The sequence below is a fragment of the Pseudomonas sp. S2_F03 genome (genome assembly GCF_054668335.1).
This window is the reverse complement of record NZ_CP162759.1, coordinates 286,145-343,815: the sequence shown is the minus strand read 5'-3', so window position 1 is coordinate 343,815 and position 57,671 is coordinate 286,145. Positions and strand designations below refer to the sequence as shown.

Below are 57,671 nucleotides of genomic sequence, written 5' to 3'. Positions count from 1 at the left end.
CCTTCGAGGTCTTTGTCGATGTCGTCGAAACTCGAGGCGCTGCCCAAACCGAGGACAAACGAAATCACCTGGATGTAAAACAGCACACCGAACAAGGTGAAGCCGTCACGCAGGGTGGAATAGCGGATCTCCAGTCGGTTCATGGCGAGGGACTCCCGAGCAGGGCGCTGAGGTAGGTTTTTACCGCGCTGGCATTCATGAAACGGGCGGCCGCGTCGAGGCGCGCCTGACGGTGTTCTTCTCGTGGGGTGGAGAGTTGCAGGGCAATCGCCTGCGCCAGGGCCATCGGGTCATCGACGGCCACGAGGGGGGCGACGACACCATTGATCAGGATGTCTTGCGGGCCATGCGGGCAACGGGTCGAAACCACCCGAGTCCCCGTGGACAACGCTTCGACCAGCGCATTGGGGCTGCCTTCGAAGCGCGACGACAACACGAAGCAATCGGCCGCCGCCACCTCTGCCATGGGCTCATGGGTGTAGCCCGGCAGGTCAAGCCGATGCCCCACGCCAAGCTTGCGAGCCTGTTCCAGCAATTGATCGCGCAAGACGCCTTCACCAAAAATGATCAGGCGCGCGTCGCGATTCGGCAGCGCGGCGAACGCGGTAATCAACGTATCGAAGCCTTTTTGCGGGGCTAGGCGACCTACGGCGACAATCACCGGGTTGGACGCTTCCAGCAGCCAGGGATGGCTGGGCGGTTGATGCGGTTTTTCCCGAAAGTCGTTGTCGAGCACCGGATTGTCGGCAATGGTCACGTCCTGGCGACGGGCAATGGTGGTGTCGATCAGGTCTTGGGCGACGCCGCGCGAGACGCAAATCACCGGGTTGGGAATCAGCCGATACAGCAGCGGCGCCACCGTGTAGGCGACGCGCACCATGAAGTCGGGGTTGACGTGTTTGTCGTGGGAGAACGCGTTGCGTTCGCTGACATGCAGCCGCGACAGCGTCCCCGACAACGCGGCGGCGACAATGGCGATCACGTTGACGTGAGTGAGCGCCGCCAGTTGCGCGTCGAAGCGGTTTTGTCGAAGAAAACGCACCAGTGCCGGTACGGCCCTTGAACTGCGCGGGCTGCGCAATTCGACCTTTTTACCCGTGGGTCGAGGTACGCCGCGTTGACGCCACCGCCGGTGAGCATCAGCAGGGTCACGTCATTGCCCGCGTCCACCAGCGCCCCGGCCAGGCGCGTCATCATTTTTTCCGCCCCGCCTGCGCTGAGGTCGTGCAGGATAATCAGCAACTTTTTCATTGATTCCACACCTGGTAGTACGCTTGCGCGGCGTCCTGGCTGGTGTACTGACGGATCGCGTCAGAAATCATGCCTTCATTGACGGCGACCCGACCCTGCAAAAACAGGCTTTGCAGCATGCCTTCGGCCAGTGCCGGCGCATCGTTGACGTTGACCAGTTGGCCGAGGCGGCCGTTGTCCAGCAATTCTCTGGGCCCTGTTTCGCAGTCGCTGGCCAGCACCGGCGTACCCAGCGCCAAGGCCTCGATCAGCACCGTCGGCATGCCTTCATGCACCGAGCTGAGAATGAACAAACGTGCGTTCTTGAGCAGCGGATAGGGGTTGCTCAAGAACCCGGTGAAATGCACCCGGTGCGCGATACCCAGGCGATTGGCCTGTACCGTCAGCTCACCTCGCAAGGGACCGTCGCCGGCAATCACCAGATCCGGTACCGCCTCGCTGTGCAGGGCCATGGCATAGGCATCGAGCAGCAAGTCAAAACCTTTTGGCGCCACCAGACGGCCCAGGCCCAGCCAATAATTGCGCGGAATTTCAGTGGGCAACGGCGCCTTGGCGGCGTGCAGCAGTTGATCGTTGATGACGGCGTTCGGGCAATAGCGGATGCGCTGACTTCCCCACGGCATCATTTCAGCCAGGGATTGACGCAACACCGTAGACACCGTCACCACCTTGCCGCTGCCACACAGGTACAACGCGTAGAGCAGGCGCAGGCCGGTGGGGCTGGTTTTCTGCTCCGTGCAATCGAGTGTGGCGTGGCGGCTATAGATGACCTTGCAAGGGCTGCCGAGGGTGGCGAACCATGTGCAAAGGTTCGCCTGCTCCTTGGCGGAAATGAGGTGGGTGATGCCTTCACGCTGAATCAACCGGCGCAACAGAATGATCGATTTGAGCCATCCGAGCAGACCGCGCCCGCCGCCGTCATTGAGGCTTTGAGCCCCTTGCGTGTCCGGCGTGTCGCCGTTGATGACGAAGAAACTCACGCGCTGGCCATCCTTGAGAAACTGCTCGGACAAGCGCTGCTGGACGCGCTCGACACCGCCACCCGACTTGAAATCCTTGAGGATGAACAGAATGTGCATGGTCATTCCCCGACACGGATGGTGACTTTGTGCCGAACGAGCATTGCCAGTAGTTGCAGGAAATTGCCGGGGTAGTCGACGAGGTAGCGTTTGATGGTGTGCGGCTCGCGGTACATCCGGTAGAACGCGCGCAAATGCAGGCGATTGATCACCTCGGGGTAGTACTGACACGTGGCCATGGCCTCCTGGCGAATGAACCCGCCACAGGTAAATGCCACACCGTGAAAGCCTGCGCGCTGCGCATCTTGTACGAACTGCTCTTGCAATCCGGCACCGAGGCCGACGATCAGGACATTCGCGTCGCTCTGGCAGATGTCGCGCCGGATGCCCTTGGCTTGCGCCACATTGAAGTAGCCATTGTGATAGCCGGCGATGATCAACTGCGGGTAGCGGGCCTTGATCTTGCTGATGAACAGCTCCAGCTCGGCCTGGTGGGCGCCGACGAAATACACCCGTTTACCCGATTGCTCGGCGCTGCCCAGCACCGGGTCGGCGATGGATGTGAAGTCGAAGCTGACCCGGCCGATGCTGCGCCCGGTCACCTGCGACATGAACGCCGACATCAGCATGCCGTCGCAAAAGTAGGCGACGGTGCCCGGAGTGTCTTTGAAAAAACTGCCGATGGACGCGAAGTTGATGAAGGAATACGCCTGATTGGCGTCGAGCAATTTCGGTGAGTAATGCCTGACAATTTTCAGCTTGATCATGGCCTGACTCCTTTCAGATGACAGTGCGGGTCTGTCGGCCGACGGACACGTAGGTAAAGCCGCGTTGGCTCAAGCGCTGCGGATCGAACAGGTTGCGCCCGTCAAAAATCAGCGGTTGTTTGAGCTGTTGGTTGATCAGGTCGAAGTCCGGCGCACGGAACGATTGCCACTCCGTGACGATGATCAGGGCGTCGGCATTTTTCAGCGCCGCTTCTTTGGTGCCCGCCAAAGTCAGGTCATCGCGTGATCCATAGATACGCTGGGTTTCTTCCATGGCTTTGGGGTCGAATGCCTGGACGTTGGCGCCGGCGCGCCACAGCGCTTCCATCAACACCCGGCTTGGGGCTTCGCGCATGTCGTCGGTGTTGGGTTTGAAACTCAAGCCCCACACGGCAAAAGTCTTGCCCCGAAGATCGCCGTTGAAGTAATCGAAAACCTTGGTGTACAGGCTGGCTTTCTGTTCGTTGTTGCGTGACTCGACAGCCTTGAGTACTCGTGCATCGATATCGATGCTGGTGGCCGTGTGAATCAGCGCTTGCACGTCCTTGGGGAAACACGAACCGCCGTAGCCCAGGCCCGGGTAGATAAACTGATAACCAATGCGCGGATCGGAGCCGATGCCGTGGCGGACCATTTCGATGTCGGCACCGAGTTTTTCCGCGATGTTGGCTATCTCGTTCATGAAACTGATCTTGGTCGCCAGCATGCAGTTGGCGGCGTACTTGGTCAGCTCGGCGCTGCGGATGTCCATGACGATGATCTTTTCGCGGTTGCGATTGAACGGTTCGTACAGCTCGCGCATGACCGCTTCGGCGTGCGGGCTATCGGTGCCGATGACGATCCGGTCCGGGCGCATGCAGTCTTCTACCGCACAGCCTTCCTTGAGAAATTCCGGATTGGAGACCACATCGAACGTCAGGTCGCTGCGCCCCTTGTCGGCCAGCACCTGTTCGATGTGCGCACGCACCTGGTCGCCGGTGCCCACCGGGACCGTGGACTTGTCGACGATGATCCGGTGGCCGTCCATGTTCAGGGCGATGGTTTGCGCCACGCTCAGCACATATTGGAGGTCTGCCGAGCCGTCTTCGTCAGGCGGCGTGCCCACGGCGATCAGCAGCACCTCACCATGGCGTACGGCGCTGGCCAGGTCGGTGCTGAATTGCAGGCGGCCGCTGTGGTAATTGTCGAGCACCAGGCTCTTCAGGCCGGGTTCGTAGATCGGCAAGGTGCCGTCCTTCAAGGCCTCGACCTTGGCGGCGTCGACATCCACGCACATCACCGTGTGGCCGACTTCCGCCAGCGCAGCGCCCTGGACAAGGCCCACATAACCAATACCGAATACGCTCACATTCATGGTCAAACCTCAGAGAGTCGAAGCAGGGCGTCAGTAGATGTTTTTCGAAAACAGCGTGAAGGGCGTCTTGATCAGAATCTTGATGTCCAGCCACAGCGACCATTGGTTGATGTAGTTGAGGTCTTGGGCGACGCGCAGCTGCATCTTTTCCACGGTCTCGGTTTCGCCACGATGCCCGGTGACCTGGGCCAGCCCGGTAATGCCCGGTTTCAGACGATGGCGCGCCATGTAGGCCTGCACTTTGCCGGTGTAGTAAATGTTGTGGGTGACGGCATGCGGGCGCGGTCCGACCAGGGCCATTTGCCCGAGCAACACGTTGAACAGTTGTGGCAGCTCATCGATGGAACTGCGGCGCAGGAAGCGTCCAACCGGGGTGACGCGGTCATCGTCACGAGTGGCCTGGCGTACCTCCTGATCGTCGTGGACGCGCATCGAACGAAACTTCCAGACCTTGATCACTTCACCGTTGCAACCGTGGCGGTTTTGCTTGAACAGCACTGGGCCAGGGGAGGTCAGCTTGATGGCGGCAGCGACCATCACCAGCAGCGGGCTGAGCAAAATGACGGCCGTCGCCGCCAGGCTGCGTTCAAACAGGTCCTTGCAAAACAGGCTGGCCGGGTGCGAGCTGATCAGGCTTTCGTTGAGGTAAATCGCCGGCATTCTCTCGATCTCGGAGATCGAGTGATTGAGCAGCACCATGCTGCCGAAATCCGGGATCCACACCACGTCGACATTCATGTCCAGCAGGTCGATGTACAACGCCTCGATAGTGGCGGCATGGGCCATGGTCAGGACGATGTAGACGCGCCGCACATGCAGGCGGGTGATGATTTCGCGAATCTCTTCGACGCGGCCCAGCAGCGGCAGGATGCTCGGCGCCGGGCCGATGTCGTCGGCGGTGGCGATAAACCCCAAGGCCAGTGCGCGGTTTGGCTGTGACAGTTTTTTCGCCAGTTCATGGGCGGTCGGGCAGGTGCCGATGATCACCGAACGGCGCTCCTTGCAGACCATGCGCGCGTGCAACCGTGCAAAGTAGTGCAGGGGCAGAAAGCTCAACGCCTGGACCAGAAAACCCAGGACCGCCCAGACCATGATGACCTGGCGCGAGTACTTCGCACTGGTCTGAGTGATGAAGGCAATGGCCCCCAGAACGGCCAGCAAGATCAGCCAGCCCGCGAGCAATCGACCGAGCCCGACCAACAGGCCGTGACGCTTGTGGTAGACCTGCATCAGGCTGTAAATCGGCACCGAACCGAGCACGGTCAGGATGATCAGAATGCGGTAATCGCTGGTCAGGCTGCCGACGCGCATCAACACGAGCAGCATCAGCAGCGAGGTGGTCAGCGTCATGGCGCACACCCACTGGGCCCAGAACGTCAGGCCGCGGCGGTGCGTCAGATGAGCGGTATAGAGCGGAGTCATGGGCTTGACCTCAAGGCAGCAGTAGTGCGCAAACGCTGGACGGGCAGACACGGCGTGGCTCCCGCAGGCTTTTCCGTAGCTCGGCAGAGGTGAAGCAGCTTTTTTGTTGTGTTTGAGGTGATGCAGCTTTTTGTTATGGCGGGGCGTTGTGGTGAGGGGGGAAAGCCCCCCTATCACTCATTACCGGGACGCGAAGTCGTAGTTGTAAAAGGTTCGGGAGTGGTTGTAGCCGTACTTGCGCGCCTTGCGCAGGTCGACCTGGTTGAGCACGGTGCCAAACACCGGTACGTGGCTTTGTTGCAACATGGCAATGCCCCTTTGCACCTGGCCGATTGACGTGCTGTCGGCCTTGACCACATAAATCACCGCGTCTGAATGCTGGGCCAGCAGCAGCGCATCACTGATCATCTCGGCGGGAGGGGAGTCGATGATGATGTGGCGGTAACGCAACTTGAGCGCTTCGAGCATGCGGGCCATGCGCGGCGAACTGAGCAAGTCCTGCGGTGGAGGCTGGCGCGCCGGATTGAGCGCATCGGCGGGAGACGGCAGGCGCGGCGCGGTGAACACATCCACCGAGGACGGCCCCATCTTTCCGGCCGGCAGCAAGTCCAGATTGCCGACCGACAAGATGCAGTCCTCGAGCCGGGCGGTGCCGGCAATCACGTTGGCCAGTCCAGGGCTGTCCGGCGGGAAATCAAAGTTCAGCGCCAGGGTGGGTTGGCGCATGTCGGCATCGATCAGCAGCACACGTTCAAGGGCGGTGAGCGAGCTGGCGAGGTTGTTGGCAATGGTGCTTTTGCCCTCGCCGGCGACGGTCGAGGTGACCAGCACGATCTGCGACGGCATGTCGCTGCTTTGCAGCATCAGCCAGGTGCGCAGGTTGCGAATGGTTTCGGAAAAACGCGGGTGGTCATTGTCCTCAAACAACCGAGCCAGTTGCCGGCGGCTTTTCTTCACGACCAACGGCACGACACTGAGCAATGGAATGTGGAGCATGCTCTCGATGGTTTCATCGGTCTTGAAGGTGTTGCTCAGGCTGTCGAAGAGCAGGGCCAGGGCCACGCCGATCACAGCCGCCAGCAACCCGACGATCCCCACAATCAAGGTTTTGCGCGGTTTGCTGGCTTCCACCGGGACAATCGCCGGGTCGACGATGCGCACCTTGGTCGAGTCCATGTCGGCGGTGGCGGCGGTTTCCTTCAAGCGGGTGACGAAGGTTTCATACAGCGCACGGGTGCTATCGACCTCACGCTGGAACTCGCGCAGCTGAAACTCCTTGCGGGCGATGTCCTGGATCTGCGCCTTGTTGCTGTTGAACGATTGGCGCAGCGAGGCTTCGCTGGCCGAGGCGAGCTGGTATTGCCGCTCGATCCCGGCAACCACCTGCTGCACTTGCAATTGCAGGCTGGTGGTGGCGGCGCGCAATTCAGATTGCGCGGAAATCAGGCTCGGGTGTTTGGGACCATAGCGCCCCGACAGTTCATCGACTTTCGCCTGGGCCTTGGCCCGGTCCGCCTGGAACTGCTGGACCAGTGGGTTGCTCAACACCGCGGGCACACTGGAGAGCCGGCTCAAGTCACCATTGCTCAAGGCTTTGGCCTGACGGTATTCGCTCTCGGCTTCGGCGCGGGTACGGCGGGCATCGACCATTCGGCTGCCAGTCATTTCCAGTTCGTTGGCGCTGATGGTGGCGACGCCGCCGACATCGACCAGGCCTTGTTCTTCGCGATAGCCCTGGAGTTTTTTCTCGGCCACGCGCAAGTTGTTGCGCAACTCGACCAGCCGCGTGTTCATCCAGGCCGTGGTGGACTGCGAAGACTTCTCGCTGGTGTCGATCTGGCTGTCAGTAAAGCCTTGGGCCAATGCATTGGCCGCTGCGGCGGCAAGATCCGGGTCGGGCAGTTCAACCTGGATTTCGAGCAGTTGGCTCTTGCCGACGAACTTGACCGTGGTGTGCAGCATCAGGTTTTGCGTGACCTGGTTGAAGACGTCTTCCTCGGTCGGGGTGTCCTTGACGGGCATCAAAATGGCCAGACCGGGGATCCATTGGTCGAGCTCCAGGGCCGCCAGCCACTTGCGCGGCGTGAACCAGGGCGCCGGTTGCTGGCGCGGGTCGGTGATCGGGTTGGTGGTGAGATTGAGTTTTCGCACCGCGCGTTCGGCCAGGTCCCGGGATTCGAGAAGGGCCTGCTGGGTCTGCAAGTAGTCAGTGGCGTTGGTGCTTGAGTCCTTGACTTGCTGGAAGGACATCAGCGGTGGTGTTTTTCGTTGAACAGCAACGTGGTGCTGCCGATGTATTGCGGGGTAATGAGCGAAACCGCCACCGCCGCCAGGGCACAGCTAAACAGGATCAGCCAGCCGATTGTCCATTTTGCGCGCCAGATCACCCTCCACAGTTTGAGTAGGTCAATGGTGTCTCTGTCTTCGCTGTGCTGCTGATGCACGTGCGTTTGCAGAGGACGTTCGACGTAGGTGCTAGGGCTGTTGTCCATGATTAGAAAAAGCCTTGTGCAATGGAAATGGTGTCGCCGGGAGCAATCGTGGTGTTGCGGGTGACTTCATCGGTGAGCGTCGCACCGCCATCGCCGCGCACGATGGTCACGCGTTTGATCGAAGCGCGTTCCGTCAGGCCACCGCCCAATGCGATGGCTTTCTCCAGGGTCAGGCCGGGTATGAACGGATAGCTGCCGGGTTTTTGCACTTCGCCATTGATGTAGAACGAGCGGTACTCAATCTGGCTCAGGCTGACCTTCGGGTCGGTCAGGTAGCCCTGTTTAAGCCCGTCGACGATGATTTTTTCGACCTGGTTCGGTGTGAGCCCCTTGGCGGAAATCTCACCCAGGAACGGATAGGAAAACGTGCCGGCGTCACTGAGACGGATACGTTTGAGGCTCAATTCCGGTTCGCCAAATACCGTGATGCGCAAGACATCCCCGGCCGCCAGTTTGTACTGAGTACCGGAATCCGCTGCATGGGTCGTGGGGACAACCAGCAAAGTGAACAACAAGCCAAGAGTCTGTGAGTTCATGTCGAAACCCTCCTAAAGGCTTACGTTGAAGCTGATCGAAACAATGTTGCGGGTGAAACTTTCATTGTCGGCATCGGAATCGTTATCGCGGTAGCGATAGCCCAGTTCGATGTCCAGCCAACGGCGCATGGCGTAAATCAAACCCAGGTTGTAATCCTGAAGATTATCTGTACGGCTTTGGCCTTCGTAGACATACCGACCGTACCCGGCCTGGGCCACGGAGGTGATCCGTTCGGTCCAGCCATGACGCCAGCCGACCTGGGTGAAGGTCGACTTCACGGCATCGGCGCCATCGTCACCTTCGGCCAGGGCCTGGCGAGCGAGGAAGGTAAATGTCGAATAGGTTCGGGGTTTCCATTGCATGTCCACTTGCCAGGTGGGGTTGTCGAGGTCTTTGGATTGGCTGCTGTCGAAGTTCTTTTTCTCATACCCGATACGGACTTTGCCTGTCGTGCGTGCGGTGACGTCCCACGTTGCACCGGCGAGTAGGGCATCGGATTTACTGCTGCGCGGACTGTTGGCCAGCAGGTAATCAAAATCGGTGTGATCGTATTCCAGCAAACCGCGGGTATTACTGCCGATGCGGTGATACCAGGTGGTGGTCACACCGGTGGTATTACGTTCTTTGTCGTCGTTGACGCCGTCGGCATTGTCGTAACGAAGTTCTGCATAACTGGCACCGAAATCGATCTGGTTATCTGCACTTTTGGCGCCGTAGGTATATAAACCGCCGACCCGTTTGTTATTGAGCTTGTCATTGACGCCTTCGACAGCCGTCGATTCCGTGCGCTCCCATTTACGGTATTCAGCTTCAAGTTTCAGGCGGTGCCGATCGGTGAATTCCATGATGCTGTCCGCCCGCACGCGATGGGCCGTGTATGAGGCGTCCGACTCGTCGTGATAGATGTAGCGGGCGGGTTGCCAGATCAGGCGAGTGGCGCTGTTGCGGTCTTCGGCCTTGAGCTCGAAGGAGGGCGCCAAACGGGTGATCATGGAAGACTGCACATTGCTTTCTAACTCACGAAAGTTGTCATCGTAACTTTCAGAGACTAAAAAAGTCGGTGTGAAGTTGAAGCCGTAAACGTTTATGTATTGTGGGCGAATACTCCATGCCATCCCTGAATAAAGAGAGGCCGTGATCAGTGCAATAAGGCAGCGTGACTTCAAGGCCATGTTATAGCTCCTGAAAAAAAGCATATAAGGCAAGCGATTAGTTATTTATTTGTAATGGCGTGCTATGACGTTCGAGATCACTTCGCGGGACGCAAATAGTTTGTTCCCGATTAAGAAACTGCAACAGGATCATGACGCGCTCGGCGCCGAGCGAGGAAATGAACACGCCTTCAAGTGGCGACAGCGGCCCTCGAATGATCTGCAAGTGTTCGCCGGGTTTCAGGTCGTGGTTGGTGTGCGGTTGCGCTGATTCAATACAGCGCGCACGCAGATGCTCGATGACGTGCTCGGCCACCGTCGCAGGACCATGATTGAATTCGACAATACGACTGACGCCGCGGGTAGAACGGATGGGCGCCCAATTGTCGCTACGGCTGAGATGGATAAACAAATACCCAGGGAAGAGCGATTCCAGCACCCGATGGCGTTTCCCGCGGATCACGCGTTCACTCACCAACTGAGGGTGGAAGATCACATAGTTTTGTTGAAGCAGGTTGAGATGGGCACGTTCGTCCTGACGTGGTTTGCATTGCAGGAGGTACCAATTAGACCGTTCGGAGCTATGTGCTGGCATGCTGGTAAACTCTGTGATTAGCGAAGTTTAGGCAGGCAGTGGCTCTAGTGAGGCCTATGAAGTGAAGTTGGACGCAGATATGTTTTTTTTATGTATGTATGTGCAGTAGTGTTTCAATACTGAAGCACATAGTGCTTCACGAAAGTGCAACGAATAACGTAATGCTCTAACGTGTAGCGCTTTGGGCATAAGACCGTGGCTCAACTTTGAAACAGACAAAGCTACCGCACGGTCTGCACATGGGACCCACAAAAAAATTGTTCTGAAGAGGTGGGTCTAAGGAACAACCGCCAATGCAGGCAATCTGCACTCACGCTCTGTTCAAATAGACCGGTGTAGTTATCGACCACTCTAAGCGGTCTGTCAAACGTTCCTTGTCAAAATACATGCCTTTTATCCATTGGCGATTTTGACAGTACGCAAGCAATTGTTTTTGTGGTTGATTTCCGTTTCGTCGGGTTTATTAAACTTTTGACGCTATTAATAGTCATCCCGACCGAGTGCAGTCCCCGATGTTGGGGATAGTAAGTAGTGAGCTCCCAATCTGGACCCAATGCAATAGCAACGCTATAACTAACAACTCTTGTCTGAACAACGGAGCAAGGCACTATGACCGTTCTTGTGACTGGCGCCGCAGGGTTCATTGGGTATCACACGGTCAAACGGTTGTGCCTCCAAGGTCTGGAAGTGATAGGCCTCGACAACCTCAACGACTATTACAGCGTGGCGCTCAAGCGCGCTCGGCTCGAACAATTGAGCGCGTTGCAGGGCTTCCATTTTCAGAAGATGGACATCGTCGACAAACCCGCCTTGATGGGGTTGTTCAACGAGTATCGCTTCACCGAAGTGGTGCACCTGGCGGCGCAAGCGGGCGTTCGTTACTCGCAACACAATCCGGATGCCTATGCTCAATCCAACCTGGTGGGCTTCTTGAATGTGCTGGAAGCCTGCCGGCACCATCCGCCCGCGCACTTGATCTACGCGTCAAGCAGCTCAGTGTACGGTGCCAACAGCAAACTGCCGTTCAGCGTCGATGACCGGGTCGATCATCCGGTTTCGCTGTACGCGGCGAGCAAGCGCGCCAATGAATTGCTCGCCGACAGCTACTGTCATCTCTACGGTCTGAAGGCCAGCGGCCTGCGCTTTTTTACCGTCTACGGGCCGTGGGGGCGTCCCGACATGGCGTTGTTCAAGTTCACCGAAGCGATCCTCAAGGGCCAGCCCATCGATGTGTTCAACCATGGCCAGATGGCGCGCGACTTCACCTACATCGACGACATCGTCGAAGGCATCGTCCGGCTGCGTCTCAAGCCGCCACTGCCGAACCAGGCAGATGAGGGCGTCAACCGGATTTTCAACATCGGCCGTGGCATGCCGATTGCGCTGCTGGATTTTATCGAATGCCTGGAGTCGGCATTAGGGATCAAGGCGCAGCGCAATTACCTGCCGATGCAACCAGGGGATGTCATCAAGACCTGGGCCGATGTGTCGGCGCTGGCAGACTGGGTCGACTTCAGCCCGCAAGTGGCGGTTGAAGCCGGCGTGGCGCAGTTTGTGGAGTGGTATCGGCACTTTTATCAGGTGTGACGTCAGCTCAACACAAAGTCCACCGGCGCTAGCACCGGAGGCAGCTGTGTTTGTCCCATGGCGGTGAGAATTTCGCGCTCGATGGTGCGCACGATCGCGTCGAGGGGCAGATCGTTTTCGTCGCGACCAAACGGGTCCTCCAGTTCATCACCAATCGCGTCCAGACCGAAAAAGGTGTAGCTGACAATCGCCGTGAAAATCGGGGTCATCCAGCCCAGCGGCTCGGCCATCGCGAAGGGCAGCAGGAAGCAGAAGAGGTAGCTGGTTCGGTGCAGCAACAAGGTGTAGGCAAACGGCAGCGGCGTGTGTTTGATCCGCTCGCAGGCGGCTTGCGCCTGGGTCAGGTGCGCCAGGTGGCTGGCCATGATCGTGTAGCGCCATTCGTTGATCACCTCTGACTCGCTGAGTGCCGAACACTGCTGCGCGACGTTCAGCAAAATGCTCCCGCTGAAGTCGGGCAAGTGGTCATTGGGGATCGGCTCGAGCCAGCGGGCACTCGCCTCCTGTTCGTTTTCCTGGCGAAGTTTTGCGTTGAGCGCGTGGGCGAACCCGCACAGCTGACTCAACAGGGCGTTGCGCGTATTGGCGTCCTTGATGATCGTGGTTTCACGAATCATCGAACGAATCGCGACCATCACATCGCCCCAGGCTTTGCGGCCTTCATACCAGCGGTCATAACAGGCGTTGTTGCGAAAACTCATGAAGATCGACAGCGACAGGCCCAGCAGGGTGAACGGCGTTGCGCTGACTTTGGAAAAGTAGCTGGGGTGCCACGTCTCGACGAGCACGATGACTGACGCCAGCAGCATCACCATCAGGCTGCGCAAGGCAATCCGTTTGGCGATGGAGCCCTTGGTGGCGCTCAGGATATTGATGAAGTTCGGTTTGGGTCTGACGATCATCGTGTTCTGCCTTCAGGTGTATCGCGTCGCGCGCAGGCTAAGAGCTTGAGGGCGGCGAGTCCAATCACTCTCTGTGACCGGCTGATCGATGCTGTCTATGAGCGCGCTATTTTTCATAATCCAGCGCCCATGAGCTTCAGGTAGTCGGGGCTGTCGGAGATGGAGTTATGACCGACGCCCGGGATCACTTTCAGCGTGGCCACGCCGGGCGCGAAATGGCGGTAGAGCCGCTCGGTACTTGTGCGAGGAATAACCTCGTCGTGCTCGGCCTCGATCATCAGCGTCGGCACCGTGATGTGGGCCGCGTATCGCCATGATTCAAATCGATCCTTGAGCAGCCACCGCACCGGAAACCAGCGAAACCGTTGTGCCGCCAGGCCTTCGAGGCTGTTGTAAGGCGTAATCAAAATCAGCCGCGAGGCCGGGCGCTGGCTGGCCAGGCGCACGGCAACGCCTGAGCCGAGGCTGCGCCCTACAATTGCGATCTGTGGATGGCTGTCGTAGACCCTGTCAAACAACGTCAGGGCATCGCGCGCGAGGGCTTCTTCGGACGGCGACCCCGTGCTGCCGCCAAACCCTCGATAGTGCATCAGGTACAGCGCGTGCTCGGGGAACGCCTGAGAAAACGCCGGCAAATTGCGTGATACATCCTCGGCATTGCCGCCGAAATAAATCAGTGCCTTCGGGCCGGAGTGGGGGCGAACAGACACCTGAATGAGCGCGTCGTCGACGGTTAGCGTCAGTAACGAGGCGGGTGTTTCGAGGGCGGCCGGTTGCGGGAAGTAGATCAAGGCGCGCTGAAATACGAACAACGCCGCACACAGCGCCAGGTACAACGCGGCAATGATGACGATGAGAAGCGCCAGGGTTCGAAACATTCGACTAACTTTAGTGGACGGCATGGACGGCTCTGGGGCAGAAAACCGCGGACAGGTGATCGGTGTCAGAGTCTAGTCCACTGGCAGCAGGGCGCGCCGGCCTCGCCACGCCCCGGGCGACCATGGCAAACGGGATGGCGCCGGACGGACAAAACGATGAGCGGCACTGATGGATACACGCGTCGACAATTACTCACGCTGGCTGCCGGCGCTTCGGCGGTGCTCACCTTCGATCGGGCCTTGGCCGCATCTGCACCGTCGACGGACACAGGAGGCAAGACCATGCTGACCCGCGCCATCCCCTCCAGCGCCGAGCTATTGCCCATTGTCGGGCTAGGTACCTATCGCGGTTTCGATGTCGAGCCGGCCAGCCCCGCCTATAAACAACTGCCAGACGTGCTCGGTGCGTTGTTCAAAAAAGGCGGGACGGTCATCGACAGTTCGCCCATGTATGGCCGCGCCGAACAGACCACCGGTGAGTTGCTGTCTATTCACGAACCTCGCTCGCCGGCCTTTCTGGCCACCAAGGTGTGGACTCAGGGACGCGAAGAAGGCATCGCGCAAATGGAGCGCTCGTTCAAACTGCTGCAAACCGACCGCATCGACCTGATGCAGATCCACAACCTGCTGGACTGGCAAACCCATTTGCCGACTTTGCGTCAATGGAAGGAACAAGGGCGCATTCGCTACATCGGCATCACCCATTACACGGCGTCGGCCTATGAAGAAGTAGAAGCGCTGCTCAAGGCCGAGCCGCTGGATTTTTTGCAGATTAATTACGCACTGGATGATCGCACTGTCGAAAAACGCATCCTGCCGCTGTGCCGCGAACGAGGCGTGGCGGTGATCTGCAACCGGCCCTTCGGGGGCGGCGGTTTACTCGAGCGATTGAAGGGCAAGCCGTTACCCGGGTGGGCCGCACAAGTGGGGGTGACCAGTTGGGCGCAACTGGCATTGAAGTTCCTGTTGTCACATTCGGCGGTGACCTGTGTGATCCCCGGCACCGGTAATCCGCGTTACATGGCGGACAACGCCGGTGCCGGTTTCGGGCCGATGCTCACCGGCGCACAGCGCGAGCAATTGATCGATATCGTGGGTTAGGTGCGCTGGCGAAACCGCTGCGGGATGTCCTGCGCAAACGGAAAGAGTGAAAAGTACGGCCGCGCTTCGTCGATCACCCGTTGCACGGACGGTCTGTTCATCAGCCGATCAAAATAAGCGTTCAGGTGAGTGTGATCATCAGGGAACGGCTCAAGTGTACTGGCATAAAAAAGCGCCGGGGCCGCCGCGCAATCGGCCAGGCTGAACTCCGGGCTGGCCAGCCAGGTGCGATTCTCCAGTTGCCGGTCGAGCATGCCGTACACGGTCTGAAGTGTGGAGCGTTGTCGGGTCAGGTCACCCTCAGTTCCGAGAATGCGATCGAGAACAATCTGTTGCAGCGGTGTCTGCAGGTAGTTATCGCAGACACGGTCCCACTGGCGAACCTCCAACGCAGTGTCCCAGTCGGCGGGAATCAGCAGGTGGTGCCCAGCAAAATACCGATCCAGGTACTCGATGATAATCGTGGACTCAGCCACGTTACGCTGGCCTGCGTGGTCGCAGATGACCGGGAATTTGCCCAGTGGCCAGAGCGCCAGCAACTGTGCTTTCTCGCCGGCGTTGCCCAGATCAATGAGCCGTCCCTCGAAATCGATAGCGTGTTCATAGAGCGCGATTAGCACCTTATGGCAGTACGACGACAGCGGATGGTAATAAAGCGTCAGCATATTCGGGCTCCTGCGGGGGAGTGATCTTTACCAGCATAGTCGTCGTGCGCGGCGGTTCGAAATGCGGTGCTAGACTTTTCAGGTTGGATCGATCAATTCCACCGGCAACGCGAGGACGAGAAGGCTGGAGGTATGACATGACTGCTCAATCGCTGGATAGAGAACACATCAGCGTTGTGGTTCGCAATTATGTAGATGGCATGGTTTTCGCCGACGAAGTACTGCTGCGGCACGCGTTTTATCCCGATTGTCGCATCATCGGTCACTACAAAGGAAAGCTGGAGTGGTTATCGCTGAATGACTTTATCGGCGCAATCAAGGATGTGGGGCCAGCGGCCAAAGAGGTCAAACCGTTTTGGGAAACACTCAGCGTCGATATCACGGGGGATGCCGCCGTCGTCAAAGTAATTGATGACTACGCCGGCATGCGCTTCACGGATTATCTGTCGTTACTGAAAATCAATGAGCGCTGGATGATTGTTAACAAGCTCTATTATTTCAACGAATAAAAAAGCAGTGCCTGGGAAACCGGGCACTGCGTGCACTCAGCGGCGATCCAGCCACACCGTCTGCGCATTGCAGAACTCGCGTACGCCGAAATGCGAGAGCTCGCGGCCAAACCCGCTTTTCTTCACGCCACCGAAGGTCACGCGCGGGTCGGAAGCGCTGTAGCCATTGATGAACACACCACCGGTTTCCAGTTCGCCGGCCATCTGTTGGGCGAGTTCGACGTTGCCCGTGAAAATGGTTGCCGCCAGGCCGAACTCGCTGTCATTGGCCAGTTCCAGTGCGTGTGCTGCATCGCGCGCAGTGATGATCGACGCCACTGGGCCAAACAACTCCTGTTTGAACGACGTCATCTGATCGGTGACATTGGCGAACACCGTCGGCTCGTAGAAGTTACCCGGGCCTTCGGCCTTCTTGCCGCCCAGCAGCAATGTCGCGCCTTCCTTCAGGGTGGCGCGCACTTGATGATCAGTTCATCACGCAGATCAAAACGGGCCATCGGGCCGATGTAAGTGCTGGTGAGCAATGGATCGCCAACCACCAGCTTGCGCGTGGCTTCGACGAACTTGCTGGTGAACGCCTCGACAACGCCTTGCTCGACGATCAAGCGCTTGGCCGCCGCGCAGACTTGCCCGGTGTTCTGGTAGCGACCGATCACGGCGGCTTTGACCGCTTCATCGAGGTCGGCATCGTCGAGCACGATGAAGGGGTCGGAACCGCCCAGTTCCAGCACGCATTTCTTCAATGCTGCGCCTGCCTGAGCGCCGATGGCCATGCCGGCGCGCACGCTGCCGGTGAGGGTCACGGCAGCGATGCGAGATCGGCAATCGCCGTGGAAACGCCTTCCGGCGTGACGTTCAGCACTTCGAAAACACCTTCCGGGAAACCGGCAGTCTTGAAGGCTTCCAGCAGCAAGTAAGCGCTGCCCATCACGTTGGGCGCATGCTTGAGCACGTAGGTGTTGCCGGCGATCAGGGTTGGAACGGCGCCACGCAGCACCTGCCAGATCGGGAAGTTCCACGGCATCACGGCCAGGATCGGCCCGAGCGGACGGTATTCGATGCGTGCTTTGCCGCCTTCAACCAGCGTCGTTTCGGCGTTGAGCATGGCCGGGCCGTGTTCGGCGTACCACTCGCACAGTTGTGCGCACTTTTCGATTTCACCGCGCGCCTGGGTGATTGGCTTGCCCATTTCCAGGGTAATCATGCTGGCCGTTTCGTCAGCGTTGTCGCGCAGGGCCTTGGCCAGGGCGATCAACAACTGCGAGCGTTGCTCAACAGCCGTTTTGCGCCAGACGCGGAACCCGCCAGCCGCCCGGGCCAGAGCCGCTTGCAGTGCCGAGTCGGATTCAAAAGGGTAGTGGCCGATCTGTTCGCCGTTGAGCGGGTTGATCGAAATGGCGTGGGTAAGGCTGGAAACTTGCGTCATGGCACCGTCCTGCTAGGTGGGAATGTGCGCAGGTTACGGTGGTGTTAAATTTCTGGAAACTGAATAATACTGAGCATAACGTTCACGTTTGGAGAATGACTTGGATCTGGTTCAGCTGGAAATTTTCAAGGCCGTTGCCGAGCACGGCAGCATCAGCGTCGCCGCGCAGCACATCCACCGAGTGCCCTCCAACCTGACGACGCGGATCAAGCAGTTGGAGCAGGACCTGGGCGTGGACCTGTTTATCCGCGAGAAAAGCCGCTTGCGTTTGTCGCCGGCCGGCTGGAGTTTTCTCGACTATGCCCGGCGCATCCTCGACCTGGTCCAGGAAGCCCGCGCCACCGTGGCAGGCGAAGAACCACAAGGTTCATTCCCCTTGGGTTCACTGGAAAGTACGGCGGCGGTGCGCATTCCCGAGCTGCTGGCGGCCTATAACCAGAAACACGCCAAGGTTGAACTGGACCTGTCCACCGGCCCCTCGGGGACCATGATCGATGGGGTGCTGTCGGGCCGGCTGGCCGCCGCGTTTGTCGATGGGCCGGTGTTGCACCCGGCACTGGAAGGCGTGCCGGCGTTTGAAGAAGAGATGGTGCTGATCGCGCCGCTCCACCATTCACCGATTTATCGCGCGCAGGATGTGAACGGCGAAAACATCTACGCCTTCCGCTCCAATTGCTCGTACCGGCACCACTTCGAAAGCTGGTTCACCAAGGACGCGGCGGTGCCGGGCAAGATCTTCGAAATGGAGTCCTATCACGGCATGCTCGCGTGCGTCAGCGCCGGTGCGGGCCTGGCGCTGATGCCGCGCAGCATGCTCGAAAGCATGCCGGGTTGCACCACGGTGAGTATCTGGCCGCTGTCGGAGTCTTTCCGCTATTTGCGCACCTGGCTGGTATGGCGCCGAGGCACGGTGTCGCAGAGCCTGACCATGTTTGTGCGTTTGCTGGAAGAACGTGGGGTGGTGCAGCAACAAACTTGAAACCACCCCATAACCCTGTGGGAGCGAGCTTGCTCGCGATAGCGGTGGGCCAGCCGAAATCAATGTTGAATGTAAGTCTGCTATCGCGAGCAAGCTCGCTCCCACAGGGATTTGTGTGGGTCAGAAGGGCTTGTTGGCACTCACCAGCCCCTCGGCCTGCCCGGCAAACCACTGCATGATCAGCGCGCACGCCGGATGGGACGCGGCCGAGGGTTGCAGGCACAACGAATACAGCCCTCGGGTCTTCAACGGGGCGCCGAAGAGGACGACGAGCACACCACGCTCGATCGATTCCTGGGCCAGGGTCATGTCGGTCATCGCCACCCCCAGACCCCGTGCCGCAGCATCCAGCGCCAACTCGTCGAGGTTGAAGGGAATGTGCCGGTAGTCCTCCAGCGACTTGCCGCCATTGGCCGCCAGCCAATCGATCCACGCTTGTTTGTCGGCCGAACGATGCAGCAGGGCAAACCCGCTCAGGTCGTCCATCGACGCCAGCGGCCGGGTAGCGCTGGCAAGGCCGGGGGCGCACACCGGAATCAGCGCTTCTTCGAACAGGGTCAGGCACGCAGGATCGCTGGACGGCTCGGGCAGGTAGAGGATGTAGGCATCGCTGTCGCTGGCCGGCTCGACAATTTCGGTCGCCACGGTCTCGATCGACAGGGAAACATCCGGGTGATTTCGATAGAAGTCGCTCAGTTTCGGCAACAACCAGCGTACCGCCAGTGACACATGCATGCGGATACGGAACGGGCGTTTTTGCGGGGAGAGGCGGTCTTCGAGGGTTTTCAGTTGCTCAAGGATACTGCGCGCACTGGTCAGCACCAGTTCGCCCTCCGGCGTCAGTCGAAGGCTGCGGCTGCTGCGCACAAACAGCGGCACCCCGAAGTGACTCTCCAGTTGCTGGATTTGTCGGCTGACGGCGCTTTGGGTCAGGCAGAGCGTGTTCGCGGCTTGCGTGAAGCTACCGGCATCAGCGACTTCCACCAGCGCCTGCAAGGCCTGCAGGTTGGGCACGTGGCGAATTTTATCCATGCGTTTTCAGAATGGCTCAATGATTTTATAACGTTGGTTGTATCACCGAAGACCTAATAGATTCTAGCCCTGACGGCTGCCATCACTTATCGCCTATGCGATTCACGCATGAGCAGGCCGGGAATAAGAGTCTAGGCAGGTGACGCATGAAAAATGAATGTGGCTGGATCGCGCAAGCTCAAAGCGCTCCAGTACGTGATCGTCTGAAAGGGCCCCAAACAGTCGATTGGCTGGTGATCGGCGGCGGCATTACCGGCTTGAGCGCCGCCCACGCCCTCGCGCAATTGCACCCTCAGGCGCGCATCGTTGTGGTCGACCGCCAGCGCGCTGCGCAAGGTGCTTCGGCGCGCAATTCCGGTTTTGTGGTGGCCCATGAACACCCGGGCACCGATGAATTGATCGACAACCCCGGGTTCGCCGGGTTTGAGGTGGACACCACCATTTCACGTGCGGCCAATGCCGAGGTGCACGCGATGATTCTGCGTCACGGCATCCAGTGTGAGTTTCGGGATTCGGGCTACTACTTTGCCGTCAGCGATGCCCGCAAATTGACCGACGTCGAGGCCAAGTTGCAAACGCTGCGGGCACTCGGGGCAACTGCGCAGTATCTGGAAGGTGAACAACTGGCGCAGAAACTCGGCACCGGGCATTACCGCGCCGCGATCTGGTGCGGCAAGGGCAATGCGCTGCTGCAACCGGCCAAATACGTGCAAGGCTTGCTCGATGCGCTGCCGGAACGTGTGACCGTCTACGAAAACACCGACATCACCGGTCTTGAACGCCTGGCAAAAGGGCGTCTGCGGGCCAACGGCATCGAGGGCAGCATCGAGGCTAAGCAAGTGCTGGTGTGCCTCAACGCCTTCGTGCCTCGCGCTGGTATTCAGGGCAGCGGAACCTTTGCCATGGAACTCAGCGCCAGTCTCACACGACCATTAAGCGACGAAGAGTTTCGCAACATGGGCAGCGTGGAACCGTGGGGCGTTTTGTCGACCCGGCCGCTCGGCGCCACGGTACGGCTGACCCCTGATCGTCGGGTCATGATCCGCAACACCGCGGAATACCGTTCCCGGGATTTGTCCGCCAGCGAACTGTCGATCCGTCGCCAGCACCATGTGCTCGGCTTGCAACGGCGTTTCCCTTGGCTGGGCGAGCAAGACATCCAATACACCTGGACCGGACACCTGAGCGCCTCGCGCTCCGGGCAGCCGTATTTTCGCAGGTGCAAGAGGGCGTGTACGCCGTGGCCGGCTGCAACGGTTCCGGCGTGGCGCGCGGCACGTTGTGGGGGCGGTTGCTCGCGGAACTGGCCTCAGGCATTGACTCGCCAATGCTCGATTCGGTGATGCAGCGCGCACAGCCGGGCTGGCTGCCGCCGCGACCGTTGCTCGACATCGGTGCCATGCTTCGGATGCGCGTAGAGACCATTCGGGCAAAGACAGAATTCTAGAAACCCGGTTATCACAAAAGAACAAAAAGGTGATTGAACATGCGCGTTAACACGATTTCCCTGATGGTCTTGCTCTCGACGGTGTCGGCAGTCAGCTATGCCGAAGAACAGGTCAACATTTCCAACTGGAATGGCTACATTGCCGATGACACCCTGGTCAACTTCACCAAGGAAACCGGGATCAAGGCCACTTACGATATTCACGACAGCAACGAAGTCCTGGAATCGAAGTTGATGACCGGCAACACCGGTTATGACGTAGTCAGCCCGTCGAACCACTTTCTCTCCCGCTTGATCAAGGCCGGGGCGATCCAGAAGCTCGACAAGAGCCAGCTGCCCAACTGGAAGAACCTCGATCCGGCGTTGATGAAAAAACTCGAGGTCAACGACCCGGGCAACCAGTACGGCTATCCGTACATGTGGGGCACGGCGGGTATTGGCTACAACGTCGAGAAAATCAAAGCGATCTTCGGCAACACGGACATCACCCATTCCTGGAAACTGTTTTTTGATGAAGACAACATCAAAAAGTTGAGTGCGTGTGGGGTGGCGATTATCGATAACCCGACGCAAGTCCTGCCAATCACCCTTAATTACCTCGGCCTGCCACCGCACAGTCACGAACCGGCGGACTACAAAAAAGCCGAGCAGGCGTTATTCAAAATCAGGCCCTACGTGCAGTACTTCCATGCCTCCAAGTACATCAGCGACCTGGCTAACGGCAATGTCTGCGCGGTGATCGGGTTCAATGGCGACGTTGTGCAAGCCGCCGCGAGTGCCAAGGAAGCCAACAACGGCATCGACATCGCTTACTCGATTCCCGACGAAGGTTCGACGCTGTGGTTCGACATGGTGGTCATGCCCAAGAGCGCGCCTCACGAGAAGAACGGCTACACCTACATGAACTACCTGCTGACGCCGCAAGTGATTGCCAACATCAGCAACAGCATCCATTACGCCAACCCTAACAGTGCGGCTGATGCGTACGTCGTGCCGGCCGTGAAGCAGGACCTGGCGATTTACCCGCCAAAAAGTGTGCTGGATAAACTGTTCACCGTAGAAGAACTACCGGCTGCCATTGCACGGTTGAGTACCCGGTTGTGGACCAAGTTGAAGACTAATACCTGATGAACGTTGGGGCCCGTTGCCGGGACCCAAGTCATTGATTCAGAGTGCACGTTTAGGCAGTTTCCAGTTCGGCCGAATGAAATGGCAGGTGTAACCATTGGGCACTTTTTCAAGGTAATCCTGATGCTCCGGCTCGGCTTGCCAGAACGGACCAGCGGGAACGATCTCCGTCACCACTTTGCCAGGCCACAGACCTGAGGCATCGACGTCGGCCGCGGTGTCTTCGGCGACGTCGCGCTGCTCCTCACTGAGATAGAAAATCGCCGAACGGTAGCTGACGCCGATGTCGTTACCCTGACGATTGGCGGTCGACGGGTCGTGAATCTGGAAGAAAAACTCCAGGATCTGGCGATAGCTGATCACCTGCGGATTGAAGACAATCTCGATCGCTTCCGCATGGGTGCCGTGGTTGCGGTAAGTGGCATTGGCCACATCACCGCCCGAGTAGCCGACGCGGGTAGACAGGATGCCGGGCATTTTTCTGATCAGGTCCTGCATGCCCCAGAAGCAGCCGCCGGCCAGGATGGCGGTTTCGGTTTGCGTGGTCATCGTGCTCACTCCTCAGTAGTAGCCAGTTGGATCAGGTTCTTACGCCGTCAGGACCTTGAGGTCCACATCAATGTTGCCGCGCGTTGCTTTGGAATACGGGCAGATTTGATCGGCAGTGTGCGCCAGTGTCCGTGCAATGTCGTCCGCAAGGCCAGGCACGCGCAGCGTCAATCGCGCCTGGAGGAAATAGTCCTGACCGGTCTGACCGACATCGACTTCGATGTCGACGGACAAATCCCCAGGCAGCACCACGTTCATGTCATTGGCCACCAGCCCGACAGCGGCGGTGTAGCAGGCCGACCATGCGCCGGCGAACAGTTGCTCGGCGGTCGGGTGCGGCTGGGTCGCGGCGAACACGTGTACAGGTGCGGTGTTGCCGGGCGACGAGAGCGCAATGTCGAGGCTGCCGTTATGGCCGCGCGACGTGTGGCCGGTGCTGCTGGCGGTGGTGTGGGTTTTGCCGGTGGCCAGGACTTTTTCAATTTTGCTCATGAGGATTCTCTTGAATGTGTTCGGTTTGTTTCGCATGCGTGTTGGTCGCATGCGATATGTAGGGGGCGTTTATAAGGCCGATCTTCAAGCCGTGAGGACGTTGATGGCCACGTCGATGTTGCCGCGAGTCGCTTTTGAATATGGGCAGATCTGGTCCGCTTCATGGGCCAGTTTGGTCGCAACAGCGTGATCCAGGCCGGGTGCGCGCAGTGTCAGGCGGGCTTGCAGGAAGTAGGCGTTACCGGTTTGACCGAGGTCGACTTCGATATCCACCGACACGTCGGACGGCAGTTCGACTTTGTTTTGCTTGGCGGCGAGGCCGACGGCAGCGATGTAGCAGGCCGACCATGCACCGGCGAACAGTTGCTCGGCTTTTGGGTGCGGCTGGGTGGCTTCGAACACGTGTGCAGGCGCGGTGCTGCCTGGCGATGACAGCTGGATATCGAGGTTGCCGTTATGACCGCGCGAGGTAAAACCAACAGCGCTCAGGGTGGTGTGGGTTTTGCCGGAGGCCAGTACTTTTTCGATTTTGCTCATGGGGTGAATCCTCTACAGTTTGATTGTTGGTCGCATACGGTTATGTCGTATGCGATACAATAATAATCCTACAGACCCCAATGAGTGTCAAGGGGGAGAAGGGGGCCTCGGCGACGAGTGGTGCGAAGGTGTGGAGAGGACGGTGTTTTGTAAATGGCGGAAACGAAAAAGCCCGCACGAGGCGGGCTTGGAATTCGAGTAGGTGGCCAGTGCTGGTTTCTGGCTTACAAGGTTTATCAGGACTCTGACAGAACAGTGTTATGTACTTCTGCTTCACACGGCGTAAGGGCTGGATCTCAGCGCGGAGATCTTTCTAACCGTGTACCCTTCGGGACGTGCCCCACGTCTCCTTGCTATCCGCTTGCGCATCAGTCTGCGTCTTCACCTACATAAGTGAGCATAGCAAAGCATCTGCTGTGTAAAGGGCGCTTTTTAGACCGATTTCATCCTGGGAAAAGCGTCACAGGATGGAAAGCTAATATCGGCACAACCTGCCACCAAAGGCAGGCTGGCCGAGGGGTTGCGATCAAATCAGATTGATCTCGACATCGATGTTGCCGCGGGTTGCCTTGGAGTACGGGCAGGTCTGGTGGGCCGCGTCCACCACCGCACGAGCGACGGCCGGGTCCAGGCCCGGCAGGCTGACATTCAGACGTGCCTGAAGGAAAAAAGCGTTCTCGGTTTTGCCCAGGTCGATCTCGGTATCCACGGCCACGTTGCTCGGCAGGGTCACCTTCAGCGCGACTGCCGCCTTACCCATAGCACCGATGAAACAAGCCGACCAACCCGCCGCCAACAGCTGTTCCGGATTGGTGCCGCTGCCAGACGAACCGGGCGGGGACAGCTTGATGTCCAGGCGTCCATCCGAACTCTTGGACTGACCGTCGCGGCCGCCAATGGTGTGGGTCTTGCCGGTGTAAAGCACAGTCTCGATTTGATTGATCATGGCAGGTTCCTGCTGAGGGTTTGATGGCTTCATCGTTCAGGTCGCAGGGTCATGGACCTCCTGGCGACGTGGCGACTGTTACACCCTCATGTAGTGCCTGTGTGTCGTGAATCGGCCGTTGTGTATCGCTGTGTAAGATCACGGCAGAATCTACAGATTGATACAAATCCGCGCGTGAGCGAGGAGGGCAAGCCCCTCGCTAACGCGCGAGTGCTTACTTGGGCGGAACAGAAGTTATCGAGCATTCGATTCACCGCCAATTCCCCCAGCATGATGACCTGCTGCAGCGCCAGCACGGTACTGCGGTGGGTGCCGTCTAACAACGCCGCCACGTTGCTGGCCATGACACTGGCCGATGCCAGGTTCTCGCAGGTTTGAACCAGCAAGGTTTCATGGTCGACGTCTGGCGCGACGATGTAGATGGTGCTGGGTTTGCGTGGGGTGTCGTTCATGAGTGCCGCCGGGTTGAGGTAGAAATCGAGGGCACGCTCGGCGGCGGCGTGGAGTTTTGGAATCGAGGGATGAGTAGGGGGAGGCTGGGTCGGTGTCTAGCGATTCGGTGTCTGGTGGATTGGGCGTTACCTTGAACATAGATGAAACTCCATATGGGATTATCGGAGCCATCACCTTCGCTACCAAACGAAAGGTGGTGGCCATACGAAGGTTGGTAGACCGGCCCACATGGAAAATCCGGCGCGCCCGAGGGCGCCCTGCGCATGGCCACCATAAAAACGAATGCCTAAAAAGCATCTGTAAAAGGTGACGTTATGCGACATGTGAAAGACGGGCTACCAAACCCGATCGCTGTTTTTCAGCGACCGGGAAACGATAAAACCCGTGCCATCGACGCACAAGCCGGCGGATTCTGGCTTAGCCGTAGGTAACGGCGCAAGGTTTTGTAGCCTTCGGGAAGTAACTTCGGATGTCTTTAAACAGGCGCCGTTAAACGCGTGAACGCCTTCCAGAAATCCAGGAAATGTCTGACATGTTTTTAGGGGAGGCTGGTCGAGTGGTGGTTGGAAACGCGGGCTGAATCTCGGCAGTTTCTGACATGTGCAGACAGTCGCCATGTTTCATGGTTACGACCGGCAGAGCGGCCCACTGCAGCCCCTGCGTCCAGATTAGACATTGCAATTACATGGTCGAAGGGTTTAGCGGACAGCTGATCTCAGCCTGTCATGCAGGTGGAAAGTCTTCATACGATTTTGGGACGTATCCCCAACTTCTCAGAACGTCTGCGCGCACGTCAAACTCGAATCCAATGTGTGCGACGACCTTCGATATTTCGTTTGCATGGTCAATGGTTGTACCTGCAAGCAGCCTTCCTTTTGAGGGGACTGCTTGCGACAAGCCAATGTCGAACCATTCGACATCCCATTCTGATACATATCCTGTGACGGACTTGGATCGGTAAGACGGACGCCAACCCTGAAGCTGGCGGAAATGGTTGATCAGCTCATCCCACTTGGTATTGTTCGATGCGCTTGCCAGGTTTCTCGCAGCTACGGCAGCATGGATTTTCTTCCTTGTTGCATCATCATGTCCCGCGCCGGACCTCGGTAGTTCGCTCATATTCAGTCCTATCGATTTTTTGGTGTTCAAGACTGGATGATCGCTTTTGGCTGCCTGTCGCGATGTGCAGTTGCCACCCCCCATTTCAGATATTCGAGTCGCGTTCAAAATCCATATCTTATTTTTGAAATAGGGGGCATGAATCAAAACGGAATCTTCAGCGGGAAACTCCTACTGAAAAAACAACGGAAACACCAGAAAAGCGCCTCTGAAAAACTCAGCGCTCGATGTGATCGCATACCTGGCCTACAGCGAAAATATTTGAACCTGAATGACTGTCTTGCCCTCAAGAGCTAACTGAGACAGCGCGTATCAAGATACTTTCCTTCATGCGATCAACCTTCAGTTGATAGATCAACTCTCCAACGGGCTTCGAAAAATCCAGCACACAAGCCATAAGCCGGATATTCCTTCCCCTCCGGTCGGAGCATGGATGAAGCCTGAATGATTAGGCCGCATTCATGCTGCGATGCGTGTCGATCAGCCGCATTACCACACCCGGATCGGCCAGGGTGGAGATATCGCCCAATCCATCGTACTCAGCGGCGGCAATCTTGCGCAGAATCCGGCGCATGATCTTGCCCGAACGAGTCTTCGGCAGCCCCGGTGCCCACTGAATCACATCCGGCGAAGCGATCGGACCAATCTCCTTACGCACCCAATTTTTCAGCTCCAGGCGCAGTTGCTCGCTCGGCTCTTCGCCACCGTTCAGGGTGACGTAGACATAAATGCCCTGCCCCTTGATGTCGTGCGGCACCCCGACCACCGCCGCTTCGGCGACTTTCGGGTGAGCAACCATCGCACTTTCGATTTCGGCGGTGCCCATGCGGTGCCCGGACACGTTGAGCACATCGTCCACGCGACCGGTGATCCAGTAGTAACCATCGGCATCGCGACGGGCACCGTCACCGGTGAAATACATGCCGCGGAAGGTCTTGAAGTAAGTGTCGACGAAACGGTCATGATCGCCAAACAGCGTACGTGCCTGGCCTGGCCACGAATCGAGAATCACCAGGTTGCCCTCGGCAACGCCGTCGATGATGTTGCCCAGGTTATCCACCAGGGCCGGCACCACACCGAAGAACGGACGTGCCGCCGAACCCGGCTTGAGGCCGTGAGCGCCCGGCAACGGGCTCATCATGTTGCCGCCAGTTTCAGTCTGCCACCAGGTATCGACGATCGGGCAACGGGACTTGCCGACGTTCTTGTAGTACCAGTCCCAGGCTTCCGGGTTGATCGGCTCGCCGACCGAACCCAGCAGACGCAGGCTGCTGCCATCGGCGCCTTCAACAGCGGCGGTGCCCGAGGCCATCATCGCGCGGATCGCCGTTGGTGCGGTGTAGAGGATGTTGACCTTGTGCTTGTCGACGATCTTCGCCACACGGGTGATGTCCGGGTAGTTCGGCACGCCTTCGAACAGCAACGTGGTCGCGCCGTTGGCCAGCGGGCCGTAGACGATGTAACTGTGGCCGGTGACCCAACCAACATCAGCGGTGCACCAGTAGATTTCGCCCGGACGGTAGTCGAACACACGCTCGTGGGTCATCGCCGCATACAACAGGTAACCGCCGGTGGTGTGTTGCACGCCCTTCGGCTTGCCGGTCGAACCGGAGGTGTAAAGGATGAACAGCGCTTCTTCGGCGCCCATCTCTTTCGGCGCGCAGACGCTGCCCGCTACTTTCATCAGGTCTTCAAACCAGATGTCGCGATGCTGGTTCCACTTGATGTCGCCACCGGTGCGCTGGCACACGATGACCTTCTGGATGCTGCTGGTTTCCGGGTTGGTCAGCGCGTCGTCGACGTTGGCCTTGAGCGGGATTTTCTTGCCGGCACGAACGCCTTCGTCAGCGGTGATCACCACTTTGGATTTGCAGTCGATGATGCGACCGGCCAGGGCTTCCGGGGAGAAACCGCCGAACACAACCGAGTGAATCGCGCCGATCCGGGTACAGGCCAGCATGGCAACCACGGCTTCAGGGATCATCGGCATATAGATAGTCACCACGTCGCCGCGGTGCACATCCTGACCACGCAGGGCGTTGGCGAACTTGCAGACTTGCTCGTGCAGCTCGCGGTAAGTGATGTTGCGGCTTTCGGCAGGGTCATCCCCTTCCCAAATGATCGCGATCTGATCACCGCGCTCGGCCAGGTGACGGTCGAGGCAGTTGTAGGAAACGTTCAGCGTGCCGTCGGCGAACCATTTGATGTCGACATGGTGATCGTCGAAGGAGGTCTGCTTCACCGTGGTGAAAGGCTTGATCCAGTCGAGGCGCTTGGCCTGTTCGCGCCAGAAACCGTCCGGGTTGACGACCGATTGCTGGTACATGGCCTTGTAGGTCGCCTCGTCAGTCAGCGTATTAGCCAGAACCTCGGGACGAACGGGATACAGGGAAGCCGCACTCATCTTTCTTACCTCGGTGGAATAGTTGTTTTTGTGATCTGTAACGGGTCGGAAGCCCAAGCATTCGGGCGATTGCAAAACTCAAATCCGGAAGCGACCGAGAAGTTTGTCTTGATGGCCGACGTGCTCCACCATCGCTGAGCATTGATGAACCTGTTTGTCCGCACTGGCGGATACTTCAAGACTGATATCGCGGATGTTCGTCGTGTTGCGATTGATTTCCTCGGTCGTGGTGCTCTGTTCTTCAGCGGCAGCGGCAATCTGTAGGTTCATGTCATTGATGCGATAAATGGCCTCACGTATCCGTTCGAGCGTGTCATTGGCTGCATTGGCGTCCCCGGCAGTCTTGCTGGCCGTGTCACGGCTTTGCTGCATTCGCACTTGGGCGTGTTTCACACCTGTCTGCAATTGATCAATCATCAGGCGTATTTCCTGAGTGGATTGCTGAGTACGAAAGGCCAGGGAGCGCACCTCATCAGCCACTACGGCGAAACCGCGTCCCGATTCACCGGCACGTGCCGCCTCGATGGCCGCATTGAGCGCGAGCAGATTGGTTTGGTCGGCGATGCTGGTGATGACCGCCACGATCGATTCGATGCGTTGACTGAGCGTGGACAATTCATTAATCGCATGACCGGTGTCGTCCATCTCGTCAGCCAAACGCTTGATCGCCCCCGTTGACTTCGAGACCAGGGCCACCCCGTCTGCTGTTTCCTCGGTGGCAACGATCGCCGCCTCGGCAGCGGCTTGAGCATTGCGCGCCACGTCCTCGGCTGTCGAGGCCATCTCGGTCATGGCGGTGGCGAGTTGATCCAGTTCCTGTAATTGAATCTGTACGCGGTGGGCGGCCTGATCTGCTTCACATGACGTCGCTGTGGTGCTCTCGCGGACCTGCTGTGAACTACTTTTCACATCGCCAATGAGCGCTTTCAGGTTCTGCAGGAACTGATTGAACTCCCCGGCGACCAGCGCAATTTCATCATTGCCGACCACGGGCAATTGACGGGTCAGGTCGCCTTCTCCGCGATTGATGTCGGCCAACGAATCTTTGAGTTGATCCAGGGGGCGGAGTAGCCGCCTAACCAGCAGCCCCAACACCAACAGGCTAAGCAACACTCCAATCCCGGTGCCGATGACGGCTCGCCAACTCAGAATGTGAGCTGCAGCCATGACGATGTCCTGATCCAGGACCACTCCGATGTACCAATCCATGCCCTTAAGATCAGAGAGCGGAATGAAGGACACCAGGAGGGACTTTCCACCGTTGCGGACCTCCTGAAGCTGACTGTCGAGGGGCAAGACGTTTCCTGCGAACAGCTGGCTGTAGGGCTTGCCGTTCAGTTCAGCGTCCGGGTGGGAAATGATGTTGCCACTTTTACTTAGCAAGAACGCATAACCGGCTCCACCGAAATCCAATGTATTAATGGCATCGGCAACGTTAGTCAGGCTGATGTCACCGCCAAATACCCCGAGCACCTGACCTGCGTCGCTGATCCGCGCGACTGTCGAGATTAGAATTTCACCCGTAGTGGAATCTTTGTAGGGCTCGGTTAAAACGGCTTGGTGACTGGCCTTTCCGGCCGCGTACCAAGGACGGATGCGACCGTCATAATCAGGTTTTGGATTCCAGGAGGCCGTGTTCTTGATGGGTTTTCCATCAGACTCAAGGGCGCCGAATACCAACTTGAATTCATCTTTCAGGATGGGCGAATCGATGATTCGTTGGGTCGCCTGCACACTGTACTGGCGGTCGATCGCTTGGGATGCCAAATCCATCAGACGTAGTTTGCCGTTCAGCCAGTTTTCGATCTGACGTGCCACAGCATTGCTCGATTCGGAAATGCTCGCCTCTACCTGGTGACGCAAAATCGTACGTATCTGCTCTACCTGAGCCAACGATAGAAGACTGGTCGTCACGAACAGCACGCAAGCAGCCACAAGGCTCACCTTGTAACGGATTTTCATCGAGGACTCCGAAGGGTCTAGCAATCAATTCGTCGATCTGAGTTCAAGGCATCTCGACAACAAGGTTTGCTGTCGAGATGCCTGACTCGGTCTGTTACTGCAGCCGTGGCTGAGCTTTAAAAGAAGCCCAGCGGATTGATGTCGTAGCTCACCAGCAGGTTTTTGGTCTGCTGATAGTGATCGAGCATCATCTTGTGGGTTTCACGGCCGACGCCGGACTTTTTGTAGCCGCCAAACGCGGCGTGCGCCGGGTATAGGTGGTAGCAGTTGGTCCACACACGACCGGCCTTGATGGCGCGGCCCATGCGGTAGGCGCGGTTGATGTCGCGGGTCCAGAGGCCGGCACCGAGGCCGAACTCGGTGTCGTTGGCGATGGCCAGGGCTTCGGCTTCGTCCTTGAAGGTGGTGATGCTCACCACCGGGCCAAAGATTTCTTCCTGGAACACGCGCATTTTGTTGGTGCCCTTGAGCAGGGTCGGCTGGATGTAATACCCGGTCGCCAGGTTGCCCTCGAGTTTTTCTACCTTGCCGCCGGTCAGCAGCTCGGCGCCTTCGCCCTTGGCGATTTCCAGGTACGAAAGGATTTTGTCGAATTGCTGCTCGGATGCCTGGGCGCCGACCATGGTGTCGGTGTCCAGCGGGTCGCCACGTTTGATCGACAGGACTTTTTTCATCACGACTTTCATGAAGTCGTCGTAGATCGACTCTTGCACCAGGGCGCGGGACGGGCAGGTGCAGACTTCGCCCTGGTTGAAGAAGGCGAGCACCAGGCCCTCAGCGGCTTTTTCGATGAAGGACGGTTCGGCCTGCATGATGTCTTCGAAGAAGATGTTCGGCGATTTGCCACCCAGCTCCACGGTGGACGGAATGATGTTTTCGGCGGCGCATTTCATGATGTGCGAGCCGACCGGGGTTGAGCCGGTGAAGGCAATCTTGGCAATGCGCTTGCTGGTGGCCAGCGCTTCGCCGGCCTCTTTGCCGAAGCCTTGCACCACGTTCAGCACGCCCGGCGGCAGCAGGTCGCCGATCAGCTCCATCAGCACGGTAATGCCCAGCGGAGTTTGCTCGGCAGGCTTGAGCACCACGCAGTTACCGGCGGCCAGGGCCGGGGCGAGCTTCCAGGCGGCCATCAGGATCGGGAAGTTCCACGGGATGATCTGCCCGACCACGCCCAGCGGTTCATGGAAGTGATAGGCCGCGGTGTGTTCGTCGATCTCGGCGGAGCTACCTTCCTGGGCGCGGATGCAGCCGGCGTAGTAGCGAAAGTGGTCGGCAGCCAGCGGGATGTCGGCATTCAGCGTTTCCCGTACGGCTTTGCCGTTGTCCCAGGTTTCAGTGACGGCCAGCAGTTCCAGGTTCTGTTCGATGCGGTCGGCAATTTTCAGCAGCACCAGGGAGCGGTTTTGAACTGAGGTTTTGCCCCAGGCCTCGGCAGCGGCGTGAGCCGCGTCCAGGGCCTTGTCGATGTCTTCGGCGGTGGAGCGGGGGAATTCTGCAATCGGTTGGCCATTCACTGGTGAGGTATTGGTGAAGTACTGACCTTTGATCGGCGCGACGAACTCGCCGTCGATGTAGTTACCGTAACGGGACTTGAAGGAAACGATGGCACCGGGAGTGCCTGGATGGGCGTAGTTCATGGTGGTGTTCTCTTGTTGTTTTTGGTTGTGGCCGCCCGTGGGACGGCCACTGTCATTTGAACGAGCCTTGCAGGGTCAGGAGCCCTGAGGGGTTTCTCCACGCGCGAGACGGGCATTGATGTCTTCAATGACGCCCGGCAACTCAACGATGGTGTCGATCAGGTAGTGCGGGCGAGAGCCTTCGAACATCTTGATGATGCGTGCGCGTTCCTCGGACAATTCCTCCAGGGATAGATCCTTGAATTCTTCATAGGTCAGCCCCAATGCATTGCCGGAGCAGGTCAATGCGACCGTCCACATGCCCGCGCTACGGCCTTCGAGAATGCCCGGCCAGGTGTCGTCGACCTTGACGCAGGCAGCCACATCACTGATGCCCAAAGCGATCACGTTTGCCAGAGCCTGAGCAGGGTGCGGGCGGCCATTGGGTACTTCGTCGGTAGCAACCACATGGTCAGTGACATAGCCGTTCTTGCGCGCCAGCTCTACGACTTTTTCCATGACTACGGCCGGGTAGCCTGAGCAAGAGCCGATTTTCAGACCCTTGTCGCGTAAGCCATTGATCGTATCAAGAGCGCCTGGGATCAGCGCCGAGTGCAGGGCGATCTTTTCGATCTGCAAAGGCATGAAGCGTTCGTAGAGGGCAGTGACATCATCATCGGTTGGCAATCGGCCGAAGGCGGCATGGTAGCGTGCGGCGATCTGTGGCTCATTGCACAAGGTGCGGATATGGTCCCACTTGCCCATGCCCATCGGGCCACGAGCTTCTTCCAGGGAAACGGCAACGCCGAATTCACCGAACGCTTCAACGAAAATCTGAGTCGGTGCGAAAGAACCGAAGTCAACGACGGTGCCCGCCCAGTCCAGGACCACTGCTTGCAGGTGGGAAGGTTTTTGTAGTGCATGATGATCACTCCAGCGTAGGGTAGGTTGGTAGTACGAGTTCAGGGGGTGGTGCCGACGATGACCGGTTGTACCGGCGTCGATACCAACTGCGGGTTTTCCGCTGTTTTCGGGCGGCTGTTCCAAAATGGAACCAACATCAGGCTGGCCAGAAGTGCTGCGCCGGTGAAGACCAGGAACACGGTGAGGGTGTCGAAGTAACCCGGCAGCAAACCGCCGAGGACCGCACCTACCGACCCGCAGCCATTAACGAATCCAGCGGCGGAGGCAGCTCCATCTTTGCTGCCGAAGTCAATGGCAGCCGAGCCGCTGATCATCGAATCCGGCCCGTAAAGCGTCAGACCCATCATGAATAGCAGGCCGACCACCATGTACAGACTGCCGCTCTGCATGGCAGGAACGAACAGGCCAAGGCAAATAGTGAGGACAACCAGGCTAAGGACACAGGCCGGTATACGACGAGCGCCGAAGTACTTATCCGATGCGATACCGATGAGGATCGGACCGATCAGACCTGCCAGCTCGAAAGAGGTTGGGACGATGGCGGAGGCCACCTTGCCAATTTCGGGCATCCGTTCGTAGATAATTACCGGGCCCCACAAGAGGATGGCGTAGCGCGCGGGTTTGAGCATGAAATAGGCTAGGCCGAGCACCATCACGGTTCGGTTTTTCATTACGATGCGCAAGCCGGCCCACATGCTTTCGCGCGGAACGACGACATTGCTGACGGGTTCGATCTCGGTCTCGACAGGAGGCAGACCGACGTCTTCCGGCGTGTTGCGTTGCAGGAAGAAAAACAGCACCGCCACCACCAGCACCACGACAGCGCTGCTAATGAACGCGATGCGCCAGTCGTGGTAAGCGTTGTAGGCCCACCAACCGGCAAACGGCGTGGCCACCAGACCGCCGAAGGCGTAGGAGGTGCACCAGTAACCCAGTACGCGACCCCGTTCGCCAGTGGTGAAGAAACTGCCGACGTTCTTACATAGACCAGACCATCCGGTGGACTGGGCAAGGCCCTGGATTAGCATGCAGGAGGCGAAAATCGGTAAGGTGGCGTAGGTACCCATAAGCAGCGCGGCTAGCGCGGAGACGACGAGTCCGCTAAGTACCACAACCCTTGGACCGAATCGGTCAGAGAAGTTACCCCAAAGAAACTGTCCCACGGCGTACGCGGTTAGATAGAGGGCGTCGAGATTGGCCATCATGGCCTTTTCGAGCATGAAGTTCGGGTCTTCGCCGATACCTAGCTTGGCAACAGAAAACGCCTTGCGGGTAAAGTAGAAGGCGGCATAGGCCACCCAGGTAATGAGAAAAATTTGCACGCGCCAACGCTGGAGAGATTTCCAGCCGGTTGCGAGAGGGCTTGCTGCGTTCTTGTTCATGGTGTTCTGATCCCGTATGGGTTGCCGTACAGCGCAAAAAGTTGTTTTTGTTTTTGTTTTGGGTGCCGCAACCCAGTCCAAGCGAACTGAATAAATTGCAGTAGGCGAGGTTTATGGCTTGTGGCTTCTGGCGTCAGACATCAGATTTTTGGATAGGCGTATCGCTGGCTCCTGCTCGACGCTGCCGAGCTGTGAATGACCAGATCCATGGAAAAGAGGTCGCCGTAAAGAGGGTGCGATCCCAACACCCGCCCCGACACACCCAGAGTGGCGGCGACCCGAAAGGGGAAATCGGTTAGGTCGCTTCCATTTCCACGCCCATCGCGACGAGGCTGTCAGCGATAGCGCGTAGCAACTGATGGACGATGTGTTCGTCGATCTGGCCGATGCATCCGATGCGGAAACTTTCGGCCACGGTCAGCTTGCCTGGGTAGATGATGAATTGGCGGGTCTTGAGCTCATCGTAGAAACGCATGAACTCGAAGTTTGGATGCTCAGGGCAAAAGAACGTGGTGATGATCGGCGATAACCAGCAGTCTTCCAGCAAGGTCCGGAAACCCAGTTCACGCATACCGCTGACCAAGACGTCGCGGTTGCGCGTATAGCGCGCCAAACGACCATGCACGCCGCCTTCGGTCGCGTGCTGTTCGAGGGCTTTGTGGAAGGCTACAACGCTGTGGGTAGGCGGGGTGAAGCGCCACTGGCCGGTGCGTTCCATGTAAACCCACTGCTCGTAGAGGTCGAGGGATAGCGAGTTGGCGCGACCTTTAGCGGACTCCAGCACGGAGCGACGGATGATCACAAGGCCGAAGCCGGGGATGCCCTCGATGCACTTGTTGGCCGAGGACACCAGCACGTCAAAGGCGATTTCTTTGACGTTCACCGGCACTGCGCCGAAGGTGCTCATGGCGTCGATGATCAGGCTCTTGCCGTGCTCCTTCACCACGTCGGCGATCTCGCGCAGAGGGTTGAGGATGCCGGAGCTGGTTTCGCAGTGGACCACAAAGACGTGGGTCACATCCGGATTGGCGTTGAGCAGAGCGTCCACTTCATCGGGCTGCGGTGGCAGGTAGTCACCCTTGTCCAGAGTGATGTAGGCGCGGTTAAGGTATTCCAGCGTTTTGGTGGCGCGCTGGCCGTAGGCGCCGTTCATCAGCACCAACGCTTTGCCGTCACGCGGGATAGCGGTGGCCAGAGCCGCCTCTACCGAATAGCTGCCGCTGCCTTGCAGAGGCACACACGCAAAGCTATCGTCCTGCACGCCCGCCATGCCAAGAAGGCTCTGGCGAACTTCGGCGGTGACTTGGTTAAAGGCACCATCCCATGAACCCCAGTCGCGGAGCATGGCTTCCTTGGTGGCTTTGGAAGTGGTCAGTGGACCTGGGGTCAGCAGGTAGGGCTCACCCATGGCTGGCGTTGCCAGCGGCTGGGTAATCGGGAATTCGGCTTTGGTCATGATCTTCTCCGGCGGTGTTATTTTTGTGGGGAGTGATGCACGGATTGATAAAAACACCTGACGAAAAATAACTGAAATCGATTTATCACACTTCAGATACAAGCTGAGCTTATAAGTTGGATTGCGTCACTGCTGTAAGTCAGCCTCGATCTATCTATGCGTTCAATTCGGGTTTGTAAGTTCAAATCTCTTCCCATGACGATGCATCTCTTGGACTTACGTAAGTGCCCAAGTTGAGCTTGCGATTCGATGCCATCCCGGAAAATACCTTTCGCGCTTCGGGCGCGGACTCGCTCGGTACGGGGTCGAAAGAAGTACTTTTCTCCGCTGCTCGTTTGAGTGAGAAACCCCACCGCCTGCACGATTCGCAGGATTCTGCAGCTGATTTTGTTTCGCTCAGGCTTGCTTTAATTGTTGCTGCGAATAGGGGATACACCTCCGTAAAAAGCGTTTATTCCGATAATTATCGCCAAATATAAGTATTTATATAGTGAAAACCACTGGTTGTTCTTTCTTAGACTGCGCCGAACGAGACCTACAACAATTTCAGCGGTTAGCCACTTAGAGGGAATGAACATGCGCGTACTGGTGCTTGGTAGCGGTGTGATTGGTACCGCCAGTGCTTACTATCTGGCTCGTGCCGGGTTTGAAGTGGTGGTGGTGGACCGTCAGCCGGCTGCTGCCTTGGAGACCAGTTTCGCCAACGCAGGCCAGGTGTCGCCGGGTTATGCCTCGCCGTGGGCGGCGCCGGGTGTGCCGCTCAAAGCCATCAAATGGCTGTTGCAGCGCCATGCACCGCTGGCGATCAAGGCCACTGCCGATATCGATCAGTACCTGTGGATGGCGCAGATGCTGCGCAACTGCACCGCCAGCCGTTACGCGGTGAACAAGGAGCGGATGGTCCGCCTGTCCGAGTACAGCCGTGACTGCCTCGACGAATTGCGCGCCGAAACCGGTATTGCTTACGAAGGCCGCAGCCTCGGCACCACCCAATTGTTCCGCACCCAGGCTCAACTGGATGGCGCCGCCAAAGACATCGCGGTGCTGAAAGAGTCCGGCGTACCGTTCGAACTGCTCGACCGCGCCGGCATTGCCCGCGTTGAGCCGGCGCTGGCCAGCGTCACCGACATCCTCGCCGGCGCCCTGCGCCTGCCGAACGACCAGACCGGCGACTGCCAGATCTTCACCACCCGCTTGGCCGAAATGGCGGTGAAACTGGGTGTGGAATTCCGCTTCGGCCAGGACATCCAGAAACTCGACTACGCCGGTGATCGCATCAACGGTGTGTGGATCGATGGCAAGCTGGAAACCGCAGACCGCTACGTGCTGGCGCTCGGCAGCTACTCGCCGCAATTGCTCAAGCCGCTGGGGATCAAGGCGCCGGTGTACCCGCTCAAGGGTTACTCGCTGACCGTGCCGATCACCAACCCGGCCATGGCCCCGACCTCGACCATTCTCGACGAGACCTACAAGGTCGCGATCACCCGTTTCGACAACCGCATCCGCGTCGGCGGCATGGCGGAGATTGCCGGTTTTGACCTGTCGCTGAACCCGCGTCGGCGCGAAACCCTGGAGATGATCGTCAACGACCTTTATCCTCAGGGCGGCGATCTGGCCCAGGCCAGTTTCTGGACCGGCCTGCGTCCGACCACCCCGGATGGCACGCCGATCGTTGGCGCGACACCGTTCAAGAACCTGTTCCTGAACACCGGTCACGGCACACTCGGCTGGACCATGGCTTGTGGCTCCGGTCGCTTGCTGGCTGACCTGATGGCGAAAAGAACGCCGCAGATCAGCGCCGAAGGCCTCGATATTTCCCGTTACGACAGTGGTACATCGGAGCCAGCAGTGCAGGGCGCTCCAGCGCCAGTTCAACAATGAGCGAGAACGTATAAGCCAATTCGACACCAAGCGTTGCGCACGGCGAAATCGCCGTGTGACAGCGTCGGTTTTCATTTCTCATGAAACTGCCAATAAAGGCTGCCACCATGCGTCCTGCCCGTGCCCTGATCGACCTTCAAGCCCTGCGTCAAAATTACCAAATTGCCCGTGAAGTCACGGGAGCCAAAGCCCTCGCGGTGATCAAGGCCGATGCCTATGGCCATGGCGCGGTGCGGTGCGCCCAGGCGCTGGAAGCCGAGGCGGACGGGTTTGCCGTAGCCTGTATCGAAGAGGCACTGGAACTGCGCGCGGCCGGCATTCGTGCGCCGGTCCTGCTGCTGGAAGGGTTCTTCGAAGCTGACGAGTTGTCGCTGATTGTTGAGCATGATTTCTGGTGTGTGGTGCATTCGCTCTGGCAGCTTGAAGCCATCGAGAAAGCTTCGCTGAGCAAGCCGATCACGGTCTGGCTAAAGCTGGATTCGGGCATGCATCGGGTGGGCTTGCATCCAAAGGATTATCAGGCGGCCTATCAACGGCTGCTGGCCAGCGGCAAGGTGGCAAAGGTTGTATTGATGAGCCACTTCGCCCGGGCCGATGAACTGCACGAGCAGTCCAGCGCCGAGCAGGTTGCGGTATTTGAAGCGGCGCGTCAGGGTTTGTCGGCCGAGATCAGCCTGCGCAATTCGCCGGCGGTGCTGGGTTGGCCGCAGATTCCGAGCGATTGGGTGCGTCCGGGCATCATGCTGTATGGCGCGACGCCGTTTGAAGAAGCCAACGCAGTCGCCTCACGCTTGCAACCGGTGATGACGCTGGAGTCGAAAGTGATCAGTGTGCGTGAACTGCCGGCCGGTGAACCAATTGGTTACGGTGCGAAATTCATTACACCCAAGCCGATGCGTGTGGGGGTGGTGGCCATGGGGTATGCCGACGGCTATCCGCGTCAGGCACCCACCGGTACGCCGGTGCTGGTGGCCGGGCAGCGCAGCCAGTTGATCGGCCGCGTGTCGATGGACATGCTCTGCATCGACCTGACCGATGTACCGCAAGCCGGCCTCGGTTCGCCCGTCGAGTTGTGGGGCAAAGATATCCTCGCCAGCGACGTGGCGGCGGCCGCGGACACGATTCCTTATCAGATCTTCTGCAACCTGCGCCGGGTACCAAAACTCTATTGCGAAGATTAATCGAAGCGCACCGCGCCTGCGTCCTGAAAGTGTTGAAAACAGAAAAGCCGCCGGCCAATAGCCCGGCGGTTTTTTGTTGGCAAGCGTAAAGGTTTCGCTGTGTGATCGAGGCTTTACCCCTTGTCCGCCTTGCCGGCAGCCGCGGCGAATTTTGCCAGACGCACATCCAGTCGACCTGGCCGTTGATTGTGGTCTTCCGCTTGCTCCTTGCGGCGAACGGCGTTGCGCACCATCAGTGAGCCCAGGTAGCGAATAGGCTCCGGTGGGAAATGGCCGAGGGGGCCTTGCAATAGTGGCGAGCGTGTCCAAGGATTGTCCAACCCCAAAACCAGGGATGAGAGGATTTGCCCTCCCATATGACAGGGGCCGACGCCACTACCGGAATAGCCGAAACCATAGAAAATATTGCCATTTGTGCCCATACGGCCGAAGAAAGGCAGCCCCGTGACCGAGCGATCGGACGGGCCATTCCAGGTGGAGGCGATGCCAACATCGGCAAATTCCGGAAAGAACTCCGCGAGGGTGTTACGCAACAACCCCGCGTAGGGTGACGGTTGGTCGAATACCGGCAGCATGCGCCCGCCGTAGGCGAAGGTGTTACCACCTTTGCCGAGCATGATCCGGCCGTCCGGGGTGTTGTGGTAGTAGTGCACGAAGATCCGCGAGTCGAGCACGGTAACCCCGTTGGTCAGGCCGATGCGCTCGAGCAGATCAGGTCGCGGCTCGGTGATGATCATGTCGCTGGAGACGATGGCTACTGAACGTTCGAATTCTGGAAAAGCCCGTGCCATCCAGGCGTTGATCGCCAGCACTACGCGATCGGCGACCACTTTCCCGCCCTGAGTCTTGATGGTGGCCGGCAGCCCTTGTTCCAGGCCGGTCATCGGCGAGCCTTCGTAGATTCGCACGCCTAGATCCAGCGCGACCCGACGCAGACCGCGCACCAGCTTGCCCGGCTGCACACTGGCAGCCGCTGGCGAAAACCAGCCTTCAATGTGCCGGGTCGAACCCGCCATACGCTGCACGTCAGCTAGCGCGTATTTGGAGAAAGAGTTGATGCCATTGCGCTCCAACGCTGCGATCACCCCGTCGGTCGAGCCGACCTGGGCCTGGTTTGTCGCGGTGTAGAGCGTGCCATCGAGACGGTAGTCGGCATCAACCCCGTACTTTTCGCAAAAGCTGCCGATGGCGTAAATGCTCTGCTCCGATTCCTTGACCAGGCGTACCGCCTCTTCGACGCCAAATAAGCGCTCCAGGGTGAAGTACTTGGCCGACCAGGACAGCGCGCAGCCGCCGTTGCGCCCGCTGGCGCCGGCACCACAAATGTCGGCTTCGACGATGACAACGTCCAGTTCGGGGTTCTGTTCCTTGATCATGACCGCGGTCCACAAGCCTGTGTAACCGCCACCGACGATGCAGACATCGGCGCGGGTGTCCTGCTGCAGCGGCGGACAAGGCGTGGCGGATTGGTTTTGCAGAGCCTGGTCGAGCCAGTAGGGGCGCATTGGGTCATCTCCGTTGATTGATTCGGGGCAATAGTCAGGACGCAATCAGGCGCACGCGGCGACCACAATCATTTCCACGCGCCAACCGGGGTCGATCAAATCCGCCAGGGTGCAAGCTCGTGTGGGGGCATGGCCTTCGGGAAAGAACTCGTCCCAGACCCTGTTGAGCCCTGCATAGTCCTCGCGATGGGCGAGCAGGATGCGCACCGAAAGCACCTGCTTGCGGCTGCTACCGGCATTCAACAATAGCTGCTCGATACCGGCGAGCACCTCGTGAGTCTGTGCTTCGATATCGCCACTGAGGTCCGTGGCGACTTGGCCTCCGATGTAGAGATGGTTGTCGTACCGGACCATGTCCGAACGGCGTTTTATCGCGGCGAAACGTTCAATTTCCATCAAGCATTCCCGGTGGGTACGAGGGGTGGCACTGTTGAAGACAGTGCTCTGTGGACTTGCGAAAACCATGTTTGCAGTCCATCGTTTATAAATAAAATCGATTTAACGTATGCATGAATAAGTTGAACCTATGCAAAGACTTCCCCAATGACTATTTCCCATACCCAGCTCAAGGCTTTCCACGCCGTTGCAGTCAACGGCAGTTTCACGCGGGCGGCCGAACAGCTTTGCCTGTCTCAACCGGCGGTGTCCGACCAGGTTCGCAAACTTGAGGATTACTACGGGGTGATGGTGTTCTACCGTGACAAGCGTCTGGTGCGCTTGACGGAAGTGGGGGAACGGCTGTTCGGCCTGACCCGGCGTCTGTTCGATATCAGTGTGGATGCCCACGACATGCTGATGGACTACCGCACCCTCTCGACTGGAACCTTGAATCTGGCGGTGGATGCGCCGGTGCATGTGTTGCCTTATGTCGCACGCTTTTGCAGTCGCTACCCCGGTATCGATGTGAAGATTGAAACCGCCAATACTGATGAGGTGTTGCAACGGTTGTTCGGCCATCAGGCAGACATTGCCCTGCTGGGACGCAACATCGAAGATGAACGCCTTCAGACATTGCACCTGCGGAGCGATCCGATGCACGCTTTCGTTTCGCTTGACCATCCTTGGGCACAACGCCAATCAATCAGCCTCGCTGATTTGGATGACACGCCCCTGGTTCTCCGGGAAAAAGGTTCAGTCACCCGCCTATCCCTGGAGGAGGAAATGGCAGCAGCGGGCCTGCATATTCGCAAGGCGATCGAAGTGGAAGGGCGTGAAGCGGCACGTGAGGCCGTGGCGATTGGCATGGGCGTTGGTGTCGTGTCGGCGGCCGAGCTTGGCTCGGACTCGCGGCTTCGCGGTTTGCCCATCATCGATTGCCAGCGCTGCTTCACCGAGACTCTGGTCTGCCTGCGCGCGCAGAGTTCACGGCGTATCCTGACCACCTTCTTCGACATGGTTCGAGAAGGCTTGGTTGAGTGAGGTTACGTTTGATCACGTACGAACGCAGCTATCTATGGCGCCATGGGTGGCTGCACACGAAGGGCTGAACGGCTGCTTTTGGCCGTTTTTTGCCTGCCGCGAATTCTGCTGCGCGCGGCCACCTTGGTCGGTTCTGACCGTAACCAGCCCTTTGGACGTGACGCTTAAGGAAAACTAAAGATGGTGATGGAGTAAAAAATTCACGGACAAGTGGTGTTGAAATAAATAATTCATTGATTTACTCTCGGTCCCACGTTGTACGAGATCAACCGCTGTTAGCACCTAAAAAAACAAACAATCGGGAGCAAACATGAAAACGAAAGTGATGTTGGGATTGTTCATGACGGCCGCAATTTCTCTACCAGCCTGGTCCGCTGACTGGACCGTAGGTGCTAACGTTGGCAACGTGCCCTGGGAGTTTCAGGACGCCAAAGGTGAATTTGTCGGCTTCGAAGTCGATGTTGTAAAAGAAGTGGCCAAACGCGCCGGAAAAAGCGTCGAGTTCGTCAATATTCCCTTCAACGGCCTGTTCAGTGCCGTGCAATCCAAACGTGTTGAAATCGCTATCTCATCAATCACTATCACTCCGAAACGTCTGGAGTCGGTAGCCTTTGCGCAGCCTTACTTCGACAGCGACCAGTCGCTCACCGCACTGACCACTTCCAAGGTCAAAAGCCTGGCCGACATGAACGACAAGGTGGTTGGTGTCGACACTGGCTCTACCGGCGACATGTGGATCGGCCAACACAAGGACGAGTACAAGTTCGCCGATGTCTCGCGCTATGAAGGGCTATCGCCGGCCATGCTCGATCTGGCTTCCGGACGAATCGATGGCTACGTCAGCGACATTCCTGCGGTGCTCTACTACATCAAGGACAAACCGCAATACTCCATCGTGGCGCGTATTCCCACCGGTGAACGCTACTCGCTGATGCACGCCAAAGGCTGGGCGATGAGCGATCAGGTCAACGACATCATCAGCAAGATGAAAGAAGACGGCACGCTCGGAAAAATCCACAAAGAGTGGTTCGGCGCCGACGCCGATAAAGATTCGAGCACCCTGAAAGTGATCGCCGTCCTCAAGTAAGCCCTGCTGCTGATGCATGTAAGTGGCGACGCCTGTTCGCCACTTGTATTGACCGAGGTATCCCATGGATCTTTTGCAGACATTCTTCAACTGGAACGTGCTCGTCGATTCGCTTCCGCTGATGATGCGCGGCTTGGGCGTGACCATTTTGCTTGGGGTGGTGAGCATTGCCCTGGGCCTGGTGGGCGGGCTGTTGCTGGCATTGCTGCGGTTGTACTCCTACGCACCTGTTCGAGCGCTTGCACGTATCTACATCGATATCATGCGCTCTATTCCACTGCTGGTTTTACTGGTACTCATCTATTACGCGCTGCCTTTTGTCGGCATTCGACTGTCGTCTTTTGCGGCCGCTGCCAGTGCGCTCTCGCTGGTCTCCTGCGCTTACAGTGCGGAGATTTTTCGTTCGGGCATCGAGGCCATTCCCCGTGGCCAATTCGAAGCGTCGGCTTCTCAAGGCATGAGTTTCTTCAACACCATGCGCGACGTAGTTTTGCCGCAGGCCATCCGCATCGTGATGCCACCCATGACGAGCAACTGCATCAACGTCATGAAAGACACGGCGCTCGCTTCAGTCGTCGCCATGCCTGACTTGCTGAAGCAGGCAACCCAGGCGCAGGCACTGGCTGCCAACCCGACACCGCTGGTAGGGGCTGCCTTGCTGTATCTGTTGCTGCTGTTGCCGCTGGTACAAATGGTCAGCTGGGTTGAGCGTCGTAACGCCTCTGGAGGAAAAACCGCATGAGCACGTTGATCGACATCGAAAATCTCGACAAGTACTACGGCAGCTTCAAGGCGTTAAGCAATATCAATTTGCAGGTTGAAGAGGGTGAAGTGGTGGTCATTCTTGGCCCGTCTGGTTCGGGGAAATCGACCTTGATTCGCTGCATCAATCTGCTTGAAGACTACCAGCAGGGCGATATTCGCGTGGGGGGGAGCGGGTTGAAAACGGTCCGCGACTGAGCGCCATCCGTAGTGAAGTAGGTATGGTGTTTCAGAGCTTCAACCTCTATCCGCACCTCACTGTTCTCGACAACGTGTCGCTGGCGCCGATCCGTGTTCGCGGGCTGAGTCGGCGTGATGCGCACTCCAGGGCCAAGGAACTATTGGTGAAGGTCGGCATGGGCGATCACGCCCACAAATACCCGAGCCAATTGTCCGGCGGCCAGCAACAACGGGTTGCCATCGCCCGAACCATGGCCATGGAACCTCGCGCAATTCTGTTCGACGAACCGACTTCGGCACTGGACCCGGAAATGGTTGGCGAAGTACTCGATGTCATGCAGAACCTTGCTCGCTCCGGCGTCACGATGGTTGTGGTGACTCACGAAATGGGCTTTGCCCGCCGGGTCGCCGATCGGGTGATCTTCATGGAAAGCGGACGCATTGTTGAGCAGAACATCCCGGAACCCTTTTTTACCGCACCTCAGGAACCCCGCACGCAAGCGTTCCTGCAGGCCATCTTGCACCACTGAATCAGGCTGGAGAAAGAAGAGTGAATCCTCTCGATATCGATTACGTTCGCAAGCAATTTCCAGGTCTGGCCAGTGGATACGCCTACATGGATAACGCCGGTGGTTCGATGGTGCTGAGTGCCGTCGCTGACCGGGTCACGGATTACCTGCTTAACAGCAGCGTGCAACTGGGCGCTTCCTATCAACCTTCCGTCGACGCTGGCGAGCGAGTGATGCAGGCACGTCACTCCGTCATGCAGTTGATCAACGCCGAGCATCCCGAAGAAGTGATCATGGGCGGCTCGACCACCCACTTGCTGCAAATACTGTGTCGCGCCATCGCACCGTCAATTGTCCAGGGCGATGAAATCATCGTCACCAATTGCGATCACGAGGCCAACATCGGCCCATGGGTCAAGCTTTGCGAAGACCGTGGTGCGACCTTGCGCGTATGGCAGGTCAACCGCGACAGCTGTGAGCTGGAGCTGGATGACCTGCAGGTCTTGCTCAATGACAAAACCCGTTATGTGGCCATGACCCACACCTCGAATATTCTCGGCTCGGTCAATCCAGTCGCCGAGGTTGCGCGGCGTGTCCATGCGGTGGGCGCCAAGCTGTGCGTGGACGCCGTCGCTTATGCACCACACCGTCTGGTGGATGTTCAGGCCAGCGGCGCCGATTTCTACGTCTATAGCTTCTATAAAACGTTCGGCCCGCACTTTGCCGTACTCTGGGGACGCCGCTATCTGTTGCTGGAATTGCCGAGTCTTAACCACTTCTTTATCGGTCAGGATGTGGTGCCTTACAAATTGCAACCGGGCAACGTCAACTACGAGTTGTCATTCGGTTGCATCGGCATTACCGACTATTTGCTCGACATCAGCACCCGGCTTGGCGCGCAAGGTAGCGAGCGCAAGTGCATGCAGGCTGCGTTCGATGCCTTCGAGGTGCAGGAGGATTTGCTCGCCGAGCGTCTGCTGGCATTTTTGCGCCAGCGCGAGGGCGTTCGGATCATTGGCAAAGCGAATACCAGCAATCGAGTGCCAACGATCAGTTTCGTGGTTGAGGGCGTTCAGTCAGAGGCTGTTGTGCGTAGGGTCGATGAGCATCGGATCGGCATTCGTTTTGGTGACTTCTATGCACGGCGACTTATCGAAGCCCTTGGGCTTGACCAGTTTGGCGGGGTAGTGCGGGTGTCGTTGGCGCATTACAACACGCTGGAAGAAGTCGACCGCCTCATCACTGCGCTGGATCAAGCAATCAATGCGTTGCGTTGACCGGCGTACACACTTCTAATTTTACGAGCCTTCACTATGGCCTTACCTGAAACCCTTGCAGAGCTGCGTGACTGTATCGCGGCCCAGCACGAACAACTGACCGGTCGCCTGCGCGATGCTGCCCGATTCCTGATCGACAACCCGCATGAGATCGCACTCAATACGGTGGCCGAACTGGGTAAGCGCTCAGCATTGCGCCTTCAGCCTATATTCGGCTGGCCCAGGCGCTTGGCTTTGCAGGTTTCAAGGATTTGCAGCGGCTTTTCCGCGCACCGTTGCAACAGGCTGCCGACACCCACAGCGAGCGTATTCGGCACTACGGCGGTGAGACGTTGCTGGAGGACCCGAGTGACGTCGGCGGAATTCTGCGTGAGTTCAGCCAGGCCAATATCGTTTCTTTGGAACACCTGGCCGAAGGCGGCGAGCAGGCCAATATCGAAGCCGCCATCGCCCATCTGCAAGTCGCGCGCACTACCTTCGTCATCGGTATGCGCCGTGCCTTTCCGGTGGCGGCGTATCTGAGCTACGCGTTGAGTCGTGTGGGCCGGCGAACCGTGCACATCAGCGGTGCTGGCGGCACGTTGCCGGAGCAGGTCAGCGCCATTGCCGATGATGATTTGCTGATAGCCGTCAGCTTTCCACCGTACGCCAATGACACCGTTGAGGCTTGTCGTCAGGCGCGGGCCGCAGGCGTGACGCTGGTAGCGATCACTGACAGTGTTCTGAGCCCTATCGGGCAGATGGCCGATACGGTGATTGAGGTCAATGACGCCGAATTACTGGGATTTCGCTCGCTCACCGCTTCGTTCTGTATTGCGCAAACCCTGGCCATGGGGCTGGCCTTCAGCGAGTGGCAATCGGACACCACCTTTAGCCACGACCAGCTGAAAGATATCGACTGCTAAGTCGCGACTTTCACCACGTACTTATTTAACCAGTCACTTCAGGAGAATATCCCGATGGTTTCACCTGCACGCGATTTAGTGGGTTACGGAAGACAACGCCCGCAAGGCACCTGGCCGAATGGCGCACGTTTGGCCATCAGCCTGGTGATCAACTACGAAGAAGGCTCCGAACGCTCGCTCGCCATGGGCGACCCGGACCAGGAATCAATGACCGAATGGGGCAGCTATTCAATACCCGACGGCACACGCAATCTGGCGATGGAATCGATGTATGAGTACGGCTCTCGCGTCGGGATCTGGCGAATCCTGGATATTCTCGACCAGCAATCGGTTCGCGCAACTTTTCATGCCTGCGCAGTGGCTTTTGAGCAGAACCCTGATGTGGCTCGCGCCGCCGTCGCGGGTGGCCATGAGATTTGCAGTCACGGTTATCGCTGGGAGGAAGTGTTTCGCCTGACCGAGGAACAGGAGCGTGAGCACATACGCCTGGCAATCGAGTCATTCGAACGCACCTGTGGCAAGCGACCCGTTGGCTGGTATTGCCGGTATGGCGCCAGCGTCAACACCCGTCGGCTGGTCGCTGAGGAGGGCGGTTTTCTCTACGATTCCGATGCCTACAACGACGATGTTCCCTACTTTGTCGAAGTCGAGGGTAAGCGTCATTTGGTGGTGCCTTACACCGCCGACGTGAACGATTTCCGCTACTGGAACTCGCCGGGGCTTTCGCAGGCATCGGACTTTTTCGAATACATGAAAGAAAGCTTTGAGGTCCTTTATGAGGAGTCGGCTGAAGGACCACGCATGATGTCCATCGGGTTGCACCCACGTATGGTGGGCCGTCCCGGGCGGGTAAGGGCGATCAAGCAATTCATCGAGTACGCAAAACAACACGGCGGTGTCTGGTTTGCTACGCGCGAAGAAATCGCCCGTGCCTGGCTTGAACGAACTTGATTGCGTGGCAATCACGCCGGATCAAAAAATAAAGCGCTATTCCCCACTGTGTTGAAAGAGTTGAGGGGGAACAGCCAGCCGCTCGACAGAAGCCGCCATTCAATCCCGAGCAATCTTGTCATTTGCCAAGGCTTAAGGCAGGGTCGATACCACTGACATCTCTGCCAAAGGAGTCACCCCATGTCAAAGCTATATCCCAGTATCGATCCCGATGGGCTGGTCGAGTACTCAGTGGTCTACACCGACCGCTCGCTCAACCACATGTCGCAGTCATTTCAAGGCGTGATGAAGAACATTTCCAAGACCTTGAAACAGGTCTACAACGCCCAGGCTGTTGCGGTGGTCCCGGGCAGCGGCACATTCGGCATGGAAGCGGTGGCGCGACAGTTTGCCACCGACCAGCAATGCCTGGTGATACGCAACGGCTGGTTCAGTTATCGCTGGAGCCAGATCCTTGAGATGGGCAACATCCCGGCGGCCACTACGGTGCTCAAAGCCCGACCGGTCGAGGCTGGTCGCCAGGCGGCCTACGCCCCGCCGCCTCTGGAGGAAGTGCTGGCCGCCATTGCGGCGCAGAAGCCGCAGATTGTCTTCGCCCCCCACGTTGAAACCTCATCAGGGATTATCCTGCCCGACGACTACCTGCGGGCCGTCGGCGACGCCGTGCATGCGGTGGGTGGCCTGTTCGTGCTGGACTGCATCGCCTCAGGCACGCTTTGGGTGGATATGCACAAATGCGCAGTCGACTTGCTGATCAGCGCACCGCAGAAAGGCTGGAGCGCCTCCCCTTGCTGCGCCCTGGTGATGCTCAGTGCTTTGGCCCTCGAGCGCATCGAGCAGACGCAAAGCAGCAGCTTCGCCTGCGACCTGAAAAAGTGGCTTCAGATCATGCAGGCCTACGAACAGGGCGGACATGCCTACCATGCGACCATGCCCAGCGATTCCCTCGCGCGATTTAACGAAGTGATGAAAGAGACGCAAGCCTACGGTTTCGACAAGGTCCGCGACGAACAACAGGCGCTGGGCGATCAGGTGCGCGCAATGTTGACCGGCAGAGGCATCAAAAGCGTGGCCGCAGCCGGCTTTCAGGCCCCCGGCGTAGTGGTGAGCTACACCGATGATGCCGACATCAAGAACGGCAAGAAATTTGCCGACCACGGCCTGCAGATCGCCGCCGGAGTGCCGTTGCAATGCGACGAACCGGCCGACTTCCAGACCTTCCGCATCGGTCTGTTCGGACTCGAAAAGCTGCGCAATATCGAACGCACGGTCAGCACCCTCGCGCAGGCTCTGGACGAGGTGATGGTTAACTAAGCTGGTATTCGACACCGTTACCACAGCGGTCTGGGACCTGTTGAAAACCAAGGGCGTAGACACGCGCCGCCTGATCGGCTGGGGCCGGTTACTTCTGGAAGAGGCCTGATTGATATGCAATCTTTTGATACGGTGATTCGCAACGCCCGCGTGGTAACCGCCGCGGACACGTTCACCAGCGATATCGGTATTCGTGATGGGCGCATCGTCTCCCTTGGCCTGGACCTGCCGCAAGGTCACCAGGAAATCGACGCGGCAGGCCGGCATGTCACCCCCGGTGGCATCGACAGCCACGTGCACCTCGACCAGCCGACTGGCGACGGCTCGGTGATGGCCGATGACTTCTTCAGCGGCACGGTCTCGGCGGCTTGCGGCGGCACCACCACCGTCATCCCGTTCGCCTGCCAGCAGAAGGGCGAAAGCTTGCGCTCTGCCGTCGATGACTACCATCGTCGGGCGGGTAACAAGCCGGTGATCGATTATGCCTTTCACCTGATCGTCACCGACCCCACCCCGCAGGTGCTGTGTGAAGAACTGCCGGCCTTGATTGCTGAAGGCTATACATCGTTCAAGATCTACATGACCTACGATGCGCTGAAGCTGGGCGACCGGGAGATTCTCGAGACCTTGTCGGTCGCGCGCCGTGAGGGCGCCATGGTGATGCTCCACGCCGAGAACAGCGATTGCATCGCCTGGCTTACCGAGCGACTACTGGCGGCCGGGCTGACTGCGCCGCGCTACCACGCCGCGTCGCGGCCGATGCTGGTGGAACGCGAAGCGACCCATCGTGCCATCGCCCTTGCCGAGCTGGTGGACGTGCCGATCCTGATCGTGCACGTGTCGGGTCGCGAGGCCGTGGAGCAGATTCGCTGGGCCCAGAGCCAGGGGTTGAAGGTGTACGCCGAAACCTGCCCGCAGTACCTGTTCCTGACCGCCGACTCGCTGGGGTGTGACGACAGCTTCGAAGGTGCCAAGTGCATCTGCAGCCCGCCGCCGCGCGATGCCGCAAACCAGCAGGTGATCTGGGACGGCCTGGAGAACGGCTCGTTCGAGATTTTCTCGTCAGACCACGCACCCTTTCGCTTCGATGGCCCGAATGGCAAGAAGGCCCACGGTGAAGAGGTGTCGTTCGACCAGATCGCCAACGGCATTCCCGGTGTCGAAACCCGCATGGCACTGCTCTGGTCCGAAGGCGTGCGCAGCGGGCGCATCACCCCGCAAAGCTTTGTTGCGCTGACCTCCACTAATGCCGCCAAGATGTATGGGTTGTATCCGCGCAAGGGCAGCATCGCTATTGGTGCTGATGCCGACCTGGTGATCTGGAACGAAGGTGAGTCGGTGCACCTGTGCAACGAAATGCTGCACCACAACGTCGATTACACGCCTTACGCCGGCATGACGCTGAGCGCCTGGCCGGCCATGACCCTGTCTCGCGGTGAGGTGGTCTGGGACGGCGAGCCGCGCGGTGAGGCGGGTCGCGGCCGGTTTCTGCCGTGCGAGCGCCCGGCACCCGCGCAACTGCGCCGACGCAAGACTGAGTTGCCATTGTGAGTGCGGTCGCGCAGGTGGCTGCCATCCTGATTCGTGGTTGGCGTGAGGGGCGCCAACAACCGTTGCCAACCCTGGAACTGGCTAACGAAGCCGAAGCCTATGCCGTGCAGCGCCAGGTAGCGGATGCCCTCGGCTGGTTCGCCTCCGGGCCGCCAGCGGTCTGGAAACTGGGCGGCGCTCCGGGAGGGTTGATCAGCGCCGCCGGGGTGCCGGCAATGGCGGTACACCCGTCGGGTTGGCAGGTTCCGCCGGGCGATGCCTTCGGTTTCGGGATCGAGGGTGAACTGATCGTGCGCCTGTCGCGCGACCTCGACCTGCACACTGATCTGGCCATGGCCTGTGCGGCGGTCGATGTGTGGATGCCGGGCATCGAACTGTGTGGCACGCGCTGGCTGCAGGGCGATCAGGCCGCGCCACTGCTTCGGCTGGCTGACCAGCAACTCAACCGCGCGCTGGTACTCGGTGCACCGCAAGCGCTGGGGGACATGCCGGATTGGTCAAGACAACAGGTGGCGTTGCGGGTGGCCGGGGAACCTGAATTCGTCGGCGTTGGCAGCCATCCATTCGGTGAGCCGCTGAGTTCGCTGCCGTGGCTGGCGCGTCACGCTGCAGCGCTGGGCAGCCCCTTGCGAGCCGGCGACCTGGTGGCTACTGGTAGCTGGACCGGTATCTACTGGGCGTCGGCCGGGGTGCAAGTGGAAGTTGAGTTTGCCGGGATAGGACGGGTTGCCTTGTCGACGTGATGCGTTTCAAAGGCTTGCTGATTTCCAGTTAACGGAGCCAGCCGGCGCATTGCTCCTGCTTAAAAGGCGTGGGCTTCTGAGGCTTGCCTCTGGGTATTCCCTCAGGCCCCTCTCCCTACGTTGGCTTGCGAGTTGGAAGCGCTCTGCAAGACACCGCACTGTTAGAGATACGCCAGCGGCCATTCCAATCAATCAGATCCTCGTTCGCCGTCATAGCCAACCTCTCAGTTCTTTAGTTTTAGAAGCGGTTGATTGCCCCGCGCAGCAGAGGTTCAGCTATGCGCTCCACTTTACCTTTCGTAGCTTCACTCGCTACCGGCCAATTTCTATCTGCAACGTCAGACTGAAATCGCCCCGAGTCGCTGACCACGGATTGAGAAAGCAATGCGGCGTTGGTGGATACCTTGGTTCCAGAGTGGGTGGCTGCTCAGACAGAGTTCCTTGTTTTGAAGCGAAGCGATCTGATCTGTTGGCCGCGGCTCGTCAGCGGCTACGGCATCACAGGGATGCCGGCAACACCTGATTGCTCAGGTTGAACGTGAGCGTTTTGAGGGTTGAGCCAGCGCCTTCGAGCGTCCCTGCCGTCGCTCGAAGGCGCTCCGGTTACTTCAGGCTGCCGCTGAGGAATTGCTGCAGGCGCTCGCTTTTGGGGTTGCCCAATACGTCCTCGGGCACACCTTGCTCTTCGACCCGCCCCTGGTGCAGGAACAGCACCTGGTTCGACACTTTGCGCGCAAAGCTCATTTCGTGGGTCACCATGATCATGGTGCGGCCTTCTTCGGCCAACCCCTGGATCACCTTGAGCACTTCGCCCACCAGTTCCGGGTCCAGGGCCGAAGTCGGCTCGTCGAACAGCATGATCTCCGGTTCCATGCTCAGGGCACGGGCAATGGCGACCCGTTGCTGCTGACCACCCGAGAGAAACGCCGGGTATTGATCTGCAACCCGTGCCGGCAAACCGACCTTGTCCAGGTAGCGCCGGGCGCGATCCTCCGCGTCCTTCTTGCTGACGCCCAGCACCCGGCGTGGGGCCATGGTGATGTTTTCCAGTACGGTCATGTGGCTCCACAGGTTGAAGTGCTGGAACACCATCGCCAGGCGAGTGCGGATGCGTTGCAGTTCATTGGCGTCGGCCACGCGCATTCCGTGGCGATCATGGACCATTTGAATCGGCTGGTTATCCAGGCTCATGGCGCCGTCGTTGGGCGTTTCCAGGAAGTTGATGCAACGCAGAAAAGTGCTCTTGCCCGAACCACTGGCGCCGATCAGGCTGATCACATCGCCGGTCTTGGCATTTAGCGAAACGCCCTTGAGGACTTCATGGTTGCCATAACTTTTGTGCAGGTTTTCAACGGTCAGTTTGTACATGAACAAGCATCCTGAATTTAGTGAGCCGGGCCGAGGAAAGACAACCAACGGCGTTCAGCCAGGCGGAACAGGCCGACCAGGGAGAAAGTGACTGCCAGGTAGATCAACGCGGCGAGGCCGAACGACTGGAAGGTCAGGAAGGTCGCCGAGTTGGCGTCTCGCGCGACTTTCAGAATGTCCGGAATGGTCGCGGTGAAGGCCACGGTGGTCGAGTGCAGCATCAGAATCACTTCGTTGCTGTAGTAAGGCAGCGAGCGACGCAGGGCGGACGGCATGATCACGTAGGTGTACAGCTTCCAGCCGGTCAGTCCGTAGGCTTTGGCCGCTTCGACTTCACCGTGGTTCATGCTGCGAATGGCCCCAGCGAAGATCTCCGTGGTGTAGGCGCAGGTGTTCAGGGCGAAGGCCAGGATGGTGCAGTTCATCGCATCGCGGAAGAACGCATCCAGTACCGGCTGAGCACGCACCGCGGCCAGGCTGTAAATACCGGTGTAACAAATCAGCAGCTGAATATAGAGAGGCGTACCCCGAAACAGATAGGTGTAGAACTGCACCGGCCAGCGCACCCAGACATTGGTCGAGACCCGGGCGATCGACAGCGGGATCGACATCACGAAGCCGAAGAAGATCGAAGCACTGAGCAGCCAGAGGGTCATGGCCAGCCCGGTGATGTGATTGCCGTCCTGGAACAGGAAAGGTTTCCAGTACTCCTGCAGTAGCTCGATCATCGCACGGCCTCCCGGGTGCCTGCGGCGTAGAAGATTTCCATCCGGCGCAAGACGTAGTTCGAAACGGTGGTTATCACCAGATAGATCAAGGCGGCCAGCATCAGGAAGAAGAACAGCTGATAGGAGCTCTTGCCCGCGTCCTGGGCCACTTTGACCAGATCGGCCAGGCCAATGATCGACACCAGCGCGGTGGCCTTGAGGATCACCATCCAGTTATTACCGATGCCCGGCAGGGCAAAACGCATCATTTGCGGGAACACCACGATGCGAAAGCGCTGAGCGCGGGTCAGGCCGTAGGCGGTAGCCGCTTCCATCTGCCCTCGGGGTACGGAGAGGATTGCGCCACGGAAGGTTTCGGTGAAATACGCCCCGTAGATGAAGCCCAGGGTAATGACCCCGGCACTGAACGGGTTGATCTCGATGTATTCCCATTCCATGAAATCGGTAAACGAGGTTAGCCAGGTTTGCAGGCTGTAGAAGATCAACAGCATCAGCACCAGGTCCGGCACGCCGCGAATCAGCGTGGTGTAGGCCTGCGCAGGGACGCGCAGCAGTGCCGATTTCGAAAGCTTGGCGCTGGCGCCGATCAGGCCCAGGCCAACGCTCACCAGCAAGCACAGAAAGGATAATTTGACAGTCATCCACGAGCCTTGCAGCAACAGCGGGCCGAAACCCTTAAGGCTAAAGCCTGACAGCCCAAGAATCTGCAATAGGTTTTCTAGCATTGAGCAGCCCTACCTCAATCAATAAAGTGCCCATCCGGAAATGGGCGCAGGGTCATTATTTGCCGCTGTAGAGATTCAGATCGCCAAAGTGCTTCTGCTGGACGGCCGCATAGGTGCCATTGTCGTGCAGCGCCTTGATACCTTTGTTCAGCAAGGCCTGGAGCTCGGCGTTGCCTTTGGTGAGACCCACGGCGGTTTTGGCTGGTAGTAGCGGGCTTTCGACCGGCTCGCTGACTTGGAAGTCGGCGCCTGGTGGCGACTTCAGGAAGCCCAGTTCGGCTTGCAGCATGTCCTGGATCCCAGCGTCGAGACGACCGGAGATCAGGTCAGCGTACACCTGGTCCTGGTTGGCGTAGGCCAGGGTCTGTACCCCGGCCTTGTCCAGTACGGCCTTGGCGTAGGCTTCCTGGATGGTGCCTTGCTCGTAGCCGACTTTCTTGCCCTTGAGGGAGGCCGGATCGGTGCCGATGGCCGCGCCTTTCTTGAAGACCAGCGCGGTCGGGCCAGAGAACAGCTCGTTTGAGAAATCGATAACTTTCTCACGCGCTGGCGTGGCGGTCATGGAAGAAATCACGCCGTCGAACTTGTTGGCCTTGAGGCCGGGAATCATGCCGTCGAAGTCACTTTCGACCCATTTGCACTTGACCTTCAGCTCAGCGCAGATCGCGTTGCCCAAGTCGATATCGAAGCCCACCAGGCTGCCATCGGCGGCCTTGGATTCGAACGGCGCATAAGAGGGGTCGACGCCAAAGCGCAACTCCTTGTACTCCTTGGCCAGCGCAGAACCGGCAGCCACACACAAAGCTAATGCAGAAAGGGTGAGAAATACTTTTTTCATTATTTTATTCCCAAGGACCATCGAAAGCGCTTGTGCCGCAAGAGCGCATGTACTGCGTGGCACAATGTCTTATGCACACGCAGATACTTGTACAGACAAGCATATGCAATCACCCGGCCAATTCGCGGATTGGACGTTTGAGAAAGCGCGTACAGCGCTCTGGGAAGGGCTTGGCAGGCAGGTGAGCGTTGGGAGTCAGGCAGCCTGCGAGGCTGTTACCAAAGCAGGTTTTTGCACCCAGATGGGGTATGCGGTAACAAAGTGTGAAATTACGCGGCGTGCGCTCCAGCGGTTTACCCGAATTTTCGTTTCTACCGTCCTTCAGCCCGTGAATCACGGCAAACCCCTTGCCGTCCGAATGGTTGCCCTCGGCTCGTAAGGGCGTTTACTTCGCGGGAGACCGAACGTGTTGCGACGTCGCAACGGGATGCGGTTTTTGCACCCCACCAAAGGTTGTTTTCGTCGTTGTGGGGAGGCTTGCCTGGTCGCTAAATACGGTCCCGGTTGCTGTTTTCAAACCTCGGCGTCAACACATGTCGGAATTGACTCGCAGACCACGCCGTTCGTGGCTTGCGGGCTGTTTTGCGGATCTTGAGATCTAACGCCTGTCCACCTGAGCCGCGACCAAATTGAACCCGTATCTAACGGTGCCAGCAGATACCTTTCGAGTTACCTTGGCGCTTCAGGGAGCGAAGCGGTCATCATCCAGCGTCCGTTATTGGCCCAAGCTATGTGAAAACTCGAAAGGGAGACGTATCTGACAGGCAATTACGTTGCAGAGTCCACTTTTGGCTGTCGGGCGTACAGAATTTAACAATCGGAGGCTCAGATGAACTGCCCGCTTGCCTTCAAGACGGTGCATCCAAGGCGGCCATGTCGAACAGGCCATTCAATCGCGACCTGAGCAAACACGGCTAGGCGCGGGCACGCCGGTATAGTCGACTCTATTGCCTACCGTATTTCCCGGAGCCTCCATCCAGTGCCTGACTTGCCGAGCAACGCCGCCTACACAAAACGCTTCGACCTGGTACTCGCCTACATCGACGCCAATCTCGAAGGTGACTTGTCCGTGAAGACGTTGAGCGAAGTCGCGAACTTTTCGGCGTTTCACTTCCATCGCCAATTCACCGCGTTCGTGGGCGTGCCAGTTTCACGTTATGTACAACTGATGCGACTACGACGCGCGGCGCATTGCTTGTCTTCTCTGGCGAATTACTCGGTGCTGGACGCCGCTTTCGGTGCGGGTTTCGAAAGCCCCGAAGCATTTTCCAGGGCGTTCAGGCGGGCGTTCGGTATGACGCCGAGTGCATTCAGGAAGCAACCCAATTGGCAGGTCTGGAGTGCGGTGTTCACCATCCCTCATTTTTCCAGGAACATCATCATGCAGATACGAATTGTGGAGTTTCATGAAGTCAGGGTTGCAGCACTCGAGCATTGCGGAGCGCCCGGGTCCATTAATGAGAGCGTGCGTAAATTTATCGAGTGGCGCATGCAGAGCGGACAGTCGCCGGTGGCATCCAGTCGCAGCTTTGGTATTCCTTCCGGCAACCCCGATACGACTCCGGCCGAAGAGTTCCGGTTTGCAATCTGCGGCGAGATTCACGAGGCAGTAGCAGCGAATGATTTCGGCGTAGTCGAGAGAGTTATCCCTGGCGGGCGCTGCGTCGTGGTGCGTCACGTGGGCTCGACGGATCACATCGGCGAATCGATCTATCCGATCTATCGCGACTGGCTCCCTACCAGCGGCGAGGAGCTTCGAGACCAGCCGTTGTTCTTCGATTATCTAAGCATTTCCCTCGAGACACCGCAGGATCAATGGCAGACCGATATATATGTACCTTTGCAATAGCGGAGCGGACATGTTGCTTCTGGTTTGGAACGATCGTCGTTGAGTTCATGAAAAAATGGGGACAGATTTTTACGTCCCCTTTTGAATGGAAAAATAAATCAGTCACTTTTTTCATTTTTTTTCATGCTGGCCTATTTCTGCCTGTTGCCACCCTAGGAAGCAATCTGCAGCGCTCTACCGATCATGGTTATCGTGGGTTTGGCAGTTCTGATTAACACGCGAACCGCTTTTCTGCCTGAATCGATAAAACATCCAATATTCCTACAGCCAGCCATCCCAAGCTCACTCTGCCAACCCAGCCCGCCGCAATCCATCCGCAAACCGTGCAAGATCCTCCGCACGCTGGATAGGCAGCCAATCCCTAAGGTTAGAAACCCGCAACAACGGATCCAGCTCTTGCAGGTGCTGCATTGCCTGCTTCGCTTTGTCCATTCGTCCGCTGAGCGCATAGCTGGCTGCCACCAGAGCCGCCGGGGCCAGCAGACTGGGCAGGTTGCCCAAGGCTTTTTCCGCCCATTGCGCAGCGAGATCGAAGCGGCCGGCGAAGAAGTGCGCGAGCGACATTCCGATTTGCATCCTGAACATTTCGGGGTCCACCGGGCTCAAGCGAACGGCATGGGTCAAGTCCTTGATGGCGCCTTCTGTTTCACCGCGCAGTGCACGCAAGATACCGCCCAGGAACCAGGCAGGGGCGAGGTTGGGATTGAGCAGGCGCGCCCTGTCGAGCAGCGCAATGCCGCCATCGACATCACCGGCCAGATGAGCGAGCGCATGCCCGCCGCGGGTCAACGCGACGGCATCATCGCGTCCGAGTGT

General features: G+C 58.4%; 49 protein-coding genes and 8 pseudogenes (2 of these 57 running past the window's edge). 21 read left to right on the top strand and 36 right to left on the bottom strand.

Features of this window, described 5'->3' with window-relative positions; all coding sequences use genetic code 11:
- The 11 genes and pseudogenes from AB4N76_RS01640 to rfaH form a co-directional block, all read right to left on the bottom strand.
- A protein-coding gene (locus AB4N76_RS01640; RefSeq protein ID WP_460164022.1) for an O-antigen ligase family protein crosses the window boundary here: on the bottom strand, window positions 1-143 show its 5' end (the start). 1,171 nt of this gene lie to the left of the window's left edge; 143 of the gene's 1,314 nt are visible here — the first part of the coding sequence; the start codon lies at window positions 141-143; its stop codon lies beyond the left edge, outside the window.
- Window positions 140-1,042 carry a glycosyltransferase gene (locus AB4N76_RS01635; RefSeq protein ID WP_460164021.1) on the bottom strand — a complete coding sequence of 301 codons (903 nt, stop codon included), beginning with the start codon at window positions 1,040-1,042 and terminating at the stop codon, window positions 140-142. The genes AB4N76_RS01640 and AB4N76_RS01635 overlap by 4 nt, the downstream gene beginning before the upstream one ends.
- Window positions 979-1,251, bottom strand: coding sequence for a hypothetical protein (locus AB4N76_RS01630; protein WP_460164020.1), 273 nt, complete (start codon window positions 1,249-1,251; stop codon window positions 979-981). Before AB4N76_RS01630 ends, AB4N76_RS01635 begins: the two co-directional genes overlap by 64 nt.
- Window positions 1,248-2,330 (bottom strand): glycosyltransferase, encoded by a 1,083-nt coding sequence (locus AB4N76_RS01625; RefSeq protein ID WP_109786244.1) that lies wholly within the window; start codon window positions 2,328-2,330, stop codon window positions 1,248-1,250. The genes AB4N76_RS01630 and AB4N76_RS01625 overlap by 4 nt, the downstream gene beginning before the upstream one ends.
- A 2-nt stretch (window positions 2,331-2,332) precedes the next feature.
- Window positions 2,333-3,037 (bottom strand): WecB/TagA/CpsF family glycosyltransferase, encoded by a 705-nt coding sequence (locus AB4N76_RS01620; protein WP_109786243.1) that lies wholly within the window; start codon window positions 3,035-3,037, stop codon window positions 2,333-2,335.
- Between the two features lie 13 nt (window positions 3,038-3,050).
- The gene (locus AB4N76_RS01615; protein ID WP_460164019.1) at window positions 3,051-4,391 is read right to left on the bottom strand and encodes a UDP-glucose dehydrogenase family protein; all 1,341 of its coding nucleotides are present in this window, start codon (window positions 4,389-4,391) and stop codon (window positions 3,051-3,053) included.
- 30 nt (window positions 4,392-4,421) lie between these two features.
- On the bottom strand, window positions 4,422-5,813 hold the full coding sequence (locus AB4N76_RS01610) for an undecaprenyl-phosphate glucose phosphotransferase (RefSeq protein ID WP_046030291.1): 1,392 nt from the start codon (window positions 5,811-5,813) through the stop codon (window positions 4,422-4,424).
- 180 nt (window positions 5,814-5,993) lie between these two features.
- A pseudogene (locus AB4N76_RS01605) lies at window positions 5,994-8,305 on the bottom strand (GumC family protein).
- Between the two features lie 2 nt (window positions 8,306-8,307).
- Window positions 8,308-8,841, bottom strand: coding sequence for a polysaccharide biosynthesis/export family protein (locus tag AB4N76_RS01600; protein WP_046030287.1), 534 nt, complete (start codon window positions 8,839-8,841; stop codon window positions 8,308-8,310).
- Window positions 8,842-8,853: 12 nt separating this feature from the next.
- A complete protein-coding gene (locus AB4N76_RS01595; RefSeq protein WP_259674365.1) occupies window positions 8,854-9,957 on the bottom strand; it encodes an outer membrane beta-barrel protein in 1,104 nt (367 codons plus the stop codon).
- Between the two features lie 94 nt (window positions 9,958-10,051).
- Window positions 10,052-10,588 carry a transcription/translation regulatory transformer protein RfaH gene (gene rfaH / locus AB4N76_RS01590; RefSeq protein ID WP_460164018.1) on the bottom strand — a complete coding sequence of 179 codons (537 nt, stop codon included), beginning with the start codon at window positions 10,586-10,588 and terminating at the stop codon, window positions 10,052-10,054.
- A 609-nt stretch (window positions 10,589-11,197) separates the two neighbouring features.
- On the opposite strand from rfaH, the gene AB4N76_RS01585 reads away from it, so the two are divergent.
- Window positions 11,198-12,175, top strand: coding sequence for an NAD-dependent epimerase (locus AB4N76_RS01585; protein WP_460164017.1), 978 nt, complete (start codon window positions 11,198-11,200; stop codon window positions 12,173-12,175).
- 2 nt (window positions 12,176-12,177) lie between these two features.
- Here the strand turns inward: AB4N76_RS01585 and AB4N76_RS01580 are convergent, their stop codons facing one another.
- Complete coding sequence (locus AB4N76_RS01580; RefSeq protein WP_460164016.1) at window positions 12,178-13,077, bottom strand: bestrophin family protein; 900 nt, start codon at window positions 13,075-13,077, stop codon at window positions 12,178-12,180.
- 113 nt (window positions 13,078-13,190) lie between these two features.
- The gene (locus AB4N76_RS01575) at window positions 13,191-13,979 is read right to left on the bottom strand and encodes an alpha/beta hydrolase (RefSeq protein ID WP_460164015.1); all 789 of its coding nucleotides are present in this window, start codon (window positions 13,977-13,979) and stop codon (window positions 13,191-13,193) included.
- A gap of 132 nt (window positions 13,980-14,111) precedes the next feature.
- Between AB4N76_RS01575 and AB4N76_RS01570 the strand changes: the two genes are divergently transcribed.
- Window positions 14,112-15,056, top strand: coding sequence for an aldo/keto reductase (locus tag AB4N76_RS01570; RefSeq protein WP_077431964.1), 945 nt, complete (start codon window positions 14,112-14,114; stop codon window positions 15,054-15,056).
- Here AB4N76_RS01570 and AB4N76_RS01565 read toward each other — a convergent pair.
- Window positions 15,053-15,721, bottom strand: a complete 669-nt coding sequence (locus AB4N76_RS01565) for a glutathione S-transferase family protein (RefSeq protein WP_046030271.1) — start codon at window positions 15,719-15,721, stop codon at window positions 15,053-15,055. The genes AB4N76_RS01570 and AB4N76_RS01565 overlap by 4 nt on opposite strands.
- Window positions 15,722-15,858: 137 nt before the next feature.
- Between AB4N76_RS01565 and AB4N76_RS01560 the strand changes: the two genes are divergently transcribed.
- Window positions 15,859-16,230: a nuclear transport factor 2 family protein gene (locus AB4N76_RS01560; RefSeq protein ID WP_077431965.1), complete on the top strand. Its 372-nt coding sequence runs from the start codon at window positions 15,859-15,861 to the stop codon at window positions 16,228-16,230.
- Window positions 16,231-16,266: 36 nt separating this feature from the next.
- On the opposite strand, the pseudogene AB4N76_RS01555 reads toward AB4N76_RS01560, so the two are convergent.
- Window positions 16,267-17,656: pseudogene (locus AB4N76_RS01555) on the bottom strand (aldehyde dehydrogenase family protein).
- A gap of 100 nt (window positions 17,657-17,756) precedes the next feature.
- Between AB4N76_RS01555 and ptrR the strand changes: the two are divergent.
- Window positions 17,757-18,635, top strand: coding sequence for a putrescine utilization regulator PtrR (ptrR, locus tag AB4N76_RS01550; protein ID WP_046030266.1), 879 nt, complete (start codon window positions 17,757-17,759; stop codon window positions 18,633-18,635).
- A gap of 120 nt (window positions 18,636-18,755) precedes the next feature.
- On the opposite strand, the gene AB4N76_RS01545 is transcribed toward ptrR, so the two are convergent.
- On the bottom strand, window positions 18,756-19,667 hold the full coding sequence (locus AB4N76_RS01545; RefSeq protein ID WP_460164014.1) for a LysR family transcriptional regulator: 912 nt from the start codon (window positions 19,665-19,667) through the stop codon (window positions 18,756-18,758).
- 146 nt (window positions 19,668-19,813) lie between these two features.
- Between AB4N76_RS01545 and AB4N76_RS01540 the strand changes: the two are divergent.
- Window positions 19,814-21,114, top strand: a pseudogene (locus AB4N76_RS01540) (NAD(P)/FAD-dependent oxidoreductase).
- 39 nt (window positions 21,115-21,153) lie between these two features.
- Window positions 21,154-22,242 (top strand): polyamine ABC transporter substrate-binding protein, encoded by a 1,089-nt coding sequence (locus AB4N76_RS01535; RefSeq protein WP_046030261.1) that lies wholly within the window; start codon window positions 21,154-21,156, stop codon window positions 22,240-22,242.
- A 39-nt stretch (window positions 22,243-22,281) separates the two neighbouring features.
- Here the strand turns inward: AB4N76_RS01535 and msrA are convergent, their stop codons facing one another.
- The 13 genes and pseudogenes from msrA to AB4N76_RS01470 form a co-directional block, all read right to left on the bottom strand.
- On the bottom strand, window positions 22,282-22,791 hold the full coding sequence (msrA, locus tag AB4N76_RS01530; protein ID WP_046030259.1) for a peptide-methionine (S)-S-oxide reductase MsrA: 510 nt from the start codon (window positions 22,789-22,791) through the stop codon (window positions 22,282-22,284).
- A gap of 39 nt (window positions 22,792-22,830) precedes the next feature.
- Window positions 22,831-23,283: an Ohr family peroxiredoxin gene (locus AB4N76_RS01525; RefSeq protein ID WP_046030257.1), complete on the bottom strand. Its 453-nt coding sequence runs from the start codon at window positions 23,281-23,283 to the stop codon at window positions 22,831-22,833.
- 84 nt (window positions 23,284-23,367) lie between these two features.
- Entirely contained in the window at window positions 23,368-23,820 is a 453-nt protein-coding gene (locus AB4N76_RS01520) for an Ohr family peroxiredoxin (RefSeq protein WP_077431969.1), read from the bottom strand.
- 526 nt (window positions 23,821-24,346) lie between these two features.
- Entirely contained in the window at window positions 24,347-24,766 is a 420-nt protein-coding gene (locus AB4N76_RS01515) for an organic hydroperoxide resistance protein (protein ID WP_077431970.1), read from the bottom strand.
- A 233-nt stretch (window positions 24,767-24,999) separates the two neighbouring features.
- Window positions 25,000-25,357 (bottom strand): annotated as a pseudogene (locus tag AB4N76_RS01510) (DUF6124 family protein); the annotation flags it as partial.
- A gap of 585 nt (window positions 25,358-25,942) precedes the next feature.
- A complete protein-coding gene (locus AB4N76_RS01505; RefSeq protein ID WP_077431972.1) occupies window positions 25,943-26,338 on the bottom strand; it encodes a DUF6678 family protein in 396 nt (131 codons plus the stop codon).
- Between the two features lie 448 nt (window positions 26,339-26,786).
- Entirely contained in the window at window positions 26,787-28,742 is a 1,956-nt protein-coding gene (gene acs, locus AB4N76_RS01500) for an acetate--CoA ligase (RefSeq protein WP_460164013.1), read from the bottom strand.
- A 78-nt stretch (window positions 28,743-28,820) separates the two neighbouring features.
- Complete coding sequence (locus AB4N76_RS01495) at window positions 28,821-29,525, bottom strand: methyl-accepting chemotaxis protein (protein ID WP_460164661.1); 705 nt, start codon at window positions 29,523-29,525, stop codon at window positions 28,821-28,823.
- 201 nt (window positions 29,526-29,726) lie between these two features.
- Window positions 29,727-30,704: pseudogene (locus tag AB4N76_RS01490) on the bottom strand (cache domain-containing protein); the annotation flags it as partial.
- Between the two features lie 116 nt (window positions 30,705-30,820).
- A complete protein-coding gene (gene exaC / locus AB4N76_RS01485; protein WP_460164012.1) occupies window positions 30,821-32,341 on the bottom strand; it encodes an acetaldehyde dehydrogenase ExaC in 1,521 nt (506 codons plus the stop codon).
- Between the two features lie 75 nt (window positions 32,342-32,416).
- Complete coding sequence (gene phnX, locus AB4N76_RS01480; protein WP_460164660.1) at window positions 32,417-33,286, bottom strand: phosphonoacetaldehyde hydrolase; 870 nt, start codon at window positions 33,284-33,286, stop codon at window positions 32,417-32,419.
- Entirely contained in the window at window positions 33,283-34,626 is a 1,344-nt protein-coding gene (locus tag AB4N76_RS01475; RefSeq protein WP_046031518.1) for an MFS transporter, read from the bottom strand. Before AB4N76_RS01475 ends, phnX begins: the two co-directional genes overlap by 4 nt.
- 295 nt (window positions 34,627-34,921) lie before the next feature.
- Window positions 34,922-36,082, bottom strand: a complete 1,161-nt coding sequence (locus tag AB4N76_RS01470) for a 2-aminoethylphosphonate--pyruvate transaminase (protein ID WP_460164011.1) — start codon at window positions 36,080-36,082, stop codon at window positions 34,922-34,924.
- A gap of 224 nt (window positions 36,083-36,306) precedes the next feature.
- On the opposite strand from AB4N76_RS01470, the gene AB4N76_RS01465 reads away from it, so the two are divergent.
- The 3 genes from AB4N76_RS01465 (at window position 36,307) to alr (ending at window position 39,144) form a co-directional block, all read left to right on the top strand.
- Window positions 36,307-36,561, top strand: coding sequence for a hypothetical protein (locus AB4N76_RS01465; protein ID WP_139348121.1), 255 nt, complete (start codon window positions 36,307-36,309; stop codon window positions 36,559-36,561).
- A gap of 97 nt (window positions 36,562-36,658) precedes the next feature.
- Window positions 36,659-37,963, top strand: coding sequence for a D-amino acid dehydrogenase (gene dadA / locus AB4N76_RS01460; RefSeq protein WP_460164010.1), 1,305 nt, complete (start codon window positions 36,659-36,661; stop codon window positions 37,961-37,963).
- A gap of 107 nt (window positions 37,964-38,070) precedes the next feature.
- Complete coding sequence (gene alr / locus AB4N76_RS01455) at window positions 38,071-39,144, top strand: alanine racemase (RefSeq protein WP_046031516.1); 1,074 nt, start codon at window positions 38,071-38,073, stop codon at window positions 39,142-39,144.
- Window positions 39,145-39,257: 113 nt separating this feature from the next.
- Here alr and AB4N76_RS01450 read toward each other — a convergent pair whose 3' ends face one another.
- Both AB4N76_RS01450 and AB4N76_RS01445 read right to left on the bottom strand, forming a co-directional pair.
- Window positions 39,258-40,649: an FAD-dependent oxidoreductase gene (locus tag AB4N76_RS01450; RefSeq protein WP_460164009.1), complete on the bottom strand. Its 1,392-nt coding sequence runs from the start codon at window positions 40,647-40,649 to the stop codon at window positions 39,258-39,260.
- A 45-nt stretch (window positions 40,650-40,694) separates the two neighbouring features.
- Window positions 40,695-41,045, bottom strand: a complete 351-nt coding sequence (locus AB4N76_RS01445) for a RidA family protein (RefSeq protein ID WP_046031514.1) — start codon at window positions 41,043-41,045, stop codon at window positions 40,695-40,697.
- A 147-nt stretch (window positions 41,046-41,192) separates the two neighbouring features.
- Here AB4N76_RS01445 and AB4N76_RS01440 point away from each other — a divergent pair, with 147 nt between their 5' ends.
- The 11 genes and pseudogenes from AB4N76_RS01440 to AB4N76_RS01390 all read left to right on the top strand — a co-directional run.
- Window positions 41,193-42,068 carry a LysR substrate-binding domain-containing protein gene (locus AB4N76_RS01440; protein ID WP_046031513.1) on the top strand — a complete coding sequence of 292 codons (876 nt, stop codon included), beginning with the start codon at window positions 41,193-41,195 and terminating at the stop codon, window positions 42,066-42,068.
- 310 nt (window positions 42,069-42,378) lie between these two features.
- Window positions 42,379-43,155 carry a transporter substrate-binding domain-containing protein gene (locus AB4N76_RS01435; RefSeq protein WP_460164008.1) on the top strand — a complete coding sequence of 259 codons (777 nt, stop codon included), beginning with the start codon at window positions 42,379-42,381 and terminating at the stop codon, window positions 43,153-43,155.
- A gap of 64 nt (window positions 43,156-43,219) precedes the next feature.
- Window positions 43,220-43,897 carry an amino acid ABC transporter permease gene (locus tag AB4N76_RS01430; protein ID WP_027923846.1) on the top strand — a complete coding sequence of 226 codons (678 nt, stop codon included), beginning with the start codon at window positions 43,220-43,222 and terminating at the stop codon, window positions 43,895-43,897.
- Between the two features lie 5 nt (window positions 43,898-43,902).
- Window positions 43,903-44,627 (top strand): annotated as a pseudogene (locus tag AB4N76_RS01425) (amino acid ABC transporter ATP-binding protein).
- A gap of 20 nt (window positions 44,628-44,647) precedes the next feature.
- Window positions 44,648-45,883, top strand: a complete 1,236-nt coding sequence (locus tag AB4N76_RS01420) for a cysteine desulfurase-like protein (RefSeq protein WP_460164007.1) — start codon at window positions 44,648-44,650, stop codon at window positions 45,881-45,883.
- Window positions 45,884-46,134: 251 nt separating this feature from the next.
- Window positions 46,135-46,788, top strand: a complete 654-nt coding sequence (locus AB4N76_RS01415) for a MurR/RpiR family transcriptional regulator (protein ID WP_460164006.1) — start codon at window positions 46,135-46,137, stop codon at window positions 46,786-46,788.
- Between the two features lie 54 nt (window positions 46,789-46,842).
- Window positions 46,843-47,739 carry an allantoinase PuuE gene (locus AB4N76_RS01410; protein ID WP_046031507.1) on the top strand — a complete coding sequence of 299 codons (897 nt, stop codon included), beginning with the start codon at window positions 46,843-46,845 and terminating at the stop codon, window positions 47,737-47,739.
- Between the two features lie 180 nt (window positions 47,740-47,919).
- The gene (locus tag AB4N76_RS01405) at window positions 47,920-49,053 is read left to right on the top strand and encodes an aminotransferase class V-fold PLP-dependent enzyme (protein ID WP_046031506.1); all 1,134 of its coding nucleotides are present in this window, start codon (window positions 47,920-47,922) and stop codon (window positions 49,051-49,053) included.
- A 114-nt stretch (window positions 49,054-49,167) separates the two neighbouring features.
- Window positions 49,168-50,604, top strand: a complete 1,437-nt coding sequence (gene hydA / locus AB4N76_RS01400) for a dihydropyrimidinase (protein ID WP_046031505.1) — start codon at window positions 49,168-49,170, stop codon at window positions 50,602-50,604.
- Complete coding sequence (locus tag AB4N76_RS01395) at window positions 50,601-51,347, top strand: 2-keto-4-pentenoate hydratase (protein ID WP_077431980.1); 747 nt, start codon at window positions 50,601-50,603, stop codon at window positions 51,345-51,347. Before hydA ends, AB4N76_RS01395 begins: the two co-directional genes overlap by 4 nt.
- 377 nt (window positions 51,348-51,724) lie before the next feature.
- Window positions 51,725-51,887, top strand: a pseudogene (locus tag AB4N76_RS01390) (efflux RND transporter periplasmic adaptor subunit); the annotation flags it as partial.
- Window positions 51,888-51,950: 63 nt separating this feature from the next.
- Here the strand turns inward: AB4N76_RS01390 and AB4N76_RS01385 are convergent.
- The 4 genes from AB4N76_RS01385 to AB4N76_RS01370 are packed head-to-tail and all read right to left on the bottom strand — an operon-like array spanning window position 51,951 to window position 55,006.
- Window positions 51,951-52,715, bottom strand: a complete 765-nt coding sequence (locus AB4N76_RS01385) for an ABC transporter ATP-binding protein (RefSeq protein ID WP_460164005.1) — start codon at window positions 52,713-52,715, stop codon at window positions 51,951-51,953.
- 17 nt (window positions 52,716-52,732) lie between these two features.
- Window positions 52,733-53,443, bottom strand: a complete 711-nt coding sequence (locus AB4N76_RS01380) for an ABC transporter permease (protein ID WP_108231581.1) — start codon at window positions 53,441-53,443, stop codon at window positions 52,733-52,735.
- Window positions 53,440-54,168: an ABC transporter permease gene (locus tag AB4N76_RS01375; RefSeq protein ID WP_046031501.1), complete on the bottom strand. Its 729-nt coding sequence runs from the start codon at window positions 54,166-54,168 to the stop codon at window positions 53,440-53,442. Before AB4N76_RS01375 ends, AB4N76_RS01380 begins: the two co-directional genes overlap by 4 nt.
- Window positions 54,169-54,223: 55 nt before the next feature.
- A complete protein-coding gene (locus AB4N76_RS01370) occupies window positions 54,224-55,006 on the bottom strand; it encodes a transporter substrate-binding domain-containing protein (RefSeq protein WP_077431982.1) in 783 nt (260 codons plus the stop codon).
- Window positions 55,007-55,985: 979 nt separating this feature from the next.
- On the opposite strand from AB4N76_RS01370, the gene AB4N76_RS01365 reads away from it, so the two are divergent.
- Window positions 55,986-56,855, top strand: a complete 870-nt coding sequence (locus tag AB4N76_RS01365; protein ID WP_460164004.1) for an AraC family transcriptional regulator — start codon at window positions 55,986-55,988, stop codon at window positions 56,853-56,855.
- 282 nt (window positions 56,856-57,137) lie between these two features.
- Here the strand turns inward: AB4N76_RS01365 and AB4N76_RS01360 are convergent.
- Window positions 57,138-57,671, bottom strand: a pseudogene (locus tag AB4N76_RS01360) (winged helix-turn-helix domain-containing tetratricopeptide repeat protein); it runs 1,049 nt beyond the window's last position.

Coding starts and splice junctions, on each gene's coding strand:
- AB4N76_RS01630 (WP_460164020.1), bottom strand. CDS start 1,251: ATGAAAAAGTTGCTGATTATCCTGCACGACCTCAGCGCAGGCGGGGCG.
- AB4N76_RS01625 (WP_109786244.1), bottom strand. CDS start 2,330: ATGCACATTCTGTTCATCCTCAAGGATTTCAAGTCGGGTGGCGGTGTC.
- AB4N76_RS01620 (WP_109786243.1), bottom strand. CDS start 3,037: ATGATCAAGCTGAAAATTGTCAGGCATTACTCACCGAAATTGCTCGAC.
- AB4N76_RS01615 (WP_460164019.1), bottom strand. CDS start 4,391: ATGAATGTGAGCGTATTCGGTATTGGTTATGTGGGCCTTGTCCAGGGC.
- AB4N76_RS01610 (WP_046030291.1), bottom strand. CDS start 5,813: ATGACTCCGCTCTATACCGCTCATCTGACGCACCGCCGCGGCCTGACG.
- AB4N76_RS01600 (WP_046030287.1), bottom strand. CDS start 8,841: ATGAACTCACAGACTCTTGGCTTGTTGTTCACTTTGCTGGTTGTCCCC.
- AB4N76_RS01595 (WP_259674365.1), bottom strand. CDS start 9,957: ATGGCATGGAGTATTCGCCCACAATACATAAACGTTTACGGCTTCAAC.
- rfaH (WP_460164018.1), bottom strand. CDS start 10,588: ATGCCAGCACATAGCTCCGAACGGTCTAATTGGTACCTCCTGCAATGC.
- AB4N76_RS01585 (WP_460164017.1), top strand. CDS start 11,198: ATGACCGTTCTTGTGACTGGCGCCGCAGGGTTCATTGGGTATCACACG.
- AB4N76_RS01580 (WP_460164016.1), bottom strand. CDS start 13,077: ATGATCGTCAGACCCAAACCGAACTTCATCAATATCCTGAGCGCCACC.
- AB4N76_RS01575 (WP_460164015.1), bottom strand. CDS start 13,979: ATGCCGTCCACTAAAGTTAGTCGAATGTTTCGAACCCTGGCGCTTCTC.
- AB4N76_RS01570 (WP_077431964.1), top strand. CDS start 14,112: ATGAGCGGCACTGATGGATACACGCGTCGACAATTACTCACGCTGGCT.
- AB4N76_RS01565 (WP_046030271.1), bottom strand. CDS start 15,721: ATGCTGACGCTTTATTACCATCCGCTGTCGTCGTACTGCCATAAGGTG.
- AB4N76_RS01560 (WP_077431965.1), top strand. CDS start 15,859: ATGACTGCTCAATCGCTGGATAGAGAACACATCAGCGTTGTGGTTCGC.
- AB4N76_RS01545 (WP_460164014.1), bottom strand. CDS start 19,667: ATGGATAAAATTCGCCACGTGCCCAACCTGCAGGCCTTGCAGGCGCTG.
- AB4N76_RS01535 (WP_046030261.1), top strand. CDS start 21,154: ATGCGCGTTAACACGATTTCCCTGATGGTCTTGCTCTCGACGGTGTCG.
- msrA (WP_046030259.1), bottom strand. CDS start 22,791: ATGACCACGCAAACCGAAACCGCCATCCTGGCCGGCGGCTGCTTCTGG.
- AB4N76_RS01525 (WP_046030257.1), bottom strand. CDS start 23,283: ATGAGCAAAATTGAAAAAGTCCTGGCCACCGGCAAAACCCACACCACC.
- AB4N76_RS01520 (WP_077431969.1), bottom strand. CDS start 23,820: ATGAGCAAAATCGAAAAAGTACTGGCCTCCGGCAAAACCCACACCACC.
- AB4N76_RS01515 (WP_077431970.1), bottom strand. CDS start 24,766: ATGATCAATCAAATCGAGACTGTGCTTTACACCGGCAAGACCCACACC.
- AB4N76_RS01505 (WP_077431972.1), bottom strand. CDS start 26,338: ATGAGCGAACTACCGAGGTCCGGCGCGGGACATGATGATGCAACAAGG.
- acs (WP_460164013.1), bottom strand. CDS start 28,742: ATGAGTGCGGCTTCCCTGTATCCCGTTCGTCCCGAGGTTCTGGCTAAT.
- AB4N76_RS01495 (WP_460164661.1), bottom strand. CDS start 29,525: ATGGCCTCGACAGCCGAGGACGTGGCGCGCAATGCTCAAGCCGCTGCC.
- exaC (WP_460164012.1), bottom strand. CDS start 32,341: ATGAACTACGCCCATCCAGGCACTCCCGGTGCCATCGTTTCCTTCAAG.
- AB4N76_RS01475 (WP_046031518.1), bottom strand. CDS start 34,626: ATGAACAAGAACGCAGCAAGCCCTCTCGCAACCGGCTGGAAATCTCTC.
- AB4N76_RS01470 (WP_460164011.1), bottom strand. CDS start 36,082: ATGACCAAAGCCGAATTCCCGATTACCCAGCCGCTGGCAACGCCAGCC.
- dadA (WP_460164010.1), top strand. CDS start 36,659: ATGCGCGTACTGGTGCTTGGTAGCGGTGTGATTGGTACCGCCAGTGCT.
- alr (WP_046031516.1), top strand. CDS start 38,071: ATGCGTCCTGCCCGTGCCCTGATCGACCTTCAAGCCCTGCGTCAAAAT.
- AB4N76_RS01450 (WP_460164009.1), bottom strand. CDS start 40,649: ATGCGCCCCTACTGGCTCGACCAGGCTCTGCAAAACCAATCCGCCACG.
- AB4N76_RS01445 (WP_046031514.1), bottom strand. CDS start 41,045: ATGGAAATTGAACGTTTCGCCGCGATAAAACGCCGTTCGGACATGGTC.
- AB4N76_RS01440 (WP_046031513.1), top strand. CDS start 41,193: ATGACTATTTCCCATACCCAGCTCAAGGCTTTCCACGCCGTTGCAGTC.
- AB4N76_RS01435 (WP_460164008.1), top strand. CDS start 42,379: ATGAAAACGAAAGTGATGTTGGGATTGTTCATGACGGCCGCAATTTCT.
- AB4N76_RS01430 (WP_027923846.1), top strand. CDS start 43,220: ATGGATCTTTTGCAGACATTCTTCAACTGGAACGTGCTCGTCGATTCG.
- AB4N76_RS01410 (WP_046031507.1), top strand. CDS start 46,843: ATGGTTTCACCTGCACGCGATTTAGTGGGTTACGGAAGACAACGCCCG.
- AB4N76_RS01405 (WP_046031506.1), top strand. CDS start 47,920: ATGTCAAAGCTATATCCCAGTATCGATCCCGATGGGCTGGTCGAGTAC.
- hydA (WP_046031505.1), top strand. CDS start 49,168: ATGCAATCTTTTGATACGGTGATTCGCAACGCCCGCGTGGTAACCGCC.
- AB4N76_RS01385 (WP_460164005.1), bottom strand. CDS start 52,715: ATGTACAAACTGACCGTTGAAAACCTGCACAAAAGTTATGGCAACCAT.
- AB4N76_RS01380 (WP_108231581.1), bottom strand. CDS start 53,443: ATGATCGAGCTACTGCAGGAGTACTGGAAACCTTTCCTGTTCCAGGAC.
- AB4N76_RS01375 (WP_046031501.1), bottom strand. CDS start 54,168: ATGCTAGAAAACCTATTGCAGATTCTTGGGCTGTCAGGCTTTAGCCTT.
- AB4N76_RS01370 (WP_077431982.1), bottom strand. CDS start 55,006: ATGAAAAAAGTATTTCTCACCCTTTCTGCATTAGCTTTGTGTGTGGCT.